Origin of the sequence: Acetobacter oryzoeni, assembly GCF_004014775.2 — a bacterium.
Taxonomy (GTDB): Bacteria; Pseudomonadota; Alphaproteobacteria; order Acetobacterales; family Acetobacteraceae; genus Acetobacter; species Acetobacter oryzoeni.
Genome location: NZ_CP042808.1, coordinates 1,640,001 through 1,696,878, shown reverse-complemented (window position 1 = coordinate 1,696,878; position 56,878 = coordinate 1,640,001). Strand labels below are relative to the sequence as shown.

The window sequence follows — 56,878 nt, the reverse complement described above, 5'->3', positions numbered from 1 at the left end:
AACAGACCCGGAAAAGGGCAAAGAGTTTTCTCAAACCATCATGGGCGTGCTCTCCCATGAAAGTGTTGTGGGCTGGTGGGGAGATATCTGGCAGCGCTTCCGCCGTATGGTGGAAGCCGATGTGGAAGACCCGGAAGGGCGCATTGCATCTGTGGTGCAGGATGCACTTGAACGCATGGCTGCCCAGATGCGCTATGATCAGAACATGCGGCAGCGGATTATGGATAGCGTAAACCGCACGGTTCTAAAGATGCTCCCCTTCATGCGGGAACGTATGGCAGAGTTTATTGCGCGCGTGGTTTCAAGCTGGAATGCTGTTGAAATAGCTGAAAAACTGGAGCTTCGGGTTGGTAAGGACCTGCAGTTTATCCGGTTTAATGGCACCCTTGTCGGCTTTGGGGTGGGGGCATTGCTGTTTGCCGTATTGCGGCTTCTGTTTGGGCTGAACGCACAGTAGGGCAGCCGATCACGTTTGCGATGGATGCTTTTGTCTGCTTGTTTTGGGTTGACGCAAGAGCAGTGTGTCGCCATGTATCCGAAACAGGACCGCTCAGGTCTTTAATTGGGTCAAGGGCAGATAATGCTGAAACTTTCCCGCCTGGCGGATTATGCAATCGTCATCTTGGTGAAACTGGGTGAACAGGCCGGCGTTGTTACGTCTCCAACACTTGCAGCCATTACAGGGGTGCCAGAGCCAACGGTGGCCAAGGTGCTCAAGGTGCTCTCTGCGCATGGGTTTGTGCTTTCCCAGCGTGGGGCAAAGGGCGGATACCGCCTTGCCAGACCGTTGGTAGATATTTCTGTAGCCAGTGTTATTACAGCCGTAGATGGCAAGATTGCGCTCACAGCCTGTGTAGATGGCGGAGAGTGTGATACCGGCGTGTCGTGTGGTCTGTGTGGCAGCTGGGATACCATCAATCAGGCCATACGAACCACGTTGGAGGGTATTTCCTTGGAAAGCATGCGCAGCAAGGCATCGTGTTTTTCAAACATGCCACGATCCAATGTGCAGCCCAGCGCTGCTATGCCACGTGAGGGGATCTGAACCATGCCGGCAGTTACTGAAACCCGCGAAGCGGTCGAAAAGCTCGGCCAGTCCACCTACAAGTGGGGCTTTGAAACAGATATTCAGATGGACCTCGCCCCGAAAGGGTTGAATGAGGACATCGTACGTCTGATTTCTGCGCGTAAGAACGAACCTGAATGGCTTTTGGAATGGCGGCTGACGGCGTTCCGCAAATGGCAGTCCATGAAGGAACCTACGTGGGCCAAGGTTTCTTACCCGCCGATTGATTATCAGGATGCGCATTACTATGCCGCCCCGCGTAAGAAAGAAGGCCCGAAATCTCTGGATGAGGTTGATCCGGAACTTCTGAGAACCTACGAAAAACTGGGTATTCCCCTACATGAGCAGGCACTGCTGGCTGGTGTGGAATTGCCTGAAGGTGAAACAGCGCGGCCGCCCGTTGCTGTGGATGCGGTGTTTGACAGTGTTTCTGTTGTCACCACCTTCCGCAAAACGCTGGAAGAAGCGGGCGTGATCTTCTGCCCGATTTCTGAAGCCGTGCAGGAACACCCTGAGCTGGTGCGGAAATATCTCGGCAGCGTGGTGCCGGTGGCAGATAACTTTTATGCCGCACTGAACTCTGCCGTGTTTACGGATGGTTCCTTTGTTTACGTGCCCAAAGGGGTGCGTTGCCCAATGGAGCTTTCCACGTATTTCCGTATCAATGCGCGCAACACAGGGCAGTTTGAACGCACCCTGATTGTGGTGGAAGATGGAGCTTCGGTTTCCTATCTAGAAGGCTGCACAGCCCCCATGCGGGATGAAAACCAGCTTCATGCCGCAGTGGTAGAACTGGTGGCGATGGAAGATGCCTCCATCAAATACTCCACGGTGCAGAACTGGTACCCCGGTGATTCCGAAGGGCGCGGCGGTATCTACAACTTTGTGACCAAGCGTGGCGCATGCCGTGGGGCACGCTCCAAAATTTCCTGGACACAGGTAGAAACAGGTTCTGCTATTACATGGAAGTATCCATCCTGCATTCTGCAGGGTGATGGATCTGTGGGTGAATTCTATTCCGTGGCTGTTACCAACAACTGCCAGCAGGCAGATACAGGCACGAAGATGATCCATATCGGGCGCAATACCCGTTCTACTATCATTGCCAAAACAATCAGTGCAGGGCGGTCAGACAGCACATATCGCGGTCTGGTGCGCGTGCAGCCCAAGGCTTCTGGCGCACGTAACTTCACCCAGTGCGATAGTTTGCTGATTGGTGATGAATGCGGCGCGCATACTGTGCCGTATATCGAAAGCCGGAACATGGCAGCGCGTATTGAGCACGAAGCCACAACATCCAAGATTTCAGAAGATCAGCTTTTTTATTGTCGCCAGCGCGGCCTGTCTGAAGAAGACGCGGTTGGGCTGATTGTAAACGGTTTCTGCCGGGATGTTCTTAAGGAACTGCCCATGGAATTTGCTGTAGAAGCACAGAAACTGTTGCAGATCAGCCTTGAAGGCAGCGTAGGTTAAGGGAGTACAGAACATGAGCCAGTTTTTGGAAATTTCCGGTCTGTGCGCCCGGATTGATGCCGATGGGCAGGAAAAGCAGATCCTCCGTGGTGTGGATCTCACCATCCCACCGGGTGAAGTGCATGCCATTATGGGGCCAAACGGGTGCGGCAAATCCACCCTTTCCTATGTTCTGGCCGGGCGTGAGGATTATGAAGTTACGGCTGGCTCTGTCACCTTCAAGGGGCAGGATCTGCTGGCTATGGAGCCGGAAGAACGTGCTGCAGCTGGCCTGTTTCTGGCCTTCCAGTCTCCTATTGAATTGCCGGGTGTAAATAACGCCAACTTCCTGCGTACGGCGGTTAATGCCGTGCGTCGCGCCCGTGGGCTAGAAGAACTGGATGCTGTTGCGTTCCTGAAAATGGCGCGTGAGGCAGCCAAGTCTCTCTCCATGGCGCCGGATATGCTCAAGCGTAACGTCAATGTCGGTTTCTCTGGCGGTGAAAAGAAGCGCAATGAAGTGTTGCAGATGACACTTCTTCAGCCCTCCTTTGCCATTCTGGATGAAACCGATAGCGGGCTGGATGTGGATGCCCTGCGTATTGTGGCGGAGGGGGTGAACCGTCTGCGCTCACCAGATTTCTCTGCTCTGGTTATTACGCATCATCAGAAGCTGCTGGATTATCTGGTGCCAGACCGCATTCACGTTATGGCCAAAGGGCGGATCATTTTGTCTGGTGGGCCAGAACTGGCCAAGAGAATTGATCAGGAAGGCTACACCAAGTTTCTGGCGGAGGCGGCGTGAACGCGATCAGCAAAGATATGAGCGGCCCTCTGTCTTCGTTCGCGCAACGCCTGAACGATGTTGAGGGGGCAGAGCGGCAAGCAGCCATTGGCGCACTGCTCAGAACCGGCCTGCCAGACAGGCATGTAGAGGCATGGAAATATACCAGCCTGCGCCCGTTGTCGGCACAGGAGTTTCAGGCCCCACCAGCGCAATATGATGCAGCGCAGGCAAAAAGCCTGCTGGATAACCTGCTTAGCCAGCATGATGCCGTGCAATCTCTGCCGCGCATTGTGTTTGTAAATGGCCGGTTTGTAAAAGATCTTAGCCTTCTGCCTGAAGGTGTGGATGTTTCCTTTTTCAGCCAAAAGAGCCTGACATCAGATGTGCAGGCCAGCCCGGACAGAGATCCCCTTGTCGCGCTGAACACGGCTTTGGTGGATGATGGGGCGATATTGCACGTTGCCAAAGGTGCGGATGCAGGGCGTGTGCTCCTGATCTCCTTGGGTGTTGCCGGGGATACTGCCATTTCTTTCCATCCACGCCATAGCGTGGTGCTGGAAGAAGGGGCACATCTTTCCTTGCTGTCACTCAGCGCTGGCGTTGGAGCGTATTTCCATAATCCGGTTACGGAAGTAACTGTGGGGGAAAGCGCCAAACTCTACCATACCACTTTGCAGGCCGAAGGCCCGCAGGCCATAGCGCTGGCAACAACCTATGTGCAGGTTGCTGGGCATGGCGTTTACAATAGCTTTGCCCTTGGTTTGGGTAGCCTGTTGTCTCGGCATGAAGTGCATGCGCGGTTGAATGCGCCACATGCTCAGTTGCATGTGAATGGTGCGCAAAATCTTGCCGAACATCAGGTAGGGGATATTACCAGCGTCATCACCCATGCTGCTTCGGACTGCATTTCCCGCCAGACTGTGCGCAATGTGCTGGATGGTCATGCGCGGGGTGTTTTCCAAGGCAAGGTGCTGGTTGAGCAGGTTGCCCAGAAAACCGATGGCTACCAGATGAATCAGGCATTGCTGCTTTCTGAAAACGCAGAAATTGATGCAAAGCCTGAGCTTGAAATCTACGCGGATGACGTGCGCTGCAGCCACGGGGCAACCGTGGGTGCGCTGGATGATGATCAACTGTTTTATATGCGCAGCCGTGGTGTGCCAGAGGCACAGGCCCGCCATATCCTGATTGCAGCGTTTCTGGATGAAGCTCTTTCTCTGATTGAAGATGAAACGGCGCAGGAATACTGCCGCGCCATGCTGGCAATCCGTTTTTCTGCTGAAAGGAAGGCCGCGTAATGTCTCATCCTTCTATTACAGACACATCCGGGCTGGATCTGGCTGCTATTCGTAAGCAGTTTCCTATCTTGTCGGAAAAAGTGCACGATCGCCCGCTGGTGTTTCTGGATAGCGCTGCTTCGGCCCAAAAGCCGGATGCTGTTATCAATGCCATGGTGCATACCATGCACCATCAGTATGCTAACATTCACCGCGGCCTGTATTGGCTGAGTGAACGTGCGACCGAGGCTTACGAAGCTGTGAGGGGTCAAGTTGCGGGCTTTTTGAACGCACCTTCGCGGGAAGAAATTGTTTTCACCCGTAACAGCACAGAAGCCATCAATCTGGTTGCGTATTCCTTTGGCTCTCTGCTTACGCCGGGACAGGCTGTGGTTATTTCCGAAATGGAGCACCACGCCAATCTGGTGCCATGGCAGATGCTGCGTGACCGTATGGGTATTGAGCTGCGCATAGCCCCGATTACTGATGCCGGTGATCTGGATATGGAAGCGTTCGGCCAGCTTTTGTCTGATGGCAAGGTGGCGCTTGTTGCCATCACCCACATGTCCAACGTGCTGGGCACCATTACGCCAGCGCGCCAAATTGCCGATATGGCGCATGCAGCCGGAGCGCTGGTGCTGTTTGATGGGAGCCAGGCGGTCGTGCATCATCGTACCGATGTGCAGGCTCTGGGGGCGGATTTTTACACCTTTACCGGGCATAAGCTGTATGGCCCAACCGGCATTGGCGTTTTGTGGGCGCGGCGTGCACTGCTCGAAGATATGCCGCCGTTCATGGGCGGGGGAGATATGATCTCCACCGTGACGTTTGAAAAATCCACGTGGGCCAATGTTCCGCATAAGTTTGAAGCTGGTACTCCTGCAATTGTAGAAGCTATTGGCTTGGGTGCTGCCATTGAATGGGTGGAAAAGTTTGGTTTTGATGCCATTGCGGCACATGAACAGGCTTTGACGACCTATGCGCTGGAGCGTCTGGCGACTGTGCCGGGGCTAAACGTAGTTGGGCACCCTAAAGAGCGCGGCGGCGTTATTTCCTTCACCATGGCAGATGTGCACCCGCACGATATTGCCACTTTGTTGGATCGTAACGGTATTGCCGTGCGTGCGGGCCACCATTGTGCAGAACCGCTTATGCGCCGCTTGGGTTTAACCGCCACAGCACGCGCCAGCTTTGGTATTTATACCGTGCAGGAAGAAATAGATGCACTTGCCGGTACGTTGGTGCGTATCCGGGAATTTTTTGTGTGACACAAACTGTGCCGGATTCTGATGCCCTGTATGACCGTGTGATTGTAGAGCGTGCACGCGCTCCACAATACGCAGGCAAGCTGGAAGCACCTTCCGTACAGGGTGAAGGCAAAAACCCCATGTGTGGGGATAAAACACGGGTGGATATCGCGCTAGATGCAACCCATATCCAAAGTGTGCGCCATACCACACGAGGGTGCGCCATTTGCGCAGCAGCGGCTGACTTAATGGCGCAGCAGGTTTCTGGTTTGGATGTTGAGCAAGCTGTCAGCTTATCTGGTCGGTTTTCTGCGATGCTGGTGGGGGAAGCTTCTCCTGCGGCAACGGCTGATACTTCATTAGGGCCGTTAGAGGTTTTCCAGCCTCTGCGGTCTCACAAGGCACGGATACGATGTGCCGAACTGCCTTGGATTGCGTTAAAGGAGGCGCTTTCTCATGCCGACGTCTGAAGACGTGCATGCTCCCGTTCTGCCAGAGGTAGAAAAGGAAGCTAAAACAGCAGAGGCTTCTGCCGATGTGCTGCATGCTGACCATGCGCCTGCCGGAGATGAAGCCGGAAAAGTAGAAAGCTGGACACCGGATGAAGGGGCAGAACAATCTGCCAAGCCTCCGGCTGCCGGTGCTGTTTCGGAAGATGCGGTTATTGAGGCGATTGCCACAGTGCATGACCCGGAAATTCCGGTAAACATTTACGAACTCGGCCTGATTTACGCGATTGATCTGTATGATGATGGCCGCGTGCGTATTGAAATGACACTAACAGCCCCCAACTGCCCCAGTGCGCAGGAACTACCTGTGCAGGTAAAGGAAGCAGTAGAAAAAGTGCCGGGCGTGAAATCTGCCGAAGTAGAAGTGGTGTGGGATCCGCCGTGGGATATGTCGCGTATGAGTGATGAAGCCCGTCTTGCGCTGAACATGTTCTGAACCGCGAACTCAGGTGAGGGTATAAAATGTCTCAGAAAACGGCTGCGGCTCCCGTAAAGCGGGAGCTTCCTCCTCTTATGCGGGTGTCTCAGGCTGCGGCAGATCGGTTGCAGCATTTATATGCCACAGCACACGCAGGCCAGTTGCTACGCATTTCTGTCAGCACCAAAGGCTGCTCTGGCAAAGCATATGACATGCAGTTTGTGGATGCGCCGGGTGAAGGGGACGAAGTGGTGAAAGACCACGGCGTAACCCTGCTGGTGGATCGCAAAGCCACGCTTTACCTGATTGGTTCTGAAATGGATTATCAGGAGGGTGATCTGGAAGCAGGGTTTGTGTTTGCTAACCCTAACGAGAAAGGCCGTTGCGGCTGCGGCGAGAGCTTTCACGTTTGAAGCTGCAAACAGCTTCAATTTCTGCAGACCATAAAAACTGGTCAATTACAGTTACATTTTCCACCGTATATCCGGCTTTGGCCAGCAGGCTTGCATCCTGCGCCAAGGCTGCCGGGTTACAGCTTACGTAAACAATGTGGTTTGGTAACCCTCGCGCAATCTGGCGCATTTGCAGCTTTACCCCTGCATGTGGGGGATCCAGCACAACCACAGCAGAGGCTGCTATTTCCTTAGCCAGAAGAGGCTGATGGTTCAGATCTCGGCAGAATGCGCTGATACGTGTGCCGCCAGTCGCCTTTTTTAAGGCGTCTAGGGCAGGAGCATAACCTTCGTAAGCGTTTACGCGGGCACGTTCTGCCAACGGGAAGGTAAGGGTGCCGCAGCCAGCATAAAGCTCGGTAATAATATCCCGACGGTTCAGCTTGGTCGGCAGGCTTTTTACAACGGCATCTTGAATATATATTTCGCTCTCACGCGTTGCTTGGAAAAAAGTTCCGGCAGGCGGCGTAATCTGGTGAGAAGCGATTGTCTGAACAACAGAGCCCGATTGTGCCGCAACTTCCGGCAACCCTGTATCTTTGATCAGCTGCCAACTGATGCGCGGAATATGCTGCTCTGTAGCTAATTGCGCTAAACGAACACGATCTGGTGCAGTTAGAGGTCCATCCGTTTGCAACAGAACATCCAGCCCGGAATCCAGCAAATTGATATGCAAATTGGCTTCACGCCGAATGGCATTTAAGCTGCGGAGCGTGGTGCGGAAAGCAGGCAGGGCAGCCAGAATATCGGGGTGCAATACAACGCAGCTCGTAAGATCTGTAACCGCGTGGCTGTTGCGTGCATGAAGCCCAATAATAATGCCATCAGGCTGGCGTCTTACAGCCAGATCTGCTCTGCGGCGTGAATGAGGCTGTACCTGCTTGGCAGAAAATACTGGCAGATTGGTAAAACCGGCCTTTTGCAAAGCGTGCTGAACAGTAGCCGCTTTCCACTGCAAAATAGCAGCAGGCTTTACATGCTGGAGCGTGCAACCACCGCAATGTTTAAACAAGGAGCAGGGTGGTGTTTGCCGTTCTGGTGCAGGCTGAAGCACCCCAACAAGCTGCCATTTTCCATCTGAACTTTTTGTCAGACGAACACGCTCACCAGCAAGGGTTTCTGGAATGTAGGCCATACGCCCATCTGGCGTACGCACGGCCCCATCACCCTGCGTTGCCAGATAAAGAACGTCCGTATCGTAGGTTTCAGTCACAGACGTGTTCAGGACTGTGCATCTACAGCATGTTCAGCCGCAGCGTCTGTTCCCGGTGAGGCAGGTCTTACGGAACTCCGCCGAGGCAGCAGCATGAATGCTGGCACCATATCGCCAAAGCCTTGCACGTCACCACCGGGTGCGGGAGGAATTTCATCCCGCTGGTAGCGCGTGTTGCGTGTGGGCTGACGTTCTGGGCGTGCTGCCTGCTGCTGGGGCTTAGCTTCAGGCTGCTGTTCACGCGCTGCAGGTGCTGGGTTCTCGCGTTCCCGCTGAGGTGTGCGGGGTTTACGGCTACGCCCTGCTGGTGGCCGTTTTTCATCAGACCATTCAAGCTGCTTCACACCATCCAGCGCCATGCGCGGAATTTCTTTGCCTGTCAGATTCTCAATGGCTTCTGCCAGCGCCTTATCATACGGCGTTGCAATGCTGTAGGCGTGGCCTTCACGTCCTGCGCGGCCAGTACGTCCGATTCGGTGCACGTAGTCTTCCGCATGGAAGGGCAGATCGAAATTGAAGACGTGGGAAAGGCCACCAATATCAATGCCGCGTGCAGCCACATCGGAGCACACAAGCACTTTTAGTTCATCATTCTTGAACTTTTCCAGTGTGGAAAAGCGGACGGACTGCGGCAGATCACCATGCAACGCAGCGGCAGAAAAGCCATGTTTCACCAGTGATTTGGTAAGAATATCCACATCGCGCTTACGATTGCAGAATACAATAGCATTTTGTAGCGCCGGATCTTTCAGCAACTGGCGGAGCGTTTCCCGCTTGCTGTATTCATCCACCACCACAATGCCAGTTGTAATGGTTGTGGCGACAGAAGATTGCCGTGCAACCGTAATTTCCTTGGGAGAATGCAGGAACGCATCTGCCAGTTTACGGATAGTAGGCGCCATAGTGGCAGAAAACAGCAGTGTCTGCCGGTTAGGTGGCAACAGCCCGACAATTTTTTCAATATCAGGAATGAAGCCCATATCCAGCATACGGTCGGCTTCATCAATCACCAGAATACTGGTGTGGTTCAGCAGCAAACCGCCGCGTTCAAACAGATCAAGCAGGCGGCCGGGGGTGGCAATCAGCACATCCACGCCACGGTTCAGCACTTCTTTCTGATCTGCCATGCTTTCCCCGCCAATCAGCAGAGCATGGTTGAGTTTGAGGTATTTGCCGTAATTCACAAAGTTTTCTGCAACCTGCAACGCCAGTTCACGCGTGGGTTCCAGAATAAGAGAACGCGGCATACGTGCCCGTGCCCGCGAATCGGACAAAATCTCCAGCATGGGCAGTGTAAAGGAAGCAGTTTTACCTGTTCCCGTTTGTGCAACGCCCATAACATCCCGCGCCATTAGAATGGCCGGAATGGCTTGTTCCTGAATAGGGGTGGGGTGCGTGTAACCCATGTCCGAAATGGCACGCAAAATCGGCTCGGACAGTTCGAGGTCAGCAAATGTGACAGACTTGGTATCTTCTGTTGCTTCAACCGTAATTTCGGCTGTTTTTTCAACAGGTGCAGGCTCTGGTGCAGCTGTTTCTTTGGCTTTAGCCTTCGGGGCAGCCTGCTTTTCAGGAGGTGGCTCAGGCGCAACTTCAGGAGCTTGCTCAACAACTTCAACAGCAGAAGCTGTGGCAGCTACGGGAGCAGGCGTTTCAGCTTCTGGCGTTGCTTCTGCTTCTTGCGGAGCTGCGGCTGGTTCTTCGGCTTTTTCCACCTTTTCAGCTTTAGGCTTCCGGCGTCTTACAACACGTTTTTTGGGGGCAGGCTTTGCTTCAGCTACAACCGCATTTTCAGCAGGAGCTTCAGTTGCTGTGCCTGTATCTTCCGTGGCGTCTGCGGCGCTCACAGGGGCAGGGGTAGCCGTTTTTTTGCGGCTACGTGTTGTTGTCTTGCGGGGGGAGGCGGGCGTTTTAGCTGTCAATCTGCTCTCGGAACCGTAGGTCTGTCTGTTGTCAGCACTGGCTGAAGAGCCTGCCCGTATCGGGGTGCCTCAACAAAATGACTGAGGCACCGATTCACGTATCTACCCGGTCAGGCGTTAGTTCCGATAAAGCTGTTTTGGCCTGAAATCAAGTTTTTGCCAGAATGTGTTGCATTTCTTAGGCAAAAGGATGGCCAAGGCAGGCAGAAAGCACAGCCAGCACACCCAGAGCCACAATAAGCAACACGCGGGAGCGAATGGAGTCGAACACAGAAGGCTGTGGGCGGATGGAGCGCCGGGCTTTCTGGTAAGGGCCCGTGTACATCATGACAAACAGCACAGCCATGATAATGCCCAAAAGCTGCATGAGGTTTGTTGTCCATGGAGCATTGGCAAATCCACCTTCATGAATAATCAGCAGCCAGCCGGTAATCAGCGCCGTGGGAATAACGTGCGTTAAAACCTTAAAAAAGCGGGCTAGTGTCTGCAGGTGCACGGAATTGCGTTGCGTTGCATCCAGCAGGCGCAGGCTAGGGCGCAAAATCATAACGGCATAAGCGCCACCACCGATCCACAGGATGATGCTGACAAGGTGGAGGGTGAGAACAAGGCTCCAGAGAATGGAATGGGGCATGCTGAACTCCGCTTGGCGTTAATGCAGGAAAAAGGCGCGGGGCGGGGAAGGGGTAATCGTCCAACGCTTGTCTGCTGCCTGATTGCCAAGGGGACGGACGCTGCGCAAGGGGCTATATTTGCACAGATCATCGTCTACTCTGTGTGCGGAGGCTCGATATGGCAGCAATATATCCTTCACTTCTGAGCGTTTATTCTCCTGACGAAATGGGGAAAATTGACCATATTTCGGCGCAAACAGTGCCTGTTTCCGTATTGATGGAAAATGCTGGCCGCGCCGTGGCCCGCGCTATTCTTCGGTATGAAAAGCCAGCCCGTGTGCTGGTGCTGTGTGGCCCCGGTAATAACGGAGGAGATGGCTACGTAGTTGCACGGCATCTTTACGATGCAGGCTGGCCTGTGGCCGTGGCGGAAATGGTGGCGCCCAAGCCCGGTGGCCCGGCAGCAGAAGCCTCGGCCCGATTCCGTGGTGTTCGTGTGCCGTTTTCTGCGCAGGAATCTGCAAGGGCAGATTTGGTGGTGGATGCCGTATTTGGCGCGGGGCTGAGCAGAGATGTTGCTGGTTTGCCTGTTGAAGTTTTGCAAGCCGCGCGGCGTATCGTTGCTGTTGATATGCCATCTGGCGTGGATGGCGCGACGGGATTGGTGCGTGGATATGCTCCACATGCTGTCATGACAGTAACATTCTGCCGGTTCAAGCCGGGGCATTTGCTGTATCCCGGCAGGGAATATCTGGGGCGGTTGATTCTGGCGGATATCGGAATCCCGCAAACTGCGCTTGATCAGGTGCCACCAACAACATGGCAGAATGAGCCCGGCTTGTGGCATTTGCCGATTCCCGGCCCTGAAAGTCATAAATATACGCGCGGCGTGGTGAGTATCTGTGCTGGCGAATCCATGCCGGGCGCAACGCGTTTGTGTGCGGGGGGCGCACGTGCTGCTGGTGCTGGTTTGGTGCGCGTGGCTGCTGGGGCAGGTGCCGCAGCTTATAAATTGGGTGCGCCCGGCCTTATTATAGATGACGCGCCGTTAACGGCATTATTGGAAGATAAACGTCGCCGTGTGTGGGTTTGTGGGCCTGGCCTAACGGAAGCAGAAGTGCAGGCCACACTGCCTGTATTGTTGGCAGCAGGAAAAGATATTCTGGCAGATGCTGGGGCTTTAAGTGCCTCTGCTGGTGCTCCTGAAAAACTTAAGGGTGTTGCAGTCATAACGCCGCATATTGGCGAGTTTACCCGCGTATTCGGGCCGATTGGCAGTAACCCGCCAGAGCATGTCCGGCAGGCGGCTCAGCAAATTAATGCTGTGGTTGTTCTGAAAGGGGCTTCGACCATGATTGCAGCGCCAGATGGGCGGCTTGCCATCAATAATCATGCAACCCCTGCATTAGGTACGGCTGGCTCTGGCGATACACTTTCTGGTGTCATTTCAGCCCTACTGGCTGCTGGTATGCCTGCGTGGGAGGCTGCATGTGCAGGTGTATGGCTGCACGGGGAAGCTGGGCGACAGGCAGGACCGTGGCCTGTGGCCGAAGATTTGGACCTTCATCTGGGTGCAGCGCGAGAAAAAGCAGCTCATATGCAGAAACAGAGGGTGAACTCGCACATCGGCATCTTGCCGTCGGCGAATGTTTGAGTTAAGTCCACCCAACTCGTGACGGTGAGCACGTTAATGCGCGGGTGTGGTGGAATTGGTAGACACGCCAGATTTAGGTTCTGGTGACGCAAGTCGTGGGGGTTCAAGTCCCTCCACCCGTACCAATTATTTTACGATCATGCTCCCGTCCTGGTCCGCGACGGCCTTTGCGTAGCGGGTGTTTGAGTTTTGTACCGAAAGGAAGGCCTGACCGATGCAGGTTACCGAGACCCTTTCCGAAGGGCTGAAGCGTGGTTTTACCGTAACAGTTCCAGCGGCGGAAATTGCCAGCAAGCGTGATGCGCGGCTGAAGGAAGTTGCAGCAAACCTGAACCTGCCGGGCTTCCGTCCGGGTAAGGTGCCTGTTTCTCTGGCCAAGCAGCGTTACGGCGAAAGCGTGTGGGCAGAAGTTCTGGAACAGACGGTATCTGACGCTCTGCGTAACGTTTTTGATGAACGCGGTATTCGTCCTGCTGGTCAGCCTAAGGTAGATCTGGTTTCCGGTCAGACCGATGATGGAAAAGATCTGGAATTCACGGTTGAAGCAGAAATTCTGCCAGAAATTGCTGTGCCGGATCTGTCTGACCTTGCGCTGACACGCCTGAAGGCAAATGTGAGCGATGAAGCCATCAACAAGGTGCTGGAAGATATCGCCAAGCGCGGTCGTACCTTTGAAGTGGTGGAAGAAGTTCGCCCCGTTGCTAAGGGTGATGTGGTTGCTATCGACTTTGTTGGTAAGCGCGACGGTGTGCCTTTCGAAGGCGGTTCCGCTGAAGATGTGAACGTTGAAATCGGCGGCGAAGGCTTTATTCCCGGATTTGCTGAGCAGATCGAAGGCATGAAGCCGGGTGAAGAAAAAGTTATTACGGTAACTTTCCCCGAAGATTACGGCGCAACCGAGCTGGCAGGCAAGGAAGCAACCTTCGATATCAAAGCCAAGCAGATCAAGAAGCCAGTTGATGCGCCGATTGATGATGAACTGGCCAAGAAGATGGGCTTTGAAAGCCTTGATCAGCTGAAAGATCTGATTCGCAAGCAGATCGAAGGCGAATATGATCAGCTTTCCCGCCTGCGCATCAAGCGCGAACTGCTCGATGAACTGGCAAAGAAAACTGATTTCACTGCGCCAGAAGGCATGGTGGATGCAGAATTCAACCAGATCTGGGCACGCGTTGAAGAAGACCGTAAGTCCGGTCAGCTTGATGACGAAGACAAGAACAAAGATGAAGAAACCCTGCGCGCTGATTACCGCAAAATTGCGGAACGTCGCGTAAAGCTGGGTCTGCTTCTGGCTGAAATTGGTCGTAAGAACAACATTACGGTAACGCCGGATGAACTGGGCCGTGCAGTGCGGGCTGAAGCCATGCGCTACCCCGGTCAGGAAAAGCAGGTGTTCGAATTCTTCCAGAAGAATCCGCAGGCTGCGGAATCTCTCCGGGGGCCGATCTTTGAAAACAAGGTTGTCGATTACCTGATTGAACTGGCCAAAGTGACCGATAAAGAGGTCACACCAGAGGAACTTTCAGATATTCCACCAGCGAATATCTAATAAGAAAAAGGCCGTGTCCCGCCAGTGTGAACTGGCGGGACATTCTTTTTGGGCATGTTTTTCTTTTCCGGGGTGGCATCTTTCCACTTTATCTCTATCTTGAACCAGAGTGCCTGAGCTTTCTTGTGTTCGCGCAGGGAGGCAGGAAAGGCTAATTCAGTTTTTTATACGGGAATGAGTGGTATGAGGGATCGTGATCCCGTTGAGATTTTCAGCAATGCGCTGGTGCCGATGGTGGTCGAACAGACCTCTCGCGGTGAGCGGGCGTTTGATATCTATTCCCGCCTGCTTCAAGAGCGGATCATCTTCCTGACTGGTCCCGTTTACGATCAGGTTGCATCCTTGATTTCCGCGCAGCTTCTGTATCTGGAAAGCGTGAATCCTAACAAGGAAATCTCCTTTTACATCAACAGCCCGGGTGGTGTGGTTTCTGCCGGTTTGGCAATTTATGATACCATGCAGTACATCCGCAGCCCCGTAAGCACGGTGTGCATCGGGCAGGCAGCCTCTATGGGGTCCTTGCTGTTGGCTGGGGGAGAAAAGGGGCGTCGTTTCGCGCTGCCTAATGCCCGCGTTATGGTGCATCAGCCTTCTGGCGGTGCGCAGGGGCAGGCAAGTGATATCGAAATTCAGGCGCGCGAAATTCTGATCATTCGCCAGAAGCTGAATGAAATCTACCGTGAACATACAGGTCGCACGTTGGAGGAAATTGAGCAGAAGTTGGAGCGTGATACCTACATGTCCGCTCAGGAAGCTCAGTCCTTCGGGATTGTGGATGAGGTGATCAGCCACCATAAGGCGACAGAAACAGGCAAGAAGGATAAAAGTCATCCTTAATCTGGCGTACAGTAATCTTCCTGTTACAATAGGGGAGACGCCTGCCGTAAGGCAGGCACACACGTTCTGGGACTCGGCTCTCGGTGCGATGGGGCCTGGGATGATCGAGGGAGTGGGCTGATGAATACGAAGTCCGGTGATTCCAAGAACACGCTTTACTGCTCGTTCTGTGGAAAGTCACAACATGAGGTTCGCAAGCTGATTGCCGGCCCCACGGTGTTCATTTGTGACGAATGTGTTGAACTCTGCATGGATATTATCCGTGAAGAGAATAAGACTTCCCTTGTTAAATCGCGCGAGGGTGTGCCTACACCGCGGGAAATCTGCAAGGTTCTGGATGATTATGTCATTGGGCAGGCAGAAGCCAAAAAGGTTTTGTCTGTGGCTGTGCATAACCATTACAAGCGCCTGACACAGGTTGCTAAAGCTGGTGATGTTGAGATTGCAAAATCCAACATTCTGCTTATTGGCCCCACCGGTTCTGGTAAAACCCTGCTGGCCCAGACACTGGCGCGTATTCTGGATGTGCCTTTTACAATGGCTGATGCCACAACCCTGACAGAAGCAGGGTATGTGGGGGAAGATGTTGAAAACATCATTCTCAAGCTGCTGCAGGCGTCTGATTACAATGTGGAACGCGCACAGCGTGGCATTGTCTATATTGATGAAATCGACAAGATTTCCAAAAAGTCAGACAATCCTTCTATCACGCGTGATGTTAGTGGTGAAGGTGTGCAGCAGGCGCTGTTGAAACTCATGGAAGGCACTGTGGCATCTGTGCCTCCGCAGGGTGGGCGCAAGCATCCGCAGCAGGAGTTCCTGCAGGTAGATACCACCAACATGCTGTTTATCTGTGGTGGTGCCTTTGCCGGGTTGGACAAGATTATTTCTGCCCGTGGTAAGGGAACCAACATTGGCTTTGGTGCTGATGTGCGTGCTCCAGATGAGCGCAAGACAGGTGAAATCCTGCACGATGTGGAACCGGAAGACTTGATGAAGTTTGGTCTGATTCCAGAATTCATCGGGCGTCTGCCAGTTATTGCAACGCTGGGTGATCTGGATGAAGCTGCACTTATCAAGATCCTGACAGAACCTAAAAATGCGTTGGTCAAGCAGTATCAGCGTTTGTTCCAGATGGAAAATGTGCAGCTGGACTTCACGGATGATGCACTTAAGGCCATTGCAGATCGCGCTATTGTGCGAAAGACAGGTGCACGCGGGCTACGCTCCATTCTGGAAAGTATCCTGATGTCCACCATGTTCGATCTGCCGGGCCTTGAAAATGTAGAGGAAGTGGTGGTTAACCGGGATGTTGCGGAAGGCAAGGCCAGTCCGGTCTATGTCTACGGGAAAAAGAAAGATATCCCGGCAGAACAATCTGCCTAAGTTGGGAAATGTTCACAAAACAGCGCTGGCGGCACATGCTCCAGCGCTGTTTTTGTCACTGTCCCATTGTGTAAAACGCTGTGAATAACGACATAAGGATAGACTAAGGAGCTTTCATCGCGTTGGCTCTTGCACGGAACAAGGCATGCCGCAGGCGGGTGCCGTGTCCGGATCGTCCTTGTCAGGAGGTCATCATCATGGCTGATAACGAAAAACCAGTGAAACGCAGACGCCGGACTGCAACAAAAACCAAACCGGAAGTGGCAGCAGAAGCCACGCCCAAAACCGCACCAGTTGCAGAAGCTGCGGCAGAGCCGGAAGTTCAGGAAGCTAAAGCTCCGCTTCATGTGGCTGTATTGCCATTGCGCGATATTGTGGTGTTCCCGCACATGATTGTGCCCCTGTTTGTTGGGCGCGAAAAATCTGTAAAAGCGTTGGAAACGGTCACAAAAGATGACCGCCATATTCTGCTGGTCGCCCAAAAAGATGCAGCGCAGGATGATCCGTCCGCCGATGACATTTATCGGGTTGGCACGCTTTCAACCATTCTGCAGCTTCTAAAACTGCCGGACGGCACCGTGAAGGTGTTGGTGGAAGGGGTAAAGCGCGTACGCGTAAAAACCTTGCACGAGGTTGAAGGCCACTTCGAAGCCGATATTGAAGATATGCCAGAGCAGGCGGCTGAAGGGCCAGAAGCCGAGGCGCTTGGGCGTTCTATCGTGTCTCAGTTTGAGCAGTATATGAAGCTCAACAAGAAGATTGCGTCTGAGGTGCTGGTATCTCTGAACCAGATTAGTGATCTGGCAAAGCTGGCGGATACCGTAACCAGCCACCTGAACCTCAAGATTGCGGAAAAGCAGGAAATTCTGGAGGCGCCAACAGTGATGGCGCAGCTGGAAAAGGTTTTTGCGCATATTGAGGCGGAAATTGATGTTCTTCAGGTCGAAAAGAAAATTCGCAACCGCGTTAAACGCCAGATGGAAAAAACGCAGCGCGAGTACTATCTGAACGAACAGCTCAAGGCGATTCAGAAGGAGCTGGGTGAAGGCGAAGACGGTAAGGATGAAACATCCGAACTGGAAGAACGCATTGCCAAAACCAAGCTCTCCAAGGAAGCACACGAAAAAGCTGTAGCGGAGCTGAAGAAGCTGCGCGGCATGAGCATGATGTCTGCCGAATCTACAGTGGTGCGGAATTATCTGGATTGGCTGCTGAGTATTCCGTGGAAAAAGCGGACCAAGGTCAAACATGATCTGACAGAAGCAGAAACAATTCTGGATACAGATCACTACGGGCTGGAAAAAGTTAAAGAACGGATTCTGGAATATCTGGCTGTCCAAAGTCGGTCCCAGAAGCTCAAAGGTCCGATTCTGTGCCTGGTAGGTCCTCCGGGTGTTGGTAAAACGTCTCTGGCACGTTCCATCGCCAAGGCAACGGGGCGGCATTATGTGCGTATGTCACTCGGTGGCGTGCGTGATGAAGCTGAAATCCGTGGTCATCGGCGCACATATATTGGCTCCATGCCCGGTAAGATCATTCAGGGGATGAAGAAGGCGAAAGTCTCGAATCCGCTGTTCCTGCTGGATGAAATTGACAAGCTCGGGTCTGATTGGCGCGGAGATCCGGCATCTGCACTGCTAGAAGTGTTGGATCCGGAGCAGAACAGCACATTTGCAGATCATTATCTGGAAGTGGATTACGATCTATCTGACGTCATGTTCGTTACAACGGCTAATAGCCTGAACATGCCGCAGCCTCTGCTGGATCGTATGGAGATCATTCGTCTGTCCGGTTACACGGAAGATGAAAAGGTGGAAATTGCCAAACGCCACCTTATTTCCAAGCAGACGCAGGCGCATAATCTCAAGCCGGGTGAATGGTCGATTACAGATGACGCTGTGCGGGATCTGATTCGCTATTACACGCGTGAGGCCGGCGTGCGTAATCTGGAACGTGAACTTGCAGGGCTTGCCCGTAAGGCCGTGAAGGAAATTGTTACCGGCAAGGCCAAGAAAGTTTCTGTTACCCCCAAGAATCTGGACAAATACGCAGGTGTGCGTCGCTTCAGCTACGGGGAAACCGAAGCTGAAGACATGGTTGGTGTTGTAACTGGCCTGGCTTGGACCGAAGTGGGCGGGGAAATCCTGACCATTGAAAGCGTTATGGTGCCGGGCAAGGGCGGTATTGTTGAAACCGGTAAGCTGGGCGACGTAATGAAGGAGAGCATCTCTGCTGCATTCTCCTTTGTTCGGAGTCGGGCAACCAGCTTTGGCATTGTGCCCACCTTGTTTGATAAGCGCAGCTTCCATGTGCACGTGCCTGAAGGTGCGACTCCCAAAGATGGACCTTCTGCCGGTGTGGCGATGGTCACATCCTTGGTAAGCGTGCTGACAGGTATTCCTATCCGTCGGGATGTGGCCATGACGGGTGAAATCACCTTGCGTGGGCGTGTGCTGGCTATTGGTGGCTTGAAAGAAAAGCTGCTTGCTGCCCTGCGTGCGGGCATTCGTACAGTGTTCATTCCCAAGGAAAATGAGAAGGACCTTACGGAAATCCCTGAAAACGTGAAGAAGAAACTGGAAATCGTTCCTGTCTCTCATGTGGATGAAGTTCTGGCGCGTGCACTAGTGCGTCAGCCTCAGCCCATTGAGTGGGAAGATGTGCCAGATCCACTGCCAGCAGCTGGTGGAGAATCCGCTCTTCCGGTGTTGCCACACTGAATAGAAGGGATAAGAGCCCACGAAGTTGCGTTTGCTTGGTTGACGTGGCGGAAAACGGCTTCATAGTGCGTTCAGGTAGCGGACAGGCGGACGAAATAGGCCGCCCGCCGTTCCGAACAGATATAAGAAATAGAAAGGCGTAAGGATGGAGAAGCCGCTCAACAAGCAGGAACTCGTTTCAGCAGTGGCTGAAGCTGTTGACCTGCCCAAGGCAAAAGCCGGTGAAGTGGTCGATGCCGTATTCGGTGCGATCGAAAAGGCCCTGTCCACAAAGCAGGAAGTACGTCTGGTTGGTTTTGGCACATTCGTGACCGCAACCCGCAAGGCAGCTAAAGGCCGCAACCCACGTACGGGTGAAGAAATCGATATCCCTGCTTCCACCTCTGTCCGCTTCAAGCCGGGCAAGGCGCTGAAGGATGCCGTCAGCGGTTAATTCCGTTAGAAAATTTTTTTCTGAAAAAGGCCGACAATCTCAAAAAAGGGGTTGTCGGCCTTTTCTGTTTATGGCACATACGGCGCGGGCAATTAGCTCAGCGGTAGAGCGTCTCGTTTACACCGAGATGGTCGGCGGTTCGATCCCGTCATTGCCCACCATTTTCCTCAAATGGTAACCCACACGCACAATGGACTTAGTTCCATTGCTGCCTGTGTGTGGTTTTTGCCAGAGCATTCTCTGGCCTTTCAATTTCTCCCTTAAAATTCGGCCTGTGCAAGAAAGTGCCCCATACCCAACGCGTTCGTGCATATCCGTACGCAGGATGTTGGGGTTAGAGTTGCTGCATGAAATAAAAGCCATTGTGGTTTGAATCATGTGAAGGGGTTGTCGGCCTCTTCTGTTTATGGCACATAGGGCGCGGGCAATTAGCTCAGCGGTAGAGCGTCTCGTTTACACCGAGATGGTCGGCGGTTCGATCCCGTCATTGCCCACCATTTTCCCCAAATGGTAATCCACATGCACAATGGACTTAGTTCCATTGCTGCCTGTGTGGTTTTTGCTAGAGCATTCTCTGGTCTCTCAATTTCTCCCTTAAAATTCGGCCTTCACAAGAAAGTGCCCCATACCCAACGCGTTCGTGCATATCCGTGCGCAGGATGTTGGGGCTAGGGTTGCTGCATGAAACAAAAGCCACTGCGGCTTGAAACATGTGCAGGAACCACACCATGCAGTCTGTTCTTGGTGATTATGCGCCAGTTCTCGTGTTTGGGGGCATGTCGGTTATTATTGCCGCCGCCATGCTGGGTATGGCGCTGCTAAGCGGCCACCAGAAACCGTATTCTGAAAAACTGACAGCTTATGAATGCGGTTTTGAAGCATTTGATGATGCACGCCGTCGGTTTGATGTGCGCTTCTATCTGGTTGCCATCCTGTTCATCATTTTCGATCTGGAAGTTGCATTCCTGTTTCCTTGGGCGATCAGCCTAGGGCGCATCGGGCTGTTTGGCTTTCTTTCCATGCTTGGGTTTCTGGCCGTGCTGGGCATTGGTTTTTTGTACGAATGGCGCAAGGGCGCGCTGGATTGGGATTGAGGTGAGGGAGATACAGCCATGACAACCAACCAGCAGGATGCGGTCTTATGGAACCGCGAAGCGCTTCCGCCTGGCCCAGAGCAAGATGCTGTTGTGCGGGGCATTACAGGGGTTCTGGCCGAAAAAGGCTTTGTTGTTGCCAATCTGGATAAGTTGGTGAACTGGGGGCGTACAGGTAGCTTGTGGCCTATGTCCTTTGGGCTGGCTTGCTGTGCAGTGGAAATGATCCACGCCTATATGCCGCGGTATGATCTGGACCGTATGGGTATTATCCCGCGTGGCTCGCCGCGCCAGTCAGATGTCATGATTGTGGCTGGCACGCTTACCAACAAAATGGCCCCTGTGCTGCGCCGGTTGTACGAGCAAATGGCCGAGCCACGTTGGGTTATTTCCATGGGCTCCTGTGCCAATGGCGGTGGGTATTACCACTATTCCTATTCAGTGGTGCGTGGGTGTGATCGCATTGTGCCTGTAGATGTGTATGTGCCCGGCTGCCCGCCTACGGCAGAGGCTTTGATCTACGGCATCATGCTGCTTCAGAAAAAAATACGTCGGACAGGGACCATTCTCCGTGGCTGAACTTCCTGTAAATCCTCGGCAGGGGCGCCTTGAGGGGCGGCTGTCTGCCATGGCCTTTATCTTTATGGCAACTGTGCCTTCAGTTTCCTATGCGGCAGTAGAAAAAGGTGAGTTGGTCGTTCGCATAAAGCGCGATCACTTATTGCATTTTTTCGAGCTGCTGAGGGATCATCCATCATATCGCTTTGAGCAGCTGATGGATTTGTGTGGGGTAGATTATCCAGAACGACCACAACGCTTCGAGGTTGTTTATAATCTGCTGTCTGTCACACATAACCACCGTATTCGCGTCATTGTGCAGACAGATGAAGTAACCCCCGTGCCTTCTGTGCACCATTTATGGCCCTGTGCCACATGGTGGGAGCGTGAATGTTACGATCTGTTTGGAGTGGTCTTTTCTGGGCAGCCAGATATGCGGCGTATCCTTACAGATAATGGGTTTGAAGGGCACCCGCTGCGCAAAGACTTCCCGTTAACGGGCTATGAACAGGTTCGTTACGATGTGGAGCGCAGGCAGGTTGTAAAAGAACCTGTTTCCTTGACACAGGATTTTCGAGATTTCGATTTCGTTTCCCCATGGGAGGGCATGCTGACTTTGCCGGGAGACGAAAAAGCTCATGAAGTCAGACAGGGCATGAAGAGGTCCGGCTGATGACTGAATTGAAAAACACCTTTATCGAAACTGCAGATACTGTGCTGCGGCAAGATGTTCCTGAAAGCCTTGTGCCAGAAAAGGTGGCGGAAGAAGAACCACGCAAGATTGTGGAAATTGATTCTCACGCGCTGAATTTTGGTCCCCAGCATCCATCTGCACATGGTGTGTTGCGCTTGGTGCTGGAAATGGAAGGTGAGGTGGTGGCGCGTGCTGTGCCCCATATTGGCCTTTTGCATCGTGGTACAGAAAAACTGATAGAATACAAAACCTATCAGAAAGCTCTGCCGTATTTTGATCGGCTGGATTATGTTTCTCCGATGTGTGAGGAGCAGGCATTTGCTCTGGCAACAGAAAAACTTCTGGGCATTGATATTCCAGAACGCGCCAAGTGGCTGCGTGTTATGTTTGCAGAAATAACGCGTGTTCTAAACCATATTCTCAACCTTACAGCGATGGGGTTAGATTGTGGGGCCGTTACCCCCGCTTTGTGGGGATATGAAGAGCGCGAAAAACTTCTGGAGTTTTACGAGGCAGCATCTGGCGCGCGGTTTCATGCCAATTATTTCCGCCCGGGCGGTGTGGCGCGGGATGTTCCGGCAGGTTTGGAAGATAAAATAGGCGCATGGGCCAAAGAGTTTCCAAAATGGATTGATGAACTCGAAGGCCTTCTGACTGAAAACCGTATCTGGAAACAGCGCACAGTTGGTATTGGCGTTTTTACAACAGAACAGGCATTGGCTTGGGGCTTTAGCGGACCGTGTTTGCGTGCCTCGGGTGTGCCATGGGATCTGCGGCGTAATCAACCTTATGATAATTACCACAAGGTTGAATTCAATGTGCCGGTAGCGCGGCAGGGCGATTGTTATGATCGTTACTTGGTGCGTGTTGCGGAAATGCGTGAAAGCGTCAAGATTATTGAGCAATGCCTGGCCCAGATACGCCCAGGGGATGTAAAGGTGCAGGACCCTAAGTTCAGTCCGCCTCCACGCGCAGAAATGAAGCGTTCCATGGAAGCGCTCATTCATCACTTCAAGTTGTTTAGCGAAGGGTATCATGTACCCCCCGGCGCAACCTATACAGCGGTTGAAAGTCCTAAAGGAGAGTTTGGGGTGTATCTGGTTGCTGATGGAAGCAACCGTCCTTATCGCTGTAAAATTCGCCCAACAGGATTTGCTCATCTTCAGGCCATCGATGAACTGTCTCGCCGCGGTATGCTGGCAGACATGGTGGCCATTATCGGATCGCTTGATCTTGTGTTCGGGGAGGTTGACCGATGAATACCACCTGGGCCCCGGCAGAACAGCCGGATAGCTTTGCTTTTGATGATGAATCTGAAGCAGAAATTGTAAATGTTCTTAAAAAATATCCAGAAGAGCGCAAAGCCAGTGCGGTTATGCCGCTTTTGTATGTTGCACAGCGCCAGATGGGCCGTGTAACCGGCAGCGCCTGGATACCTCTTGCAGCAATGGATGACATTGCCCGCAGGTTAGAGATGGCACCAATACGTGTGTATGAGGTTGCCTCTTTTTATACCATGTTCAACACAAAGCCGATTGGTCGCTATCATCTTCAGGTCTGCACAACCACGCCATGCTGGCTACGTGGTTCGGATGCGGTAACAGAGGCTTGCCGTAAGGCAACGGGTATTCATCATTTTGGTGAAACCAGCGCAGATGGTCTGTTCACTCTAACAGAAGTGGAGTGTCTGGGCGCATGTGCTAATGCACCTATTCTGCAAGTTGATGATGACTACTACGAAGATATGGATGGTCCTCGCACAGAAGCATTAATTGCGGATTTGCGTGCAGGCCGGAAGCCAGAAGCTGGGCCGACTAACAACCGTATGTGCTCAGCACCGGAAGGGGGCAGAAAAACCCTTCTGGAAACGTCTGCATCATCCTCGGATCAGAAATAGGAGAAACGGCCATGCTTCAAGACAAAGACCGTATCTTCACCAATCTTTACGGCCAGGATGATTGGCGTTTGCCCGCAGCCCGCAAACGGGGAGACTGGGATAATACAGCAGCCATTATTGCAAAAGGGCGAGATGCCGTAGTGGCAGAAATGAAAGCCTCTGGCCTGCGTGGACGTGGCGGAGCGGGTTTCCCCACCGGGCTAAAGTGGTCATTCATGCCCAAAAAGTCTGATGGTCGCCCACATTATCTCGTTATCAATGGGGATGAATCAGAACCCGGCACATGTAAGGACCGGGAAGTTATGCGGCATGAGCCACATAAGCTGATAGAGAGCGCAATGATAGCCTCTTTCGCTATGGGTGCGCATGCGTCCTATATTTACATTCGTGGCGAGTTTTGCAGAGAAGCCGAGCGCCTTCAGGCTGCCATAGATGAGGCTTACGAGGCAGGTCTTCTCGGAAAAAATGCAGCTGGTAGCGGATGGGATTTTGATTTCCGTATTCACCGTGGTGCCGGCGCATACATTTGCGGGGAAGAAACAGCTCTGCTGGAAAGCCTGGAAGGCAAAAAAGGCCAGCCCCGTATGAAGCCGCCATTTCCGGCAGGAGCAGGGTTATATGGTTGCCCAACTACAGTGAATAATGTGGAAAGCATAGCCGTTACATCCACCATTATGCGCCGTGGTGCAGCCTGGTTTTCTGGCTTGGGCCGACCCAATAATGCAGGCACAAAACTTATGGCCATTTCCGGCCATGTAAATACACCTTGTGTGTTTGAAGAAGAACTGGGTGTTCCGCTTAAAGAAATTATTGAAAAACACGGCGGCGGTGTGCGCGGTGGCTGGGATAACCTGCTGGCCGTTATTCCCGGTGGTTGCTCTGTTCCTGTGTTGCCTAAATCTATCTGTGAAACTGTGCTGATGGATTACGATAGTTTGCGTGCAGAACGTTCCGGCTTGGGTACAGCTTGCATGATCGTAATGGATAAATCCACAGATATTATTGAAGCTATCGCGCGTTTTTCAAAGTTCTTTAAACATGAAAGCTGCGGCCAGTGCACGCCATGCCGAGAAGGCACCGGGTGGATGATGCGTATGATGAACCGCATGGTGCAGGGTAAAGCTGAAATAGAAGAAATTGATCTGCTGGAGCAGGTGACCAAGCAGGTGGAAGGGCACACCATTTGCGCGCTGGGTGATGCCGCTGCATGGCCTATTCAGGGATTGATCCGGCATTTCCGACCAGAAATGGAAGCGCGTATCCGGCAGTACAAGGCTGCGCATGGCGGCACGGGCTTGGTGCAGGTGCCTGCGGGCGGTGTGCCAGTGGCGGCGGAGTAAGAATAATGGTGAAGGTCATTGTTGACGGTACACCGGTAGATGTGCCCGCAGGTTTTAGTGCTTTGCAGGCGTGTGAGGCTGCCGGAAAGGAAATACCGCGTTTTTGCTATCATGAACGGCTTTCCGTTGCCGGTAACTGCCGTATGTGCCTGGTAGAAGTGGCGCGTGCACCCAAGCCTGTTGCATCCTGCGGTTTTCCTATTTCTGAAGGGATGCAGATTTTTACGGATACAGAGGTTGTGCGCCGTGCACGCCGTGCTGTTATGGAATTTCTGCTGATTAACCACCCGTTGGATTGTCCTATTTGCGATCAGGGTGGGGAATGTGATCTGCAAGACCAGGCTTATGGGTATGGATCTGGTATTTCGCGCTATCATGAAGAAAAACGCGCTGTAACAGACAAAGATCTTGGACCGTTGGTTAAAACGGTTATGACGCGCTGCATCCAGTGTACACGTTGTGTTCGGTTTAGCACGGAAGTTGCTGGCACGCCTGAGTTGGGGATGGTCTCACGCGGTGAAAATGCTGAAATCACCACATATGTGCAAAAAGCGCTGACATCAGAACTTTCAGGAAATCTGATAGATGTTTGCCCTGTAGGTGCCCTTACAGCTAAGCCATCGGCTTTTCATGCGCGTTCATGGGAATACAAAAAAACAGACAGCATTGATGTGATGGATGCGCTGGGCACGAATATCCAGGTTCAAGCACGCGGTGGTGAAGTCATGCGCATTGTGCCGCGTGTGAATGATGAAGTGAACGAAGAATGGCTTTCTGACAAAGGACGTTTTTCGGTTGATGGGCTTAAGCGTCGGCGGCTTGATCAGCCTTGGGTGCGTGTGCACGGTAAGCTGCATCCAGCCACGTGGCAGGAGGCATTTGTTTCCTTGGCGCGTAGGCTAGAAGGCGTGCCAGGTGAAAAGATCGGTGCCATTGCGGGTGATCTGTGTGATATAGAAAGCCTATGTGCTCTTAAGGATTTTTTGAATAACCTTGGCTCATCAAACTTGGACTGCCGACAAGATGGCGCATGGTATGATTTGAGTGCACGCGTAAATTACCTGTTTAATAGCGATATTGCCGGCATAGATGAGGCAGATGCCTTGTTGCTGGTAGGAGTAGAACCACGGCGTGAGGCCCCTGTTTTAAATGCCCGTATTCGTAAGCGGTATCTTGATGCAGGGCGAGGCGGCTTTCCCATAGCCAGCATTGGCCAGTTTGTTTCTGACCCAACATATCAGGTTGATATTCTGGCTGATGGACCAGATGCGTTGGATGCCCTGTTAAAAGGGGAAAATGCTTTTGCAGAGGTTTTGCAAAAAGCATCACGCCCCATGATTATCCTTGGGCATGGGGCCTTAACCCGTCAGGATGCCCCAGCTATTTATGCAGCATGTAAGAATTTAGCGGCAAAAACAGGTGTTGTTGCGGATGGGTGGAACGGGCTGAATGTTCTGCACACAGCGGCATCCCGCGTGGGGGCACTGGATATTGGGTTTGTGCCCGGCCCGCACGGATGCGCCACTGCCAGCATGCTGCGGGGTGGTGTAGAAGTTTTGTGGTTGATGGGCGCAGACGAACTTCCCATTGATCGTATCGCGCCAGAAACCTTTGTTGTGTATCAAGGGCATCATGGTGATGCAGCGGCCAAGCGGGCAGATATTATTCTGCCCGGGGCCGCTTATACGGAAAAATCAGGCACATACGTAAATACTGCCGGGCGTGTACAACGTGCCTTCCGGGCTGTATTTGCCCCGGGATATGCGCGAGAAGATTGGCGTATTATCAGGGCTTTTTCAGAAGTGTGTGGGCACACGTTGCCGTATAATACGGTGGAGGAATTGCGTGCGCGTATGGCGGATGTAAATCCTGTATTTGCGCATGTGGGGCATATCACAAAATTTGCAGCCCCTCAGGCAATTGCCTCACAACAGAAAAAGGATGAGGACAAAAGCTTTATGTCCGCACCTTTCAGGTCTGTCATCCCAGATTATTACCAGACCAATGCTATCAGCCGTGCCAGCCCTACTATGGCGGAATGTTCAAAAGTTTATAGCGTGCCTCGCGCAATAGCAGCGGAGTAAGGCCAATGGGACAGTTCTTCTACCACACCCTTGCTGGCCAGATTATTCTGATGCTGCTGGAAACACTGGCCGTTCTGGTGCCGCTGCTGATTGCGGTTGCGTATCTTACGCTGATGGAACGCAAAGTGATGGCCGCCATGCAGCGCCGCCGTGGGCCGAATGTGAATGGCCCGTTTGGGCTGCTTCAGGCTTTTGCAGATGCCATCAAGATGATTGTAAAGGAAACAATCATTCCGGCAGGTGCAAACCGTGCTTTGTTTCTGTTTGCACCGTTTCTTACCTTTTCGTTAGCCATGGTGGCATGGGCGGTTATTCCTACAGGTAACGGTTTGGCAGTTGCCAATATCAATGTGGGTATTCTCTACCTTTTGGCTATTTCGTCATTAGGTGTTTACGGCATTCTTATTGCTGGCTGGGCGTCTAATTCCAAATACGCTTTTCTTGGTGGCTTACGCTCTGCCGCGCAGATGGTTTCTTACGAAGTTTCCATTGGCTTGGTGATTGTTTCCGTGTTGCTGGCTGTGGGTAGTCTGAACCTGAACGATATTGTTCTGGCGCAGCGTCATGTCTGGTTCTGCTTGCCAATGTTCCCGATGTTTATTGTGTTTTTTATATCGGCATTGGCAGAAACAAACCGCGCACCGTTCGATCTTCCCGAAGGGGAAAGTGAGCTGGTGGCAGGGTTTTTTGTTGAATATTCATCCTTGGCATTTGGTCTGTTCTTTCTGGGCGAATACGCAAACATGATCCTTATGTCCTCCATGGTCAGTATTCTGTTTCTGGGGGGCTGGCTGCCGCCATTGGGCATTGCACCGCTGACTTGGGTGCCAGGGCCTTTGTGGCTGATTTTCAAAATCCTTTTTTGTCTGTTCGTCTTTATCTGGGTGCGTGCCACGTTCCCGCGGTATCGGTACGATCAGCTTATGCGGCTGGGCTGGAAAGTATTCCTGCCACTTTCCCTTCTATGGATGATCGGAACGGCAGGTTTTCTTATGGCAACAGGTCTGCTGCCCCATATGGGAGGTGTGAACTGATGGGTGCTTTAGGTAACACGCTGCGCTCTTTCCTGCTGAAAGAGCTGGTGGGGGGCATGTCATCCACTTTCCGCATGATGTTTCGCCCAAAAGTGACGTTGAACTACCCTTACGAAAAAGGGCCGCTATCCCCCAGATTTAGGGGCGAGCATGCATTGCGCCGTTACCCAAATGGGGAAGAACGCTGTATTGCCTGCAAGCTTTGTGAAGCGACATGCCCGGCAGAGGCCATTACCATTGAGGCGGAAGAGCGCGATGATGGGTCTCGCCGCACCACACGCTACGACATTGATATGACAAAGTGCATTTACTGCGGCTTGTGTGAAGAGGCCTGCCCGGTAGATGCCATTGTTGAAGGCCCGAACTACGAATTTGCCACCGAAACGCGCGAGGAGCTTATGTACGACAAAGACAAGCTTTTAGCGAATGGAGACAGGTGGGAAGCGCTGCTTGCGCGGCGTCTGGAATTAGATGCCCCGTATCGCTGAGCAGATGCAGGCCATGACATGGCAGGAGGTTGGCCAATGATGGCACAGCTTGTTTTCTACGTTTTTGCAACGGTGCTGCTGTTTTCGGCTGTAATGGTCATTAGCGCACGTAACCCGGTGCATTCCGTGCTTTTTCTTATCCTTGCATTTTTTAATGCAGCGGGTTTGTTCCTGGTAGCTGGGGCCGAATTTTTGGCCATGCTGCTTGTTATTGTTTACGTGGGGGCAGTGGCTGTTCTGTTCCTGTTTGTTGTGATGATGCTGGATATAGATTTTAGCAGCCTGCGCGAAGGTTTTCAGAAACACGCACCTTTGGGCGTATGTGTTGGGGGCGTGTTGTTTGCTGAACTGCTTATGGCGTTCAGTAACTGGAAAATGGCGCCTGCCAATATTGTGGCACCTCTTAATCCTGCGCCTCAGCTTACCAATACGGAAGCTTTGGGAACCGTTATTTACACACACTACGTTTTTCTGTTTCAGGCGTGTGGGCTGGTGCTGCTGGTTGCCATGATAGGCGCCATTGTGTTGACGTTGCGTGAACGCGCTACAGGCCGCCGCCAGAACATAGATAAGCAACACGCACGCACAGTTGAAGAAACGCTGGAGCTTGTACAACTGCCACTTGGCGAAAACGTGTTTGAAAGCGGTGGTTTCCTGCGGCCCAAAGGCTCCTATTACGAAACAGCAGTTCCCGGTTCCTATGGTTCCGGAAATCAGGCTGTAGCGGAAACAGAGGAGAACAGGCCATGACATCCGCAATCGCTCCCATAGGTATTGGGCCTTATCTTTTTGTTAGCGCGGCACTGCTGGTTTTGGGTGTGTTTGGTATTTTTATAAACCGCAAGAATGTCATCATCCTGCTGATGTCCATGGAACTCATTCTGCTTTCGGCCAATCTCAATCTTGTTGCGTTTTCTTCCGCACATGGAGATCTGTCCGGGCAGGTCATGGTTCTGTTTGTGCTTACAATTGCCGCAGCAGAAGCGGCCATCGGTCTGGCTATTGTTACGGTGTATTTCCGTAATCGTGGATCCATCCAGGTCGAAGACGTGACGATGATGAAGGGATGATTGGCTATGCAGCCCGATCTTAACCTCTTTTCCGCCGCTGTTCTTACACCTCTTGTAGGGGCTACCGTAGCTGGGCTTGGTGGTCGCCTCATGGGTGATACCTTGGCCAAAGCCGTTACCCTTTTGTGTATGGGCATTGCGACGCTTTGCGCCATTGGGGCTTTGTGGGGTGGGTGGCTTGCAGGTTTTGGCCATTCCACAGTGCATCTTGCACAATGGGTTCATGCGGGTGGGTTTGATGCCACATGGACGCTAAGGTTTGATGCGCTATCTGTCACTATGGTTGCAATGGTGCTTGTGGTCTCGTTGTTGGTGCATTGTTACAGCCTTGGCTACATGAGCCATGACTCTATGCCCACATACAGGTTTTTTTCTTATCTTTCCCTGTTCACCTTTGCCATGCTCATGCTGGTTTCTTCCAATGATCTGATCCAGCTTTTTTTCGGATGGGAAGGGGTCGGGCTCGCCAGTTATTTGTTGATTGGCTACTGGTATGATCGTCCATCCGCAACAGCGGCAGCTATCAAGGCCTTTGTGGTCAACCGCGTGGCTGATCTGTTTTTCCTTGTCGGCATCGGGCTGATTTATGTGCTGTTCCACACTGTGCAGTATGATGCCATTTTTGCACAGGTTCCGCAGGTTCTAAACGCCCCATACACGCTGTTTGGTATTTCCTTTCGTATGCTGGAGGTTATCTGCCTGCTGCTGTTTGTTGGGGCTATGGGTAAATCGGCCCAGTTGTTCCTGCACACATGGTTGCCAGATGCCATGGAAGGCCCAACACCTGTATCTGCCCTTATCCATGCAGCCACAATGGTTACGGCCGGTGTGTTTCTTATGGCGCGTATGTCTCCATTGCTAGAGTTTGCGCCTGCAACACGCACGTTTATTATTCTTATTGGTGCGACAACCTGCTTTTTTGCCGCAACGGTGGGTATGGTGCAGCCAGATATTAAACGCACTATCGCGTATTCTACCTGTTCCCAGCTTGGTTACATGTTTGCCGCTGTGGGTGTGGGTGCGTATCAGGCTTCGGTTTTTCATCTGACAACACACGCCTTTTTCAAAGCGCTTCTGTTTCTGGGTGCTGGTTCCGTTATCCATGCAATGCATGATGAACAGAATATGTTTAAGATGGGCGGCTTATGGAAAAAGCTGCCACTGACCTACACGGTGATGTGGATAGGCAGCTTAGCGCTTGCCGGTGTGTTTCCGTTTGCTGGCTATTGGTCTAAAGATGCCATTCTCAATGCGCTGTGGTCCACCGGTTCTTCTGCCAGCATGTATGCATGGAGCTTGGGCACAATCACTGCTTTTCTCACAGCTTTTTATAGCTGGCGGCTTATTTTTCTGGTGTTTCATGGCCAGGCAGCAGATGCCCATGCACGGGATGCCGCGCACGAAAGCCCAGCCGTTATGAGCGTACCTTTAGTGCTATTGGCTTTTGGCGCCGTTGTGGCAGGTATTCTTTTGGCGCCATTTTACATTGGAACGCACCAGATCGGTTTCTGGGAAGGGGCCATTTTCAATGCTCCAGATAATACGATTATGGAAAATCTGGAGCATGTGCCGGGCCTGATTGCCATTTTACCCTCTTTGGCAGGTTTGGCTGGTATTGCAGTAGCTGTGCTGTGTTATGTGCTGAACCCCGTTTTGCCAACCAATATAGCGCGGGCTTTTGGGCCGCTTTACCGCTTTCTGCTGAACAAATGGTATTTTGATGAATTGTATGATGCCATTTTTGTGCGCCCCTATGCCGCAATCGCACGTGTTCTCTGGAAAGACGGAGAAGAAGGTGTGGTGGAAGCCGTGCCGCATGACATGGTGCAGGCCGCGCGTACAAGTGCAGCCCAAGCCGTAAAGCTGCAAACAGGGTCTATCGCCATTTACGCGTTTACGGTGCTGGCCGGTCTGGTTGTGCTGTTAACCGTGGCGCTGTGTGGCTGAGGAAGAAGCAAACATGATGCGCGAAACGGTTTTTTCCTTTTCTTTCTCCTCCCACCTGCGGGGTATGGTGCAATGAGTATGACCAGCTTTAACTGGACAATAGCGGTGCCAGAAATTGTGCTGGCATTGTCTGGTATTGTTATTCTGGTAGCCGGTGTGTTGCAGCGGAAAGGGGAAGGATTTTTCTCTTCCGCCATGTTGAGCATTGCAGCATTTGCCGTATGCGGGTTTCTGGTTCTGCTGTCTCCCACGGGGGAAGGCTATGCAGGCACCTTTGTAAATGATGGCTTTGCCCGCTTTATGAAGATGCTGATACTGGCAGGTGCATTAACCGCTGTGGTGCTAACGTTCAGTTACCGCACGCGGGATAAAACCACTCTGCCGTTTGAAACCCCGGTGCTGATGCTGTTTTCAACATTGGGTGCGATGATCATGGCATCCTCCGCCAATTTGATGACATTGTTCGTGGGGTTGGAACTCTCATCTCTGTCCATTTACATTTTGTGTGCGATGGAGCGGGATAGCGTGCTGTCATCCGAGGCAGGGCTAAAGTACTTCGTGCTTGGGTCTTTGGCTTCTGGTCTGCTGCTTTATGGTATTTCGCTTGTGTATGGTTACGCAGGCACCATGGAATATACTGGGCTGGTGGCGGCCATTCGGGCTTCCGGTAATCTGCCAATGGGGCTGATTGTTGGTATTGTTTTTATTGTTACTGGCCTGTGCTTCAAACTCTCCGCAGTGCCGTTTCATATGTGGACGCCAGATGTCTATCAGGGTGCACCCACCCCGGTAACAGCTTATATGGCAGGGGCGCCAAAATTTGCAGCTTTTGCGCTATTCTTGCGCGTTATGGCCGGGCCGTTTGGTACGGTCGCGCCGCGTTGGCAAATCCTGATTGAAACTGTTTCTGTTCTGTCCATGGTGTACGGGGCTTTTGCGGCTATTCCTCAAGGCAACATCAAACGCCTGATGGCATATTCTTCCATTGGCCATATGGGATACGCCATGATGGGGCTGGCAGCGGCATCACTGGCAGGCGTGCAGGCCACGCTTATTTATCTGGCCGCGTATTTTGTCATGAACGCAGGTGTGTTTGCCTGCATTACGGCAATGCGGCGGAAGGGGCGGGAGGTTGTCAGCATTTCTGACCTGGCGGGGCTTGGGCGTACAGATCCGGCAATGGCTGCTGTTCTGGCACTGTTTATGTTCAGCATGGTGGGAGCCCCACCTCTGGCTGGTTTCTTTGGTAAATTTCTGGTTTTTGCCGCGGCTTGGCAGTCTGGCCTTTACGTACTGGTGGTAATTGGCGCACTCTCCAGCATAGTTGGTGCGTATTATTATCTGCGGATTGTGAAGGTGATGTATTTTGATAGCCCAGCAGAAGTGCTGGATCGTCCTGCACCCAGCCTGCTGTTTGTTTCTGGTAGCATGGGTTTGGCAACTGCCTTGTTTGTTGCAGGAATGGGCCCTCTCATGGCATGGGCGCATCAGGCAGCACTTGCTCTGGGCGGATGAAAGATCAGTCTAGCCCGTGGCGGCTTGAATGCTTTGCAGAACTGGGCTCCACCTCTGATTTCTGTCTGGAACAGGCACGGCAGGGGGCAGATTCCGGCCTTGCGGTTTTAGCCTATAGGCAAACTCAAGGCCGAGGCAGCCGTGGCCGCCAATGGGTGGATGCCGGACAAAGTCTCGCTTTATCTGTTCTGCTGGACGCGCAACAGGCGGGGCAGGATATGCTGGGGGGGTGGCCGTTTGCCGCCTCTTTGGCGTTTTATGATGGCTTGCTGCGCGCCGTGCCTGCTGTGGCAGGGCATCTCATGATAAAATGGCCGAATGATCTTTTGTTGGATGGTCAGAAGGCTGGCGGTATCCTGATAGAGCGGGAAGGCGCACGGCTTGTTATAGGCTTTGGTGCTAATCTCACGCAGGCGCCATCTCAACAGCAAACAGGTCGCTTTGCCGCTTGCTTGGGCCAGTATGGTGAAGTTCCGCCTGTAAAGGATGTTGCCCAATATATTCTTTCCAGTCTGACAGATTGGTGTGCCGTTTGGCAGCAAAACGGCTTTGGCGCATTACGGCAGGCATGGCTTGATCGGGCGCATCCTCTAGGGACGCCTCTTGTCGTTAGCAGCCGAACTACTTATGAACAGGGGAAATTTGCGGGTTTGGCCGAAGATGGCCGCCTCTTGCTGGACACGGAAACCGGTATGAAAACGATCACGACAGGAGATATCCTGCTGGAAGAAGGGGTATAAAGGGTGCTGCTTGTTATTGATGCAGGTAACACCAATGTCGTGTTTGCGGTGCATGATGGTGAAAGATGGCGTGGTGTGTGGCGCATTACCATGCAGGCCCAGCGTACATCTGATGAATATGCTGTCTGGCTGAATGCGCTGTTGCGCACCCAAGGTATTGTGGCAGATGATATTGATGGTGCGGTTATTGGCACTGTTGTGCCCGCTGCCTTGTATCATTTACGCACTTTATGCAGGCAGTGGTTTGCTGTTGAACCGCTTCTTGCATCTGCCCGGCTGGATTGGGGATTTGCCATCAAGGTAGATAACCCTGATGAGGTTGGGGTAGATCGGCTGTTGAATGGTCTGGCTGCACACCATATGTATGGTGGACCACTTACGGTTATAGATTTTGGAACGGCCACAACGTTTGATGTTGTGGATAAGGATGGAAGCTACTGCGGTGGTGTTATTGCTCCTGGCATCAATTTGTCGGTTGAAGCGTTACATCAGGCAGCAGCACGGTTGCCCCGTATAGGAATAGGGCGGCCAGTAGGAGATTCCGCCATTGGGCGCAACACGGTAACCGCCATGCGGTCTGGCGTGTTTTGGGGTTATGTTGGTTTGATTGAGGGGATTGTCGAGAGGATCAGAAAGGAGGTTGGCCCCATGAAGGTGCTGGCAACCGGTGGTCTGGCTCCACTCTTCTCAGAAGGTACGTCTGTTTTTGAACATGTGGATTCAATGCTCACCCTAAATGGGTTGCGTTTGCTGGCGGGGCGAAACCCCCTGCCAAAACTTACAGTGGACCGAGATTATGTTGCAGAAGGGTAAAACACGGAAATGACAGAACAGAACGGCGATCTGGCCTTTCTGCCTTTGGGCGGAACGGGTGAGATTGGCATGAACCTCAACCTTTACCGGTTGGGAGACACGTGGCTGGCGATAGATTGTGGCATTGGGTTTAGTGGCAACGATACGCCAGAAGCCGAAATTCTGGTGCCAGATCCAAGCTTTATTGTAGAGCGCCGGGATAAGCTGGCCGGCTTGGTAATTACTCATGCGCATGAAGACCATATTGGCGCTGTGGCTCATGTCTGGCCCATGTTGCAGTGCCCTGTATATCTCACACCTTTTGCAGCGGCTGTTCTGCGCCGCAAGCTGGCCGAAGCCCGCATTATGGATGTGCCTATTCATGTCATCCAGCCCGGTGCGCGGTTTGATGTAGGGCCGTTTGATATTGAGTTTGTGCCGGTAACGCATTCTGTGCCAGAGGCGCAGTCCATGGTTCTGCGCACGCCCTCCGGCATTGTGGTGCATACAGGGGACTGGAAGTTTGACCCAGACCCGTTGGTGGGGCCTGCAACAGACCTGAACAGGCTGGCCGAAATTGGCCGTGAAGGCGTTCTGGCGCTGGTGTGTGACAGCACCAATGTGATGAAGCCGGGGCCGTCCCGCTCAGAATCCGAAGTGCGCCGCAGCATGACGGAACTGGTGGCAAGCCTTAAGGGCCGCATTGCCGTAACATGCTTTGCCTCCAACGTGGCGCGTGTTGAAACCATTGCTATGGCAGCACAGGCTGCTGGGCGTACGGTGGTTCTGGTCGGGCGTTCCTTGCGCAATCTCGATACCGCTGCGCGGGATTGCGGTTATCTGTCTGGCGTTCTGCCGTTCCTGACAGAGCAGGATGTAAACGATGTGCCAGATGATCAGATTCTGCTGATCATTACAGGTAGTCAGGGTGAGCCTCGCTCCGCTCTGTCTCGCATTGCCATGGATACCCACCCCAACATCGCTTTGGGTGAGGGGGATACGGTTATTTATTCCAGCCGTATGATTCCGGGTAATGAGCGCGCGATTATGGCGGTGCAGGATAATCTTTCACGCCGTGGCGTGCGGGTGATTACGGACCGTGAGCATTTTGTGCATGTGTCTGGCCACGCAACGGGTGGCGATGTGCAGAAAATGTACGAACTGCTCAAGCCGCAGCATGTTGTGCCGGTACATGGTGAATGGCGCCATCTGACAGCACAGGCCGCATTGGCGCAGGAAATGGGTATTGCCCCGGTTCTGCTGGAAGATGGTGATATCCTGCGTCTTTCTCCGGGCAAGCTGGAGGTGGTGGATACAGCCCCTACTGGCCGTCTGGCGCTGGATGGTAACCGTCTGCTGCCCATGAACGGAGGGGTGCTGGCTGCGCGCCGCAAAATGCTGTTCAACGGCATAGTCATCGGCAGTTTTGCAGTGGATGAAGAAGGCTTTGTGATTGGTGAGCCCAAGGTGAGCGCACCGGGCCTGCTTGATCCGGATGATCTGGAAAGCGTGCGTGTGCGTGAAGAATTCGCCAACGCGCTGGACATTATTCCAGATGAACTGCGTGGGGATGATGTTTCCTTCCGTGAGGCCGCCAAAACGGCCCTGCGTCGCGCATTGGGGCGTAAGCTGCAAAAGCGCCCATTGGTGGATGTTCACGTACTGCGTGTCTGATACCTGACAGAAGGCGGGGTAAGAGAAAATGCCGGAGTGTCAGGCTTTTCTTTATCCCGCCGCTGTTTTACAGCAGATAGTGATTGGTTACACCAAAGCGGCTTTCGTTCAGGAAAAGTCGCTTTTTTTACAAGGCTGAATGCACCATGCGTCTTTCGCGCAGCTTTCTTCCCACTCTCAAGGAAAATCCGGCAGAAGCCCAGATTGTCTCGCACCGGCTTATGCTGCGGGCGGGGCTTATCCGCCAGACGGCATCTGGTATTTATGCGTGGCTGCCAGCGGGGCTGAAAGTGTTGCGCAATATCAGCCAGATCGTGCGGGAAGAGCAGGATCGGGTAGGCGCGCAGGAAGTGCTGATGCCCACCTTGCAATCAGCCGATTTGTGGAAGCGTTCTGGCCGGTATGATGCCTATGGCCCGGAAATGCTGCGTATTCAGGATCGCCATAAGCGTGAACTGCTTTATGGACCGACCAATGAGGAAATGATTACGGATCTGTTTGGTCAGACCGTAAAATCCTACAAGGATCTGCCGCAGGTTCTGTATCATATCCAGTGGAAATTCCGTGATGAAATGCGCCCCCGCTTTGGGGTGATGCGTGGCCGTGAGTTTCTGATGAAAGATGCTTACAGCTTTGATCTGGACTACGACTCTGCTGTTGCAACCTATCGGCGCATGCTGCTGGCTTACCTGCGTACCTTCCAGCGTTTGGGTGTACGGGCTGTGCCCATGCGGGCCGATACCGGGCCGATTGGTGGTGAGTTGAGCCATGAGTTCCTGATTCTGGCCCCCACGGGGGAAAGCGGCGTGTTTTACGATGCCGCGCTGGAAGAGCAGGATTGGCTGGATGAACCGGTTGATACCAACAGCCCCGTAGCGCTGGAAGCCTTCTTCAACCGTGTGACAACGCCTTACGCCGCAACGGATGAAATGCACGATGAGGCCGGATGGCAAGCTGTGCCAGAAGAACGTCGGCGTGAAGGCCGTGGCGTAGAAGTTGGCCACATCTTCTATTTTGGTGATAAATACACCCGCTCCATGGACGTCAGCGTAAGCGGCCCGGACGGAAACCAGCTTTACCCAGAAATGGGGTCTTACGGCATTGGGGTTTCCCGCCTTGCCGGTGCAATTATTGAAGCTTGTCACGATGATAACGGCATTATCTGGCCGGATGCTGTTGCACCCTTCCGTGCAGTTATTTTGAACCTGAAAAACGGTGATGAACTGTGTGATGCCATTTGCGAGCGCATCTACAACACGAATGAAGAAGCCTTCCTGTATGATGATCGTGCAGAACGTGCTGGCGTAAAGTTTGCAGATGCAGACCTTATGGGCCACCCGTGGCAGATTGTTGTAGGCCCACGTGGTGCCAAGGAAGGTAAGGTGGAACTGAAGCGCCGTGCCACCGGTGAGCGCCATGAAATGAGCGTGGATGACGCGCTGGCTCTGGTTCTGGCAGGCTGATCAGCATGTTCGGACCCTTTGAGCGGGCGGTGGCGGGCCGTTACCTCCGTGCGCGGCGAGGGGAACGGTTTGTATCAGTTATTGCCATTTTCTCGCTAGTTGGCATTGCCCTTGGTGTGGCAACGCTCATTATCGTTATGGCTGTGATGAACGGCTTTCAGGCCGACCTTATGGGGCGCATTCTGGGGTTGAATGGGGATCTGACCATTTATGGCCAGGGCCGTACAATTTCTCAGTATGAAGATGTCACGCGTAAGGTTCGGTCTGTTCCGGGCGTGGTCAGCGCCACACCTTTGGTGGAAGGGCAGGTGCTTCTCAGCGCCGGGGCCTATAATTCTGGCGGCATGGTGCATGGTCTGACACCGCAAGGGCTGAAAGACCTTAAAGCCGTCAGTTCTTCCATTATTGCTGGTTCACTAGATGATTTTGGCCCGGATGATTCCATCGTTGTGGGTGTTACAATGGCGGAACGGGCAGGCTTAGGCATTGGCTCTGGCCTTACCCTTGTTTCACCAGATGGAGCAGCCACGGCGTTTGGCACCGTGCCACGTGTGCGCCGGTATCGGGTGGTGGCTATTTTTGATGCTGGGGTGAATGACTACAACTCCAGCGTTGTGTTTTTGCCCATGCATGCGGCGCAAATTTACTTTCAGATGCCCAACAAGGCCACGCAGATCCAGGTCATGACCAAGGATGCAGAGCACGTGCGCCCTGTTACCCTTGCCATTGAAAATGCGGTGGGGGATCCGGGCCTGCGCGTGCTGGATTGGACGAACGCCAACAATGCTCTGTTTGGCGCCGTGCAGGTGGAACAGAATGTGATGTTCCTTATCCTCACGCTGATTATTCTTGTGGCGGCTTTTAACGTTATTTCCTCCCTCATTATGATGGTGAAGGATAAAACAGCCGATATTGCCGTGCTACGCACCATAGGGGCCAGCCGCGGCGCCATTATGCGCATTTTTCTAATGTGCGGTGCTTTTGTAGGCGTAACGGGCACTGTGGCAGGCACGGCACTCGGCGTTGTATTCTGCATGAATATCGAGCGTATCCGTCAGCTTCTGCAAAAATTGACCGGCACAAACCTGTTCAACCCGGAAGTTTATTATCTGGAGCACCTGCCTGCAAAGCTGGTGTGGGGGCAGGTGGTCGAGGTTATTGTCATGGCGCTGGGGCTTTCCTTGCTGGCAACGCTTTATCCTTCTTGGCGTGCGGCCAAAACAGACCCTGTGGAGGCTTTGCGGCATGAATAATCAGCCAGTTTTAAGCCTGAAGCACGTTCGCAAGGCTTATCGCAGTGGGGATGAGGGTGTTCTGCCGGTTTTGCAGGATATCAATTTCTCTTTGCATGCCGGTGAAATTGTAGGGCTGGTTGCGCCATCAGGCACAGGTAAATCAACCTTGCTGCATCTGGCTGGTTTGCTGGATACGCCAGACGCGGGCGAGATTGTTATTGCGGGCCAGATTACCACTGGTATGGCAGATGCCGGACGCACGGCGATGCGGCGAGACCAGATAGGATTTGTCTATCAGTTTCACCACCTTCTGGGTGAATTTACAGCCAAGGAAAACGTGGTGCTCCCGCAGATGATTGCGGGCGTAGGCAAGGCACAGGCGCGCCGTAAAGCTGAAGAGCTTTTGCGTATGTTTGGTTTGGCGCACCGTGTAAACCATCTGCCGGGCAAGCTTTCAGGCGGTGAGCAGCAGCGCGTTGCCATTGCGCGTGCTTTGGCAAATGACCCTGCACTGCTGTTAGCTGATGAACCTACCGGCAACTTGGATGTGCATACGGCAGATAGCGTGTTTTCTCAGTTGCTGGATGTTGTGCGCCAGAAAGGGCTGGCTGTTCTGGTGGCAACCCATAACCGCGAATTGCTGCCGCGCATGGATAGGGTTGTGACCATGCAGGAGGGCAGGCTGGTACCTGCCGATTTTAACGGCGATGCACTGCCTACCTCTGCTGGTTGATTTTTACGATTTAAGAGCGTTTTCCACAGCATGCCTGACACGCCCAGATGTAGGCGGCGTTAGGCAGCTGAACCACGCAACAGGTATTCCCTGACGGTTGGTGAGATACTTAAAGAAGTTCCACCGTGGCCGTGCCAGAAAACCAAGCTTACTATCCAGCCATTTAAAAAGCGGAATAGCATCGGGCCCTTTTACAGGGCTGCGTGCCGCCATAGGGAAGGTGACCCCATAATTGACTTGGCAGAAGGACGAAATCTCTTCCGAGGTGCCGGGTTCTTGTTGGCCAAAATCATTGCTTGGCACCCCCACAACAACCAGACCAGCTTTTTGGAACTGTGTCCACAAAGCCTGCAAACCTTCGTACTGTGGAGTAAATCCGCATTTGGATGCGGTGTTCACCACCAAAACAGGTTTCCCCCGATAAGCGCTCAGATCAAGGGTGCTTCCATTTAGGGCGGGGAGTTGAAAATCATATATACAGGTCAAGTTTATGCCCTTTTGCTGCTATGGTGCAGGAAAGGCTTTATCTGTAGCGCAGGACGGAAAAGGGAGCGAGATTTTGGTGCATTTATTTGCTGCATAATGCCGAGGTGAAGAAGTGGAAGCCCGCTGCCCGTTTTCGGGTTCTTGTTTTTCAGGCTTCCACTATATCTTCTGCGCGGCAAGATCGGTTCTGATTTTTGTTGTTCATTATATTGAACTCGATCCCGTATTTGGAATAATGAAGAGATCGGACCTCTCTGTCAACAAGGAAAATAAGAAAAAGCATGTCCAAATCACAGGACACGGTTCCCGCATTGCGGCGGGCCGTTCGTATTCTTGATATGGTGAAGGCTTCCAGCAGGCCGCCCTTGGCTGCAGATGTGGCGCGCCAGCTCGATTTGCCGCGCAGTACGGTGCATGGTCTGCTGTCTGTTATGGTGGAGTTGGGGCTGCTGGAGAAAAACGCATCTCAGGGCTACAGGCTGGGCACACGTCTGTTGGACTGGGCCGGAGATGTGACAGAAAAGCGCGATCTGGTGACGGAATTCTACCATGTGCTGGAGAATCGTGCCGATCTGGATGCGTTTACAGTAACGCTAACCATGCTGGAGGGGGCGGAGGTTGTGTATGTGGCCTGCCGCAATAGCGCTACGGTGCTTGGGGCCTCTTTTAGGGTAGGAATGCGCTTACCTGCCATATTTACGGCCACAGGTAATGCCATGCTGGCAGGTATGGATGATACGTCTTTCAGAGAATGGCTGGCTCTTAACCCTGTTTCCACATGGTCAGAACCGCTTACACCGAACGGTATTTGCTCCGTAACGACATTGGTGCGTGAAATCGCAGAAATTCGTGACAGAGGATACGCCGTAGATGATGAGCAGGTGCATGAAGGCCTGTGGTGCTTTGCTGCCTCTGTAAAAGATCATTCCGGGCAGACGGTAGCCGGTATTGGCATCAGCCTGCCTCAAACAGAATTAAGCCGTTTCACGGTTGCGCAATTGGGCAATATGGCTGCGGGATTGGCGCAGGCTGTTTCTATCCGTTTAGGTTATCGTGGGGAACGGCAGGATTTCTCCTGATGATTCCAAAGGGACTTTCTAATGTCTTTTTTGCATCTGTTATTTAAGCGTCGTTTTGCCAAAGCCAGTGCCGTAGGTTTGTTGCTTGGGGCCGGAGGCGTGCTGGCTACACCATATGCTGGAGCGGTTTCTGCCCCGCAAACAGTGGTGCGTTATTTTGTCTATGCACATGGGCTGCATGTTATGACCATTAACAGTGCTTATCGCCTAAGTGGGAACCAATATAGCGTAGCGGCCCAAAGCAAAACGGGCGGGTTGTTCCAGCTTTTCATGAAAACAAATATTAATCTGCGCGCACAGGGACATTTTTATAATAGTGGCATGCCTGAGCCAGAAAGTTACGAGAGCGCAGGCTGGTCTCGCGGTAAAAACCGGCACCTGTCCATTGCCTATAAGCAGGATATGCCGGACGTGCAGGCAATGGAGCCTGTAGAAACTGACCGTGAACAGATTTTGCCAGATGAGCGCAAAGGCGCTGTAGATAATGTGGCTATTTTGATGGCGCTTTTGCACAAGGTGCAGGAGGGGCAGGGCTGTGGCAATGGTGCCGTGAAGGTATTTGATGGTGTGCGCTTAAGCACGTTGCAGGTGCAAACAGACGGTGTGCAACCTTTGCCAGATGGTGCATCAAAAGATTGGGGAGAAGATGGCCTGCGCTGTAATTTTGTGGCGCAGCAGATCAAGGGCTTCAAGCTGTCCAGCGCAGATCGTAAAGCCAGAAAGCCACAACAGGGCCGTGTCTGGTTTGAGAATATTCCCCAGATCGGCATGGTAGCAACCAGAATAGAGGTGGATAGCCCCAAAATAGGGCACATTATGGTGGAACTGGAGGGAAAACCTCAGTTGCAGCCATAAAGGGTAAAAGCCCCTATCTATGTAGATAGGGGCTTTTTTGTATTTATTCCACGGTCACAGATTTTGCGAGGTTACGTGGTTGGTCCACATCTGTGCCTTTCAGCACAGCAACTTCGTAAGCCAGCATCTGCACCGGAATGGTTTGCAGAATGGGGGCTACAAAATCATGCACATGGGGCAGAACCACCATCTGTTCTGCAATGGCAGAAACACGTTCAGCCCCTTTGGTATCCGTAAACACCAGCAGGCGGCCGCCGCGCGCTTTAGCTTCCTGCAGATTGGAAAGTGTTTTTTCAAACAATGCGTTTGAAGGTGCTGTAGCCACAATCGGCACTGTGCGATCGATAAGGGAAATCGGCCCATGCTTCATTTCACCAGCAGCATATGCTTCTGCATGAATGTAGGAGATTTCCTTCAGCTTGAGCGCGCCTTCCATGGCAACGGGGAACATGCTGCCACGGCCCAGATACAGAACATCACGCGCTTCCACCACAACTTGCGCCATGCTGCGAATGGCGTCTGTCTGGTTGAACACTTCTGCCGCGCGGCTAGGAAGGTCCAGCAGGGCGCTGACAAGATGTTCTTCTGCCAACGTGTCCAGCTTGCCGCGTGCACGGGCTGTAGCAATGGTCAGGCACGCCAATACGGTTAGCTGAGCTGTAAAGGCCTTGGTGGATGCCACAGAAATTTCCGGGCCAGCCACTGTGCCCAGCACAACATCGCTTTCCCGCGCCATGGTGCTGTGTTCAACATTCAGCACGGAAGCAATGTGAATTGCTTTTTCACGCAGGCTGCGCAGGGCTGCCAGTGTATCTGCTGTTTCCCCAGATTGAGAAATCAACAGCCCCAAGGATCCTGCCGTAAGCGGTGGATTGCGGTAACGCATCTCGCTGGCAACATCTATATCCACGGGCAAGCGGGCAATTTCTTCCAGCCAGTAGCGGCCAATCATGCCGGCAAAAAAGGCAGACCCACAGGCGGTAATAACGGCACGCGGCACTTCTGCCAGATCAAAAGGTAGTTCAGGCAAAATAACGCGGCGAGAAGCCGGGTCCACCATGCGCTGCAAGGTCTGGCCGATTACCAACGGATGTTCGTGCAGCTCTTTTTCCATGTAATGGCGGTAACCATCTTTACCGATGGAACCGGCAGCCAAGGCGGTGAGCTGAATGGTGCGTTCAACTGGCGCACCATCAAAGGTCATGAATTCTGCACCCTTGGGGGTGATAACAACGCAATCCCCATCTTCCATGTAGGCGATGCGGCGGGTCAGCGGTGCCAGAGCCAGTGAATCGGAGCCCAGAAACATTTCATCATCGCCAAAGCCTACAGCCAGAGGGGCACTATGGCAGGCGCCAATCATCAGCCCTTCATGGCCAGCAAAAATCATGGCAACGGCGTATGCGCCTTCTAGGCGACGCAGCGCACGCAGTGCGGCTTCCTTGGGTTCCAGACCCTGCTGCAGGTGGTAATCGACCAATAGAGCAATAGTTTCACTATCGGTTTCTGTTTCAAAAACCTGACCAGCAGCTTCCAACTCACGGCGCAGGGATTCAAAGTTTTCGATAATACCATTGTGCACAATAGCCACGCGCTCGGTACCATGAGGGTGAGCATTGCAGGCAGTGGGGGCACCATGTGTGGCCCAGCGTGTGTGGCCAATACCGGTATTACCGGGCAGTGGAGATTTCTTGAGCAGTGCAGCAAGGTTATCCAGCTTGCCTGCTGCACGGCGGCGTTCAACACGCCCATCTACTAATGTAGCAATACCTGCGGAATCATAGCCCCGATATTCCAACCGGCGCAAACCTTCAAAAACAATAGGGGTGGCATGCCTTCGGCCAACAACGCCGCAGATCCCACACATCAGCCATTTTCCTTTTTTACTTGCAGGCGCTCTTTGAAAAGCCTGCCCATTTCCGCTTTATTCACCTGCTGCGCCCGGCCGAAAGCCAAAGCCTCATCTGGCACATTTTGTGTAATGACACTGCCTGCAGCCACCAAAGCATTGTCTCCAACACTTACGGGTGCCACAAGAATGGAATCCGAACCAATAAAGGCTTTGTCTCCAATTGTGGTGGTGTGTTTGAACACGCCATCATAGTTGCAGGTAATGGTGCCTGCGCCAATATTGGTGCGGCTGCCGATTTCGGCATTACCCAGATATGTCAGATGATTGGCTTTGGAATCTTCGCCCAGCGTTGTGGCCTTGAGTTCAACAAAGTTGCCAACGCGGGCAGAAGTGCCAATGGTGGTACCTTCCCGAATGCGCGCATAAGGGCCAATAATCGCATTGGCCTGCACTTCGCATCCTTCAAGGTGGCTAAAGGCGCGAATAATTGCACCACTTTGCACGGTTACACCCGGGCCAAAGAACACATTAGGTTCTATCAACACATCGGGCTCAATTTGCGTATCAGCACTTAAAAACACAGTTTCTGGTGCAACCAAAGTTACACCATTTTCCATGGCCTTATTGCGTAGGCGTGTTTGCAGGGCAGCTTCTGCCTGTGCGAGTTCCGCACGGGAATTTACGCCGCGCAGTTCATCTTCCGCTGCTTCTACCGCGCGCACCTGCACGTTATCGGCAACGGCCAGATCCACCACGTCTGTCAGATAATATTCGCCCTTGGCGTTATCATTACGCACGTTATGGAGCCAACGGCGGAAATCCACGGCATCAGCACACAATACACCGGCATTGCACAGGTCAATCGCGCGCTCTTCTGGTGTGGCGTCTGCCCATTCCACAATACGTTCTACATTGCCATCTTGGGCTATCACGCGGCCATAGCGTGCAGGATCGGCCGGGCGCATTGCCAGCAATGCCAAACCTACATTCGGCTTACGGCGTTCTTCTAGCAGGCGGTTGAGAGTTTCTTCTGAAATCAGAGGGTTATCAGCATACAGCACAGCCACATCGCCATCACCAAACCAGGCTTCGGCCTGTAAGGCAGCGTGGGCAGTGCCCAAGCGTTCTTGTTGCACAACCACCGGGTAGGGGGCTGCCAGTTCGGCAACTTCTTCCATATCTGGGCCGATTACAACAACCAGCCTGTCAAATACCTCCGCTGCGTTGGCAAGCAAATGTGCCAGCATTGGCCGGCCGCCAAGAGATTGCATGGCTTTAGGGCGGGAGGATTTCATGCGGGTGCCCAGTCCGGCGGCCAGAAGAACCGCCGTGGCAGGACGTGGTGCGGAAATAGACGTCATAAGAGCATGCGGTAAGCCAAGCTCCGGCATGTGTCAAACGTCTCCTCACCGGAAAACAAACATGCCAATATCATAAAAGTTTTCAGATATTTACTCGGCAAGGAAAAACCGCATGTCCGCACCTCGTCTGGCTGTTTTTGATATGGACGGCACGTTGCTTGATTCCGTGCCAGATCTGGCTGCGTGTAGCCGGGAGTTACTGGAAATCTGTCACCTTCCGCCTCTGACAGATGCAGACGTGCGCACCATGATAGGCAATGGCGTGCCTACTTTGGTGCAACGTGTTCTGAATGCCGGACGAGAAAAGCAGAAAGCCATAACTGCGCAGCCTTATATGCTACCGTTTACGGAGTCTGAAGCTGTGCAAAAGTTTATGGAGCTTTACACACCGCGGGCCACGTGTCTTTCGCGTCTATTTCCCGGTACACAGCAGGCATTGGAGCAGTTGAAAGATGCAGGATGGTTGCTGGCTGTATGCACCAACAAGCCAGAGGTAGCTGCCAGACGTATTTTAGATAATTTTGGCCTGACATCACTTTTCGCAGCAATAGGCGGAGGTGACAGTTTTGCGGCCCATAAACCAGATCCTGCGCATTTACTGGGGACAATAAAGCAGGCGGGTGGAGAGGTTGCGCGTAGTGTTATGATTGGAGATATGCCGCCAGATTATGGTGCGGCTACAGGGGCTGGGGTGAAGTTTGTGTTTGCTGCGTGGGGATATGGTTCCAGCGCATTGGCAGCACAGGCAGATGGCCAGGCAGCTAGCATGGCGGAGATTCCTTCCGCACTACACGCGTTGCTGCCCGCCTAAATCTGAAGAAAGTTTATTTCTGTAGTGTTTTTGCGAAGGAACAAGCGGGAAGGCTAGCAGCAAGTTCTTCTGCCAGCATAACATCAGCAGGTTTATCTACATCTACAGCGGCGCGGCCATCAGAAAGTGGAACAAGTTCCGCTTTCGCGCTGGTGAGGCGATAGATGCGTTGATAAAGCGCGCGCCGTGTTAGCTTGCCACAAAGGGCGCGTAACAAAATACTCGGCCCTAAAAGCCATGCAACACGCAAAGGGTGCTTGCGGTTTTTCTCTACATGCCGCCACAGGTCTGCCACGCGTGCAGAAACAGAGGTGCGGAATAAAAACAGGTTACAGCCAGAAAAAGCCAGATCAGCAAGCCGGATATAGGTGCGCTGTGTATGAGGCACATCTCGCTGTATAGTTGTTTCTGCTGCAACGGCCACAGCAAGGTCCGCTTGTGGGTGGCTTTGGCAGAGCAATTCCTGCACCCAGCTTGGCTGGAGCAGAGCATTATCTGCCGTAGTCACCAACAAAGGGGTGCCATAGCGCGCAAGGCCAGCCAGCACGCTTGCGCTAGGGCCTTCAGGGCGCGCCGGAATAACGTCTATTCCTGCAGGAATGATAGAGGCGATAATTTGCGGGTTTTCAATGCAAACAGCAATACGCGTGATTTGAGGAACCTGTTGCAGTGCATCAATCACCCTTAAAAGCATTGGCACCCCGCCAATAGGCAGAAGCGCTTTGTGAGAAACGCCTTCGGCCAATGCAACGGGATCTGGCTTGCCGGGGCGGGAGCCCGCCAGAATAAAGGCTGTTATGCCTTGGGAGGAAGCGGTCATGCCGCTTTCCTGTTCTCCGCCGGGCGTGCACCATCGGGGCGATCACGCGGGGGAGCGCCAGTCAGATCCATCACCCACGGATACTGTTGGGCTTCCTTAACATCGTAACCAAGGTTGAAAACCGTGGGGCTACGGGGGCGGGCTTTGGCATCCAGATAATATGAGCCAAATATCCGGTCCACGACAAAGCTGGTGATGCCGAAGTTTCCATCTTCATCATGGAAGTGGTGCAGCACATGGCGCGCTTTCATGCGCTGAATCCAACTCGCACGTGGTTTGTAGTTGAGGTGCTGGATGCAGTGGAAGAATTCGTAAATGCAGGTAATGGCCACGCCCGTGCCAAATGCTGTGGCTGCAGCCCCAATGCCACCAATAAGATACCCAATGGGGATGGTTACTGCCCCAATGGTCGGCAGTGTTGTAGCGGGTGCGCCGAACAGAACATCCAGCAGATGCGGATCCTGATGATGGTCAAAATGGATGCGCTTCCACAGAGCGGCCGTCCATTTCATTTTATACAGGATACGGCCATGCAGCACGTAGCGGTGCAGCAAGTACCATACCAATGGATACACAATAACCACCGCTACCAGAGAAACCAGTGTTGGCCACCAGCCTGCAAAAAAGTACGCAGCCAGCGCAGCAGAAGCAATAACCAGCGCAAAATAGAGCAGGATGGTAGGGTAGGTAAGATATGCCACCCAAAGCTGCCTGAGGTTCATTTTTCCCAGATCAAAGCTGCGCCCGGTTTTAAGCGACGAGTTATTTAGCGTTCCGCTCATCGTGTTTCATTCCTCAGGAGCACAGTAATGGCCCCCAGTGTGAAAATAATCAGTGCGGGTATGGTAGCAATGGCCGGTGGTAGCAACCCCGCATTTCCCATTGCGCGTAGCATACCCTGCACAATAATAAACAACAGCCCGCTGCCCAAGCACCATACTGGCACCCAGCTGCGCGTTCCTGTCCGTGGAGGGATATAGATTGTGGGCAGCGCAATCAACAAGAGAACAAGCAAGGATGCCGGACGCAAGAAGCGTTCAAGCAGCCCGGCCTCCAGAAAACCGGGGCTGGTATGGGATGGTAGGCGCCCACGTAACATGCCCAGAATGGTGGTGGAAGAAAGCGGCGGATTTTCGGCAGACAGGCGAATAAACTCCCACGGATGCAGGCTTGTATCCCACCCCATGTCCTGAACAGAAGGCAGACGTGTGGTTTTTTCGCCTTCCACGGTAATGCTATCAACATTGTGCAAGAGCCAGCCACGTGTATGCGTGTAGTCAGCCGACTTGGCGTGGAGAATCTGCTGGAGCCGCCCGCTAGCATCGCGGATGTAGATATCCACCTTGGTCAGCATATTGCCGCCATCAGACGTATAACCAATATGGGCAATACGGTTGCCATCATGAAACCAGAAGGCATGCCCGTTTTCAGGGTGTGGGTCTGTGCGGTTCCACCACGCGGCCAATGCCTGTTCAGACCGGGGGGTGACCTGATCATCCAGCACAACACCGGCAAAGCCAATCACCAAGGTGGCAGGGATAAGGTATTTATACAGCCCAAAGGTAGAAAGGCCGCAGGCGCGCAGGATGGCAATCTCGCTGGCCAATGTCATCTGGGTGAGCATAAGCAGCGCGCCAATGAGCACACTTAATGGAAGCGCACCTGCCAACAGAAATGGGGCGCGCATGGCTGCAAAACTCAGAATACCCTGAATGCCCAAGTGCCGTTGTAAAATAGGGGTGGTTTGTTCAAGCAGAGCCAGAATTTCAAGAAGCCCGACAAGAACGGCACCGCAAAAAATCACGCGCGAGAGCAACGCCATGGAAAGATAGCGGAGAAGAACGTGGCGGGGCATGCTTGAAGATTGGCTCATGGCAGGGCTTTTTGGGCAGATGAGCGGGAACGCCAGGCTTTTAAGACCTGGAATGCTCCTGATTTATAAAGCAGCAGCAAAGTGCAGCCGACAATAAAGACCAAAGCAGGCCCCCAGATAAGCAGGAGCGATGCCTTTTTGGTGGCAACCATGCTGTGGCCAAACTGGATGATGTGGTCAAACCCAACCATAATAATAAAGGCTAGAGGCAGACCGGCATTGTTGCGCTGGCGCTTGCGCATAAGTGCCAAAGAAGCCGCCAGAAGCGGAATAAAAGGCACAGTCAGGCTGCGTGCCATACGAAAATGCACTTCAGAGCGCATATGCGGGCGGGAAATGGAAGGATCATGCCGGATGAGGCGGCCAACCAGTTCGGGAGATGTGAGTTCTCGCTCATCTTCCCCGCGGGTGCGAAAAGGAGAGATGTGCGAAGCATGCGTAAGGTAGCGTGTTGAATGGTCAAACGTGACCAGACTGGGCACGCCATCTCCTTTATCCGTAACAATCACGCCATTGGTCAGATCAATCTGAACCGTTTCTCCATCTGAACCGATACGGATATGCCCATTGCGCGCTGTAATATCGCGTTCCTGCTGCTCAGATAGATCTCTGATAAAAACATTTTCCAGATCAGAACCGCTTTGGGAGACCTTGTCCGCAACAATGGTGAGTTGGGAGGAAGGGCTGGCAAACATACGGGGCTGCAAACGCGGTGCCCAGCCCGTATGGCTGGCAATATAAAATGTTGAGCGAAAATCATACCGCGCGTGAGGCTGGATAAAGCCATAAAGCAGGAAGGAAAGGATACCCAACACAACGCCCAACTGGATATAGGGGCGTGTGATCCGCAACAGTGAAAGGCCACTGCTGTTAATGGCATCAATTTCTTCATTCTGGCTCATGCGGCGGATGACGGTAAACACCGCCACGCAGAGCGCTGCGGGAATAGCCAAGCCCAGATAGTGAGGCAGCAGAGCCGCCAGCAAGCCAATAAAGATGCCAATGTGGTTGTTGCCCGCTGCCAGCAAGTTGAACAGCACCAAAAGGCGTTCAAGTATCAGGGCAATCATCACAACAGACAGCGCCACCAGAAAAGGCGGCATAACCTGAGCGATCAGGTAGCGGTCTAATGTGCCGGGGCGAAGCGAAGCTACAATCCGGCGCAGAAAAGGCACATTGAACATGCGGGCTGTCATAGCGAGGTTGCGGGCAAAAGGCGATGCATACTGCACACACGCCTTATCTGGCTGTCTTGCAAGTTTCCATCCGGCATTAAGCTGCGATGCTGAATGGTGATTTGCCAGATGTCGGGCTGTTTGTGCACGGAAATGGCGTTCCACCCCGCACTTTTTTCCGGTTCATCCGCAATATGAGAAGCGGAGGTGCTGCTGACCGCCAGAATATCTGTGCCCGGAATAGGGGTGATTTGCGCACGATGAGAATGCCCGTAAAGCACAAGTTCAGCACCTTCTGCACGCAATACATCTTGAAACGCCTGAAAGTCATCCAGCCCTTTGCGGCGGCTGACAATACCTTGCGTCGGAGGGTGATGAAGTAACACAATCCGGCATAAACCCATAGCGCGTGTGCGGCGCAACAGATCCGCCAAAAGCACAAGCTGGGTTTGCTCTGCCTTGCCAGATGCCAGAAAGGGCAGGGTGGGGATGGCTGTATTTAGCCCAATAAGGGCAATGTGATCTTTTACCAGTAGTGAAGGGGCCACCGGTGCAGCCTTTGTGCCGTTATGTAGCCATTCGGCCCAGAGTGCCTGTTTGGCAGCACTGTTCTCTTTGATCAGAGCATCATGATTGCCCGGGATAAGCAGTGTAGGGGGTAAATCCTGCTGTAAAAGCCACTGCCGTGTGTTTTGAAATTCCTTCAATAATCCCAGATTGGTCATATCCCCTGTCAGGGCAACCATATCTGGGTGAAAGTGGCGGATATCCTGCATAACTGCCTGCAAAGCCGGTAGTTTATGCAAATGCCTGCGCCGCAGTTGCCATGACAACAAACTGAGAATGCGCTTGAAGCGGATTTCCTTCAAAGAAGGCAAGCCGACAAGTGGCAGATGTGGGTCAGACAGGTGGGCGATATGAACGCAGGACAAGAAAAACACATCTCCGATGACGGGGTATGGCCCCACGGCATGTGACAAGAGCCATAACAGCCTTTATACCATCGCCCGTAGCCGGGGCAAAAGGCGCTGGCGTTTTTGTTTGTTTATAGCAAGAGTGCTGAATGTCCGATCGTTTTGCCCTGATTTACAATCCTCGTAGCCGTCGGAATTTGAAGGCAGATCCCAGGTATCTGGAACTTGCGGGCAAAATGTTGGGGCCCTTGTTTTGTTCCCCTAGAACGCATGCTGCATTACGGCAGCAGGTTTATGCCCTTTTACAGCAAAAAATAAGCTGTCTGGTTGTAGATGGGGGAGATGGCACAGTTGGGAACGTTCTGAGCGCACTTTATACTTCTTCTTGCCCGCCAGAGCAGTGGCCCAGCATTGTTGTGTTGCCCTCTGGCAATACTAACCTGATTGCCACAGATGTTGGATTTGGTAAGCGTGGGGTTGAGGCATTACAGATTTTGCAAGCTCGTCTTGCATCCGGGCGCCTTCTTTCCGATGTGCGGCGCAGGCAGCCTTTGGTGGTCACGCGGGATGGGCAGAAAAAAGAGGCATCTCTAGGATTTTTTGGTGGCTTAGGTGCTTTTGGGCGCGGGATTGAAATTGCACATGACCCCAAAATCCTGAAAAATTACTCGCATGATGCCGCTGTTATGGCGACATTATTTGTAACAGCGTGGCAGTTACTAAGCCCCAAACATAGGCGAGGATGGCTGGAAGGCACAAAAGTTACGGTGGAGCGTGATGGTGAAATATTGCCCGAACAGAATCATTTTCTGTTTTTATGCACAGCTTTGCATCGGTTGCCCCACGGTATCTGGCCATTTTGGCAAAATCTGAAAGAAGCAGACCGAGGGATTAGTTATCTGGATGTTGCTGCTTTTCCTCCGCATTTAGGGCGTGCAGTCTGGAATTTGTTGCGCGGAAAAGCACCGCAATGGCTACGGCAGGATGCAGCCTATCATAGCGGCTCGGCAACAGAATTGGTGCTGCGTACGGACCAATCTTTTATTCTGGATGGTGAAGTTCTGCCCCCGGGGCAAGATGGCAGCCTGACCATTTCTGCGGGCTCCGTGGTTTCTTTTGTGCATGTTTAAAACGTTCTGGTGGAAAAGCAGTTCATGAAGGGTATTCGGCCGGGGCAGAAAGAAATTTTTGCCCTTACAGAGCAAGAACTGCATACACCGGTATCCCCTTTGGTGACGGAATTTGTGCGTAATCTTTTAGGAAATGCACAACCCTTGGGGGTTCTGTTTTATGGATCTGGCCTGCGGGGCGGGATTCAAGATGATACCCTGCTGGATTTTTATATTATCGTAGACAAACAGGCAGACTGGCCCAGAACGAGGCTTTCCTGTCTGGCAAATGCTCTTTTACCCCCTAATGTAGAATATCATGAATATAGGGTAGGGGAGCATCTTCTACGGGCCAAAGTTGCCATTTTGTCTCTTGCGCAGTTTCGTGCCCTAACGCGCCCACAAACGTTGGATACCACGGTATGGGCGCGCTTTTCTCAACCTGTTCGGTTGGTATGGTGGCGGGATAGTACGGCCCAAGGGGCATTGCATGCTTGTGTTATGCGGGCTGTATTGGCCGCCGCATGGTGGGCAGCTCAACTTGGCCCAGATTCAGGCACCGTTCTGGATTATTGGAATGCTTTGTATCGCAATACCTATCGGGTTGAATTGCGCGTTGAAAAAGCAGGCCGTGGGCAAAGTATTGTAGATGCTTATACCCAGCGTTATGCGCAGCTTTTGTTGCCGTGTTGGCAAATGCTAGGCATTCCGTACACATCTCAGGATCAGATTGTAACGCCGCAAATCCCGCAGGAACAAAAGCAACATGCCATCCATAAATGGGCATTACGTGCGTCTTGCGGTCGACCTTTAAATATTTTGCGCCTTCTCAAGGCCGCTTATACGTTTACGGGTGGGGCACGTTACGCGGCTTGGAAAGTCCAGCGCCATAGCGGAATAGACGTGCCGCTTTCTCCATTTGCAGAAAAACACCCCTTGCTGGCAGCGCCACCAATTGTTTGGCGGTTATGGCAACAAGGGGCGTTTAAACGCAAATAAGGATTTTACGCGGCGGTAGGTGCGGGTGATACACCCACTTCTGCGGCAGCTTGGCGGAATATGGCAATGGCCTGAGCAATTTGCTCTGGCGTATGGGTGGCCATTACAGAACAACGCAGCAAAGGCCGAGAATCTGGCGTTGCCGGAGGAAGGCTGAGGTTTACGTAAACCCCAAGCTCCAGCAGTCTGTTCCACATGGGAATAGCTTCTTCAGCTGTTTCCAGCGTAACAGCAATAACAGGGGTGGCCTGTTTGCTGGCATTCAGCCCGATATCTACAAATCCAGCATGAAGTTGCTGGGCATTGGCCATAAGCTGTTTGCGCAGTTCTGGATGAGCCTGCATATCGCTCAAGGCTGCCGTTGTTGCTGCAATAACTTCTGGCGGAAGGGATGCCGTAAACATGTAAGGACGGCAGTTCAGACGCACGAATTCCAGTTCAGGATGATCGGATACGCAGTAGCCACCAACAGTGCCGAGGCTTTTTGAAAATGTGCCGACGATAAAGTCCACATCAGCTTCCACACCATCGGCTTCAGCTGCGCCGCGTCCGTTTTCACCCAGCACCCCAAAAGAGTGGGCTTCATCTACAAGGAGATATGCGCCAGTTTCTTTTTTAACAGCTACAAATTCTGCAATCGGGGCCACATTGCCCGTCATGGAATAAATACCTTCAACCACAATCAGTTTGGCACCAGGTGTGCCATCCATGCGTTTGAGGCGTTTATACAGGTTATCCGGGTCATTGTGGCGGAAGCGGATAACTTCAGCGGCACTCAGGCGGCTACCGTCGTAAATACTGGCATGGCTATCTGCGTCTAAAAACAGATGATCGCCTTTGCCAGCCAACGTGGAGATGATGCCCAAGTTGGCCTGATAACCGGTAGAAAATACCATGGCATCACGGCGGCCAAAAAATGCGGCAATATCTTTTTCAAGCTGGCGATGGAGGGACTGCGTGCCATTTGCAATGCGCGAGCCCGTAGTGCCGACGCCACACGCAGCAGCTGCTTCCTGTGCTGCGCGAATAGCATTTTTGGATTGGCTAAGGCCCAAATAATTATTGGTGCCAAAAAGGAGCGTTTCCCGACCTTCAATAATTCCAACAGTTGAAGATACAGGCTTTTCAATAACAACAGCAAAAGGGTTGCGGCCACCAACGGCGACTACAGAACCCAGCGCGCCTGCCGTACCTTCAAATTTGGAAAATAGTGATGTCATCCACGCTCACCCTTTGTTTTTCAGAGCGACAATGCATGCAGCAAGGTCATTAATCGTCCGGATATCGGCCAGTTTGTCGAGCGGGATGGAAACATCCAAGCTGTCTTCAACTTCCATCACGAAGTTCATGACGGCCAAAGAATCAAACGCAAGATCTTCCATGATCTTGCAGTTACCATCAATGTCACGCGGAACCTTCGGGTTAGCGAGGAGCTTTTGAATGATCAGCGCGGAAACGCTTTCAACGGTTTCGCTCATGTCGGATCCTTCATCCCTTAAGGGCGTTTGTTTTATGCCGAGCTTGTGCCCGCAGTGCCGCCTTATGGGTGAAAAAGGCCAGTTTGACCAGCCTTTCTCCTCATAAAGGGGCGATAAAATCCCGTAGGCCGGTCAGGCGACTTCAGACTGCTGCTCAAACGCACCGCTCAGATACATGGTGCGGGCTTTGGCGCGTGTAAGTTTACCTGAAGATGTCTGCGGCAGCGCGTGCGGTGGCACCAATACAACAGAAACTTCCACGCCATGAAGGCGGCGGAACAAACTGGTTGCTTCGGCTTTCAGCTTCTCACGCGTATCTGTAGCGGAAGCGCGGCACTGAATAAGGGCCACAATTTCCTCATGGTCACCTTTTTCCAACGAGAAAACGGCGACGTCTCGGCTACGCAGGACAGGGATATGCGTTTCAGCAGACCATTCCAGATCCTGCGGCCAGATATTGCGGCCATTAATAATAATCAGGTCTTTGGCACGGCCAGTGACAACTATCTGTCCATCCAGCATGTAGCCAAGGTCGCCCGTATCTAGCCAGTTGTCAGCATCCAGTGTTTTGCTGCTTTCTTCTGGCATGCGGAAGTACCCGCTCATCAGGCTGGGGCCACGCACATAAATAGTGCCAACTTCTCGGTCGCTTAGCACCCGGTCATAACTGTTCCGAACTTCCAGTTCATGCCCCGGTAGAACTTTGCCGCAAATTACAAAAGTACGGCTTGGTGTATCTGCATTGGCTGGAGGGCGTGCAATACCGGTGCTTTCCAGTGCAGGAAGATCAACAGTATCTGTTTCTATGCCAGTATCAAGCGGTGCAAAACTGATGGCAAGCGTGGCTTCTGCCATACCATAGCTTGCTACAAATGCTTTGGGGCTAAACCCAACAGGAGCAAAACGTGCAGCAAACTCATCCAGAATATGTGCGCGGATCATATCGCCACCAATGCCAGCCACTCGCCAGCAGGAAAGATCCAGCCCTTCAGATGCGGGCCGCCGTGCGCAAAGTTCATATCCAAAGGAAGGGCTGTAAGCGATAGTGCCTCGGTTGCGGCTGATCAGATCCAGCCACACATGCGGCCGCCGTGCGAATTCACGCGTTGGCAGTAAGTCCACACTCAGCTGGCATGTCATGGGGGTCAGGAAGAAGCCAACCAAGCCCATATCATGATAGAGGGGAAGCCAAGAAACGCAGCGGTCTCCCGTTTCCTTAACCTGCAAACCATTGCGCGCAATGGAAGAAACATTCGCCATGCCGGAACGGTGGCTTACGCAAACCCCCATGGGAAAGCGTGTACTGCCGGAAGAAAACTGAAGATACGAAAGGTTCTCTGGCTGAATGTCAGGCAAAGGCATATCTGGCACAGGACGTGCCATCAGTTCAGCTGGCGGCCCAGCAAATACAAGCCCTAAGCCTGTTACAATTTCGTCTGTCCAGCCTTCGATAATCTGCGGAATAATCACGGCGCTGGCCTGTGCGCTGGTGATCATGCCCCGAAGAGTTTTTAGGTAGGCTTCTTTACCACCAAAAGCGACGGGGAGGGGAAGAGGGGCCGCAACCAAACCAGCATACTGACAGCCAAAGAAGATACGTGCGAAATCACCATCGCTTTCTGCAACAATAGCAACACGATCCCCCGGCTGTAGGCCCATACCCAAAAGGCGCAAAGCTGTTTCAACAGCCTGCTGACGCAATACTTTATAGGGAAGGGCTTCTAGAAGTACGCCTTTGCCGGAATAAATATTAAACCCGGCTTCGCCTTGAGCGGCGTAGTCCAACGCTTCAGGAAATGTTGCAAAATCTCCGTATCGGCGCGGCTGGCCAGATGCGGTAGAAACCGGTTGGAGGGTTTCATCTAAAGAGATTGCAGAAGCAGGGTTCATACTATTCATCAGCTGGCCATTCGAAGAAAATCAACAATTGCGTCGGCCCCTACCGGCGCAGTCGGTTCGTTCCCAACAAGGTCGAACGTGTCGCGTATATAATCTTTTTGCAGATTTACGAAAGCATTGTGCGACGAAAAGGCTTGTTCAATGTCTTCTCCTAGACTGTCAATAGTATTCAGCACAGGCCCCAAAGACCAGAAGCGGTAATTTTCATCACCCTCCCACTCAACATTGTGCGCATTCAAAAACATACAAGCGCGCGGCTTTACCAGAAATTCG

At 52.8% G+C, this 56,878-nt stretch carries 54 protein-coding genes and 3 tRNA genes (2 of these 57 only partly in view); 42 read left to right on the top strand and 15 right to left on the bottom strand.

Going from position 1 to position 56,878, the window contains the following annotated elements; all coding sequences use genetic code 11:
- The 9 genes from EOV40_RS07830 to EOV40_RS07790 form a co-directional block, all read left to right on the top strand.
- On the top strand, window positions 1–457 hold the final stretch of the coding sequence (locus EOV40_RS07830) for a DUF445 domain-containing protein (RefSeq protein WP_128105581.1). Its footprint begins 842 nt before the window's first position; 457 of the gene's 1,299 nt are visible here — the last part of the coding sequence; its start codon lies off the left edge, out of view; its stop codon occupies window positions 455–457.
- Window positions 458–580: 123 nt separating this feature from the next.
- Window positions 581–1,045, top strand: a complete 465-nt coding sequence (locus EOV40_RS07825) for an SUF system Fe-S cluster assembly regulator (protein ID WP_128105580.1) — start codon at window positions 581–583, stop codon at window positions 1,043–1,045.
- 3 nt (window positions 1,046–1,048) lie between these two features.
- Window positions 1,049–2,539, top strand: coding sequence for a Fe-S cluster assembly protein SufB (gene sufB / locus EOV40_RS07820; protein ID WP_019088378.1), 1,491 nt, complete (start codon window positions 1,049–1,051; stop codon window positions 2,537–2,539).
- A 13-nt stretch (window positions 2,540–2,552) separates the two neighbouring features.
- Window positions 2,553–3,323, top strand: coding sequence for a Fe-S cluster assembly ATPase SufC (gene sufC / locus EOV40_RS07815; RefSeq protein WP_003624093.1), 771 nt, complete (start codon window positions 2,553–2,555; stop codon window positions 3,321–3,323).
- Window positions 3,324–3,340: 17 nt separating this feature from the next.
- Window positions 3,341–4,603, top strand: a complete 1,263-nt coding sequence (gene sufD, locus EOV40_RS07810; protein WP_208729319.1) for a Fe-S cluster assembly protein SufD — start codon at window positions 3,341–3,343, stop codon at window positions 4,601–4,603.
- Complete coding sequence (locus tag EOV40_RS07805) at window positions 4,603–5,850, top strand: aminotransferase class V-fold PLP-dependent enzyme (protein WP_128105578.1); 1,248 nt, start codon at window positions 4,603–4,605, stop codon at window positions 5,848–5,850. The genes sufD and EOV40_RS07805 overlap by 1 nt, the downstream gene beginning before the upstream one ends.
- On the top strand, window positions 5,847–6,299 hold the full coding sequence (gene sufU, locus EOV40_RS07800; protein WP_128105577.1) for a Fe-S cluster assembly sulfur transfer protein SufU: 453 nt from the start codon (window positions 5,847–5,849) through the stop codon (window positions 6,297–6,299). Before EOV40_RS07805 ends, sufU begins: the two co-directional genes overlap by 4 nt.
- Window positions 6,286–6,774, top strand: a complete 489-nt coding sequence (locus EOV40_RS07795) for an SUF system Fe-S cluster assembly protein (protein WP_003624097.1) — start codon at window positions 6,286–6,288, stop codon at window positions 6,772–6,774. Before sufU ends, EOV40_RS07795 begins: the two co-directional genes overlap by 14 nt.
- 26 nt (window positions 6,775–6,800) lie before the next feature.
- The gene (locus EOV40_RS07790; protein ID WP_050820075.1) at window positions 6,801–7,169 is read left to right on the top strand and encodes a HesB/IscA family protein; all 369 of its coding nucleotides are present in this window, start codon (window positions 6,801–6,803) and stop codon (window positions 7,167–7,169) included.
- Here EOV40_RS07790 and EOV40_RS07785 read toward each other — a convergent pair.
- The 3 genes from EOV40_RS07785 to EOV40_RS07775 form a co-directional block, all read right to left on the bottom strand.
- Entirely contained in the window at window positions 7,123–8,421 is a 1,299-nt protein-coding gene (locus EOV40_RS07785; protein WP_128105576.1) for a class I SAM-dependent RNA methyltransferase, read from the bottom strand. The genes EOV40_RS07790 and EOV40_RS07785 overlap by 47 nt on opposite strands.
- Before the next feature lie 8 nt (window positions 8,422–8,429).
- Window positions 8,430–10,343 (bottom strand): DEAD/DEAH box helicase, encoded by a 1,914-nt coding sequence (locus EOV40_RS07780; RefSeq protein ID WP_128105575.1) that lies wholly within the window; start codon window positions 10,341–10,343, stop codon window positions 8,430–8,432.
- A gap of 178 nt (window positions 10,344–10,521) precedes the next feature.
- Window positions 10,522–10,977, bottom strand: coding sequence for a hypothetical protein (locus tag EOV40_RS07775; protein ID WP_050820072.1), 456 nt, complete (start codon window positions 10,975–10,977; stop codon window positions 10,522–10,524).
- Window positions 10,978–11,135: 158 nt separating this feature from the next.
- Between EOV40_RS07775 and EOV40_RS07770 the strand changes: the two genes are divergently transcribed.
- The 28 genes from EOV40_RS07770 to EOV40_RS07635 all read left to right on the top strand — a co-directional run bounded on the left by EOV40_RS07770 (window position 11,136) and on the right by EOV40_RS07635 (window position 39,894).
- Entirely contained in the window at window positions 11,136–12,611 is a 1,476-nt protein-coding gene (locus tag EOV40_RS07770; RefSeq protein ID WP_128105574.1) for an NAD(P)H-hydrate dehydratase, read from the top strand.
- A 40-nt stretch (window positions 12,612–12,651) separates the two neighbouring features.
- A tRNA-Leu gene (locus tag EOV40_RS07765) sits at window positions 12,652–12,736 on the top strand.
- Between the two features lie 89 nt (window positions 12,737–12,825).
- Window positions 12,826–14,160, top strand: coding sequence for a trigger factor (gene tig / locus EOV40_RS07760; RefSeq protein ID WP_087651962.1), 1,335 nt, complete (start codon window positions 12,826–12,828; stop codon window positions 14,158–14,160).
- Between the two features lie 174 nt (window positions 14,161–14,334).
- Entirely contained in the window at window positions 14,335–14,997 is a 663-nt protein-coding gene (locus tag EOV40_RS07755; protein WP_014456951.1) for an ATP-dependent Clp protease proteolytic subunit, read from the top strand.
- 120 nt (window positions 14,998–15,117) lie between these two features.
- On the top strand, window positions 15,118–16,383 hold the full coding sequence (clpX, locus tag EOV40_RS07750) for an ATP-dependent Clp protease ATP-binding subunit ClpX (protein ID WP_050820069.1): 1,266 nt from the start codon (window positions 15,118–15,120) through the stop codon (window positions 16,381–16,383).
- A gap of 197 nt (window positions 16,384–16,580) precedes the next feature.
- The gene (gene lon / locus EOV40_RS07745) at window positions 16,581–19,103 is read left to right on the top strand and encodes an endopeptidase La (RefSeq protein WP_128105573.1); all 2,523 of its coding nucleotides are present in this window, start codon (window positions 16,581–16,583) and stop codon (window positions 19,101–19,103) included.
- A 145-nt stretch (window positions 19,104–19,248) separates the two neighbouring features.
- A complete protein-coding gene (locus tag EOV40_RS07740) occupies window positions 19,249–19,536 on the top strand; it encodes an HU family DNA-binding protein (protein WP_003624117.1) in 288 nt (95 codons plus the stop codon).
- Window positions 19,537–19,622: 86 nt separating this feature from the next.
- Window positions 19,623–19,697: transfer RNA gene (locus tag EOV40_RS07735), tRNA-Val, on the top strand.
- Window positions 19,698–19,958: 261 nt separating this feature from the next.
- Window positions 19,959–20,033, top strand: a tRNA-Val gene (locus EOV40_RS07730).
- Window positions 20,034–20,264: 231 nt separating this feature from the next.
- Window positions 20,265–20,630 (top strand): NADH-quinone oxidoreductase subunit A, encoded by a 366-nt coding sequence (ndhC, locus tag EOV40_RS07725; protein WP_003630526.1) that lies wholly within the window; start codon window positions 20,265–20,267, stop codon window positions 20,628–20,630.
- Between the two features lie 18 nt (window positions 20,631–20,648).
- A complete protein-coding gene (locus EOV40_RS07720) occupies window positions 20,649–21,209 on the top strand; it encodes a NuoB/complex I 20 kDa subunit family protein (protein WP_003625270.1) in 561 nt (186 codons plus the stop codon).
- The gene (locus EOV40_RS07715; RefSeq protein ID WP_128105572.1) at window positions 21,202–21,861 is read left to right on the top strand and encodes an NADH-quinone oxidoreductase subunit C; all 660 of its coding nucleotides are present in this window, start codon (window positions 21,202–21,204) and stop codon (window positions 21,859–21,861) included. Before EOV40_RS07720 ends, EOV40_RS07715 begins: the two co-directional genes overlap by 8 nt.
- A complete protein-coding gene (locus tag EOV40_RS07710) occupies window positions 21,861–23,141 on the top strand; it encodes an NADH-quinone oxidoreductase subunit D (protein ID WP_128105571.1) in 1,281 nt (426 codons plus the stop codon). The genes EOV40_RS07715 and EOV40_RS07710 overlap by 1 nt, the downstream gene beginning before the upstream one ends.
- The gene (locus tag EOV40_RS07705; RefSeq protein WP_128105570.1) at window positions 23,138–23,779 is read left to right on the top strand and encodes a complex I 24 kDa subunit family protein; all 642 of its coding nucleotides are present in this window, start codon (window positions 23,138–23,140) and stop codon (window positions 23,777–23,779) included. The genes EOV40_RS07710 and EOV40_RS07705 overlap by 4 nt, the downstream gene beginning before the upstream one ends.
- A gap of 11 nt (window positions 23,780–23,790) precedes the next feature.
- Window positions 23,791–25,119, top strand: coding sequence for an NADH-quinone oxidoreductase subunit NuoF (gene nuoF / locus EOV40_RS07700; RefSeq protein ID WP_128105569.1), 1,329 nt, complete (start codon window positions 23,791–23,793; stop codon window positions 25,117–25,119).
- Between the two features lie 5 nt (window positions 25,120–25,124).
- The gene (gene nuoG, locus EOV40_RS07695; protein ID WP_128105568.1) at window positions 25,125–27,203 is read left to right on the top strand and encodes an NADH-quinone oxidoreductase subunit NuoG; all 2,079 of its coding nucleotides are present in this window, start codon (window positions 25,125–25,127) and stop codon (window positions 27,201–27,203) included.
- A 5-nt stretch (window positions 27,204–27,208) separates the two neighbouring features.
- Complete coding sequence (gene nuoH / locus EOV40_RS07690) at window positions 27,209–28,237, top strand: NADH-quinone oxidoreductase subunit NuoH (RefSeq protein WP_006116565.1); 1,029 nt, start codon at window positions 27,209–27,211, stop codon at window positions 28,235–28,237.
- Window positions 28,237–28,725, top strand: coding sequence for an NADH-quinone oxidoreductase subunit NuoI (gene nuoI, locus EOV40_RS07685; RefSeq protein WP_019088402.1), 489 nt, complete (start codon window positions 28,237–28,239; stop codon window positions 28,723–28,725). Before nuoH ends, nuoI begins: the two co-directional genes overlap by 1 nt.
- Before the next feature lie 18 nt (window positions 28,726–28,743).
- Window positions 28,744–29,475, top strand: coding sequence for an NADH-quinone oxidoreductase subunit J (locus tag EOV40_RS07680; protein WP_006116567.1), 732 nt, complete (start codon window positions 28,744–28,746; stop codon window positions 29,473–29,475).
- Window positions 29,472–29,795: an NADH-quinone oxidoreductase subunit NuoK gene (gene nuoK / locus EOV40_RS07675; protein WP_208729117.1), complete on the top strand. Its 324-nt coding sequence runs from the start codon at window positions 29,472–29,474 to the stop codon at window positions 29,793–29,795. Before EOV40_RS07680 ends, nuoK begins: the two co-directional genes overlap by 4 nt.
- Window positions 29,796–29,801: 6 nt before the next feature.
- A complete protein-coding gene (nuoL, locus tag EOV40_RS07670; RefSeq protein ID WP_128105567.1) occupies window positions 29,802–31,742 on the top strand; it encodes an NADH-quinone oxidoreductase subunit L in 1,941 nt (646 codons plus the stop codon).
- A 72-nt stretch (window positions 31,743–31,814) separates the two neighbouring features.
- A complete protein-coding gene (gene nuoN, locus EOV40_RS07665) occupies window positions 31,815–33,257 on the top strand; it encodes an NADH-quinone oxidoreductase subunit NuoN (RefSeq protein ID WP_020944123.1) in 1,443 nt (480 codons plus the stop codon).
- Entirely contained in the window at window positions 33,254–33,997 is a 744-nt protein-coding gene (locus EOV40_RS07660; protein WP_128105566.1) for a biotin--[acetyl-CoA-carboxylase] ligase, read from the top strand. Before nuoN ends, EOV40_RS07660 begins: the two co-directional genes overlap by 4 nt.
- Before the next feature lie 3 nt (window positions 33,998–34,000).
- A complete protein-coding gene (locus tag EOV40_RS07655; protein ID WP_003625287.1) occupies window positions 34,001–34,810 on the top strand; it encodes a type III pantothenate kinase in 810 nt (269 codons plus the stop codon).
- Window positions 34,811–34,819: 9 nt separating this feature from the next.
- Window positions 34,820–36,463, top strand: a complete 1,644-nt coding sequence (locus EOV40_RS07650; RefSeq protein WP_128105565.1) for a ribonuclease J — start codon at window positions 34,820–34,822, stop codon at window positions 36,461–36,463.
- A 146-nt stretch (window positions 36,464–36,609) separates the two neighbouring features.
- Complete coding sequence (gene proS, locus EOV40_RS07645) at window positions 36,610–37,926, top strand: proline--tRNA ligase (RefSeq protein WP_128105564.1); 1,317 nt, start codon at window positions 36,610–36,612, stop codon at window positions 37,924–37,926.
- Window positions 37,927–37,931: 5 nt separating this feature from the next.
- Window positions 37,932–39,179 (top strand): lipoprotein-releasing ABC transporter permease subunit, encoded by a 1,248-nt coding sequence (locus EOV40_RS07640; protein WP_087651971.1) that lies wholly within the window; start codon window positions 37,932–37,934, stop codon window positions 39,177–39,179.
- The gene (locus tag EOV40_RS07635) at window positions 39,172–39,894 is read left to right on the top strand and encodes an ABC transporter ATP-binding protein (RefSeq protein ID WP_128105563.1); all 723 of its coding nucleotides are present in this window, start codon (window positions 39,172–39,174) and stop codon (window positions 39,892–39,894) included. The genes EOV40_RS07640 and EOV40_RS07635 overlap by 8 nt, the downstream gene beginning before the upstream one ends.
- Window positions 39,895–39,897: 3 nt before the next feature.
- Here EOV40_RS07635 and EOV40_RS07630 read toward each other — a convergent pair whose 3' ends face one another.
- Complete coding sequence (locus EOV40_RS07630; protein WP_128105562.1) at window positions 39,898–40,386, bottom strand: glutathione peroxidase; 489 nt, start codon at window positions 40,384–40,386, stop codon at window positions 39,898–39,900.
- A gap of 275 nt (window positions 40,387–40,661) precedes the next feature.
- On the opposite strand from EOV40_RS07630, the gene EOV40_RS07625 reads away from it, so the two are divergent.
- Complete coding sequence (locus EOV40_RS07625) at window positions 40,662–41,459, top strand: IclR family transcriptional regulator (RefSeq protein WP_050820052.1); 798 nt, start codon at window positions 40,662–40,664, stop codon at window positions 41,457–41,459.
- A 21-nt stretch (window positions 41,460–41,480) separates the two neighbouring features.
- The gene (locus EOV40_RS07620; RefSeq protein ID WP_128105561.1) at window positions 41,481–42,314 is read left to right on the top strand and encodes a DUF3108 domain-containing protein; all 834 of its coding nucleotides are present in this window, start codon (window positions 41,481–41,483) and stop codon (window positions 42,312–42,314) included.
- Window positions 42,315–42,357: 43 nt separating this feature from the next.
- Here the strand turns inward: EOV40_RS07620 and glmS are convergent, their stop codons facing one another.
- On the bottom strand, window positions 42,358–44,181 hold the full coding sequence (glmS, locus tag EOV40_RS07615; RefSeq protein ID WP_128105560.1) for a glutamine--fructose-6-phosphate transaminase (isomerizing): 1,824 nt from the start codon (window positions 44,179–44,181) through the stop codon (window positions 42,358–42,360).
- A complete protein-coding gene (glmU, locus tag EOV40_RS07610; RefSeq protein ID WP_128105559.1) occupies window positions 44,181–45,557 on the bottom strand; it encodes a bifunctional UDP-N-acetylglucosamine diphosphorylase/glucosamine-1-phosphate N-acetyltransferase GlmU in 1,377 nt (458 codons plus the stop codon). Before glmU ends, glmS begins: the two co-directional genes overlap by 1 nt.
- An 82-nt stretch (window positions 45,558–45,639) precedes the next feature.
- Between glmU and EOV40_RS07605 the strand changes: the two genes are divergently transcribed.
- Window positions 45,640–46,338, top strand: coding sequence for an HAD family hydrolase (locus tag EOV40_RS07605; protein WP_128105558.1), 699 nt, complete (start codon window positions 45,640–45,642; stop codon window positions 46,336–46,338).
- Between the two features lie 13 nt (window positions 46,339–46,351).
- Here the strand turns inward: EOV40_RS07605 and EOV40_RS07600 are convergent, their stop codons facing one another.
- Genes EOV40_RS07600 through EOV40_RS07580 form a run of 5 tightly spaced genes read right to left on the bottom strand, consistent with a single transcriptional unit; the run spans window position 46,352 to window position 51,174 of the window.
- Window positions 46,352–47,158, bottom strand: a complete 807-nt coding sequence (locus EOV40_RS07600) for a nucleotidyltransferase family protein (RefSeq protein WP_128105557.1) — start codon at window positions 47,156–47,158, stop codon at window positions 46,352–46,354.
- Window positions 47,155–47,940: a sterol desaturase family protein gene (locus tag EOV40_RS07595; RefSeq protein WP_128105556.1), complete on the bottom strand. Its 786-nt coding sequence runs from the start codon at window positions 47,938–47,940 to the stop codon at window positions 47,155–47,157. Before EOV40_RS07595 ends, EOV40_RS07600 begins: the two co-directional genes overlap by 4 nt.
- Window positions 47,937–49,031: an LptF/LptG family permease gene (locus EOV40_RS07590; RefSeq protein WP_050820045.1), complete on the bottom strand. Its 1,095-nt coding sequence runs from the start codon at window positions 49,029–49,031 to the stop codon at window positions 47,937–47,939. The genes EOV40_RS07595 and EOV40_RS07590 overlap by 4 nt, the downstream gene beginning before the upstream one ends.
- Window positions 49,028–50,227, bottom strand: coding sequence for an LptF/LptG family permease (locus EOV40_RS07585; RefSeq protein WP_128106223.1), 1,200 nt, complete (start codon window positions 50,225–50,227; stop codon window positions 49,028–49,030). Before EOV40_RS07585 ends, EOV40_RS07590 begins: the two co-directional genes overlap by 4 nt.
- Window positions 50,224–51,174, bottom strand: a complete 951-nt coding sequence (locus EOV40_RS07580; RefSeq protein ID WP_208729318.1) for a metallophosphoesterase family protein — start codon at window positions 51,172–51,174, stop codon at window positions 50,224–50,226. Before EOV40_RS07580 ends, EOV40_RS07585 begins: the two co-directional genes overlap by 4 nt.
- A gap of 95 nt (window positions 51,175–51,269) precedes the next feature.
- On the opposite strand from EOV40_RS07580, the gene EOV40_RS07575 reads away from it, so the two are divergent.
- The gene (locus EOV40_RS07575; RefSeq protein WP_128105554.1) at window positions 51,270–52,250 is read left to right on the top strand and encodes a diacylglycerol/lipid kinase family protein; all 981 of its coding nucleotides are present in this window, start codon (window positions 51,270–51,272) and stop codon (window positions 52,248–52,250) included.
- Window positions 52,251–52,274: 24 nt separating this feature from the next.
- The gene (locus EOV40_RS07570; protein ID WP_128105553.1) at window positions 52,275–53,228 is read left to right on the top strand and encodes a hypothetical protein; all 954 of its coding nucleotides are present in this window, start codon (window positions 52,275–52,277) and stop codon (window positions 53,226–53,228) included.
- Between the two features lie 5 nt (window positions 53,229–53,233).
- Here EOV40_RS07570 and spt read toward each other — a convergent pair whose 3' ends face one another.
- From spt to EOV40_RS07550, 4 genes are all read right to left on the bottom strand, one after another.
- Window positions 53,234–54,448 (bottom strand): serine palmitoyltransferase, encoded by a 1,215-nt coding sequence (gene spt / locus EOV40_RS07565; RefSeq protein WP_128105552.1) that lies wholly within the window; start codon window positions 54,446–54,448, stop codon window positions 53,234–53,236.
- A gap of 6 nt (window positions 54,449–54,454) precedes the next feature.
- The gene (locus EOV40_RS07560; RefSeq protein WP_003625320.1) at window positions 54,455–54,706 is read right to left on the bottom strand and encodes an acyl carrier protein; all 252 of its coding nucleotides are present in this window, start codon (window positions 54,704–54,706) and stop codon (window positions 54,455–54,457) included.
- A gap of 132 nt (window positions 54,707–54,838) precedes the next feature.
- Complete coding sequence (locus EOV40_RS07555) at window positions 54,839–56,605, bottom strand: fatty acyl-AMP ligase (RefSeq protein WP_128105551.1); 1,767 nt, start codon at window positions 56,603–56,605, stop codon at window positions 54,839–54,841.
- A protein-coding gene (locus tag EOV40_RS07550; RefSeq protein ID WP_128105550.1) for a sensor domain-containing protein crosses the window boundary here: on the bottom strand, window positions 56,605–56,878 show its final stretch. 857 nt of this gene lie beyond the right edge of the window; only the last 274 of its 1,131 coding nucleotides appear in the window; the start codon falls outside the window, past its right edge; it ends in the stop codon at window positions 56,605–56,607. Before EOV40_RS07550 ends, EOV40_RS07555 begins: the two co-directional genes overlap by 1 nt.

Excerpts from the sequence above, each read along its gene's own strand:
- EOV40_RS07825 (WP_128105580.1), top strand. The coding sequence starts at position 581 with ATGCTGAAACTTTCCCGCCTGGCGGATTATGCAATCGTCATCTTGGTG.
- sufB (WP_019088378.1), top strand. The coding sequence starts at position 1,049 with ATGCCGGCAGTTACTGAAACCCGCGAAGCGGTCGAAAAGCTCGGCCAG.
- sufC (WP_003624093.1), top strand. The coding sequence starts at position 2,553 with ATGAGCCAGTTTTTGGAAATTTCCGGTCTGTGCGCCCGGATTGATGCC.
- sufD (WP_208729319.1), top strand. The coding sequence starts at position 3,341 with ATGAGCGGCCCTCTGTCTTCGTTCGCGCAACGCCTGAACGATGTTGAG.
- EOV40_RS07805 (WP_128105578.1), top strand. The coding sequence starts at position 4,603 with ATGTCTCATCCTTCTATTACAGACACATCCGGGCTGGATCTGGCTGCT.
- EOV40_RS07795 (WP_003624097.1), top strand. The coding sequence starts at position 6,286 with ATGCCGACGTCTGAAGACGTGCATGCTCCCGTTCTGCCAGAGGTAGAA.
- EOV40_RS07790 (WP_050820075.1), top strand. The coding sequence starts at position 6,801 with ATGTCTCAGAAAACGGCTGCGGCTCCCGTAAAGCGGGAGCTTCCTCCT.
- EOV40_RS07775 (WP_050820072.1), bottom strand. The coding sequence starts at position 10,977 with ATGCCCCATTCCATTCTCTGGAGCCTTGTTCTCACCCTCCACCTTGTC.
- EOV40_RS07770 (WP_128105574.1), top strand. The coding sequence starts at position 11,136 with ATGGCAGCAATATATCCTTCACTTCTGAGCGTTTATTCTCCTGACGAA.
- tig (WP_087651962.1), top strand. The coding sequence starts at position 12,826 with ATGCAGGTTACCGAGACCCTTTCCGAAGGGCTGAAGCGTGGTTTTACC.
- EOV40_RS07755 (WP_014456951.1), top strand. The coding sequence starts at position 14,335 with ATGAGTGGTATGAGGGATCGTGATCCCGTTGAGATTTTCAGCAATGCG.
- clpX (WP_050820069.1), top strand. The coding sequence starts at position 15,118 with ATGAATACGAAGTCCGGTGATTCCAAGAACACGCTTTACTGCTCGTTC.
- lon (WP_128105573.1), top strand. The coding sequence starts at position 16,581 with ATGGCTGATAACGAAAAACCAGTGAAACGCAGACGCCGGACTGCAACA.
- EOV40_RS07740 (WP_003624117.1), top strand. The coding sequence starts at position 19,249 with ATGGAGAAGCCGCTCAACAAGCAGGAACTCGTTTCAGCAGTGGCTGAA.
- ndhC (WP_003630526.1), top strand. The coding sequence starts at position 20,265 with ATGCAGTCTGTTCTTGGTGATTATGCGCCAGTTCTCGTGTTTGGGGGC.
- EOV40_RS07720 (WP_003625270.1), top strand. The coding sequence starts at position 20,649 with ATGACAACCAACCAGCAGGATGCGGTCTTATGGAACCGCGAAGCGCTT.
- EOV40_RS07710 (WP_128105571.1), top strand. The coding sequence starts at position 21,861 with ATGACTGAATTGAAAAACACCTTTATCGAAACTGCAGATACTGTGCTG.
- EOV40_RS07705 (WP_128105570.1), top strand. The coding sequence starts at position 23,138 with ATGAATACCACCTGGGCCCCGGCAGAACAGCCGGATAGCTTTGCTTTT.
- nuoF (WP_128105569.1), top strand. The coding sequence starts at position 23,791 with ATGCTTCAAGACAAAGACCGTATCTTCACCAATCTTTACGGCCAGGAT.
- nuoG (WP_128105568.1), top strand. The coding sequence starts at position 25,125 with ATGGTGAAGGTCATTGTTGACGGTACACCGGTAGATGTGCCCGCAGGT.
- nuoH (WP_006116565.1), top strand. The coding sequence starts at position 27,209 with ATGGGACAGTTCTTCTACCACACCCTTGCTGGCCAGATTATTCTGATG.
- nuoI (WP_019088402.1), top strand. The coding sequence starts at position 28,237 with ATGGGTGCTTTAGGTAACACGCTGCGCTCTTTCCTGCTGAAAGAGCTG.
- EOV40_RS07680 (WP_006116567.1), top strand. The coding sequence starts at position 28,744 with ATGGCAGGAGGTTGGCCAATGATGGCACAGCTTGTTTTCTACGTTTTT.
- nuoK (WP_208729117.1), top strand. The coding sequence starts at position 29,472 with ATGACATCCGCAATCGCTCCCATAGGTATTGGGCCTTATCTTTTTGTT.
- nuoL (WP_128105567.1), top strand. The coding sequence starts at position 29,802 with ATGCAGCCCGATCTTAACCTCTTTTCCGCCGCTGTTCTTACACCTCTT.
- nuoN (WP_020944123.1), top strand. The coding sequence starts at position 31,815 with ATGAGTATGACCAGCTTTAACTGGACAATAGCGGTGCCAGAAATTGTG.
- EOV40_RS07660 (WP_128105566.1), top strand. The coding sequence starts at position 33,254 with ATGAAAGATCAGTCTAGCCCGTGGCGGCTTGAATGCTTTGCAGAACTG.
- EOV40_RS07650 (WP_128105565.1), top strand. The coding sequence starts at position 34,820 with ATGACAGAACAGAACGGCGATCTGGCCTTTCTGCCTTTGGGCGGAACG.
- proS (WP_128105564.1), top strand. The coding sequence starts at position 36,610 with ATGCGTCTTTCGCGCAGCTTTCTTCCCACTCTCAAGGAAAATCCGGCA.
- EOV40_RS07640 (WP_087651971.1), top strand. The coding sequence starts at position 37,932 with ATGTTCGGACCCTTTGAGCGGGCGGTGGCGGGCCGTTACCTCCGTGCG.
- EOV40_RS07635 (WP_128105563.1), top strand. The coding sequence starts at position 39,172 with ATGAATAATCAGCCAGTTTTAAGCCTGAAGCACGTTCGCAAGGCTTAT.
- EOV40_RS07625 (WP_050820052.1), top strand. The coding sequence starts at position 40,662 with ATGTCCAAATCACAGGACACGGTTCCCGCATTGCGGCGGGCCGTTCGT.
- EOV40_RS07620 (WP_128105561.1), top strand. The coding sequence starts at position 41,481 with ATGTCTTTTTTGCATCTGTTATTTAAGCGTCGTTTTGCCAAAGCCAGT.
- glmS (WP_128105560.1), bottom strand. The coding sequence starts at position 44,181 with ATGTGTGGGATCTGCGGCGTTGTTGGCCGAAGGCATGCCACCCCTATT.
- glmU (WP_128105559.1), bottom strand. The coding sequence starts at position 45,557 with ATGCCGGAGCTTGGCTTACCGCATGCTCTTATGACGTCTATTTCCGCA.
- EOV40_RS07605 (WP_128105558.1), top strand. The coding sequence starts at position 45,640 with ATGTCCGCACCTCGTCTGGCTGTTTTTGATATGGACGGCACGTTGCTT.
- EOV40_RS07600 (WP_128105557.1), bottom strand. The coding sequence starts at position 47,158 with ATGACCGCTTCCTCCCAAGGCATAACAGCCTTTATTCTGGCGGGCTCC.
- EOV40_RS07595 (WP_128105556.1), bottom strand. The coding sequence starts at position 47,940 with ATGAGCGGAACGCTAAATAACTCGTCGCTTAAAACCGGGCGCAGCTTT.
- EOV40_RS07590 (WP_050820045.1), bottom strand. The coding sequence starts at position 49,031 with ATGAGCCAATCTTCAAGCATGCCCCGCCACGTTCTTCTCCGCTATCTT.
- EOV40_RS07585 (WP_128106223.1), bottom strand. The coding sequence starts at position 50,227 with ATGACAGCCCGCATGTTCAATGTGCCTTTTCTGCGCCGGATTGTAGCT.
- EOV40_RS07575 (WP_128105554.1), top strand. The coding sequence starts at position 51,270 with ATGTCCGATCGTTTTGCCCTGATTTACAATCCTCGTAGCCGTCGGAAT.
- EOV40_RS07570 (WP_128105553.1), top strand. The coding sequence starts at position 52,275 with ATGAAGGGTATTCGGCCGGGGCAGAAAGAAATTTTTGCCCTTACAGAG.
- spt (WP_128105552.1), bottom strand. The coding sequence starts at position 54,448 with ATGACATCACTATTTTCCAAATTTGAAGGTACGGCAGGCGCGCTGGGT.
- EOV40_RS07560 (WP_003625320.1), bottom strand. The coding sequence starts at position 54,706 with ATGAGCGAAACCGTTGAAAGCGTTTCCGCGCTGATCATTCAAAAGCTC.
- EOV40_RS07555 (WP_128105551.1), bottom strand. The coding sequence starts at position 56,605 with ATGAATAGTATGAACCCTGCTTCTGCAATCTCTTTAGATGAAACCCTC.